35 protein-coding genes and 2 pseudogenes (2 of these 37 only partly in view) are annotated in these 57,671 nt (G+C 70.7%); 19 read left to right on the top strand and 18 right to left on the bottom strand.

Annotated features, from left to right (window positions below):
• The 7 genes from cas8c to LUX31_RS19415 all read left to right on the top strand — a co-directional run.
• On the top strand, positions 1 to 494 hold the 3' portion of the coding sequence (cas8c, locus tag LUX31_RS19445) for a type I-C CRISPR-associated protein Cas8c/Csd1 (protein ID WP_235476053.1). Its footprint begins 1,324 nt before the window's first position; 494 of the gene's 1,818 nt are visible here — the last part of the coding sequence; its start codon lies beyond the left edge, outside the window; the stop codon is at positions 492 to 494.
• 86 nt (positions 495 to 580) lie between these two features.
• Positions 581 to 1,453: a type I-C CRISPR-associated protein Cas7/Csd2 gene (gene cas7c, locus LUX31_RS19440; RefSeq protein ID WP_235476052.1), complete on the top strand. Its 873-nt coding sequence runs from the start codon at positions 581 to 583 to the stop codon at positions 1,451 to 1,453.
• A gap of 3,210 nt (positions 1,454 to 4,663) precedes the next feature.
• Positions 4,664 to 4,912 carry a hypothetical protein gene (locus LUX31_RS19435; RefSeq protein WP_235476051.1) on the top strand — a complete coding sequence of 83 codons (249 nt, stop codon included), beginning with the start codon at positions 4,664 to 4,666 and terminating at the stop codon, positions 4,910 to 4,912.
• Between the two features lie 2,435 nt (positions 4,913 to 7,347).
• On the top strand, positions 7,348 to 10,863 hold the full coding sequence (locus LUX31_RS19430) for a LamG-like jellyroll fold domain-containing protein (RefSeq protein ID WP_235476050.1): 3,516 nt from the start codon (positions 7,348 to 7,350) through the stop codon (positions 10,861 to 10,863).
• Between the two features lie 53 nt (positions 10,864 to 10,916).
• Positions 10,917 to 17,372 (top strand): putative adhesin, encoded by a 6,456-nt coding sequence (locus LUX31_RS19425; protein WP_235476049.1) that lies wholly within the window; start codon positions 10,917 to 10,919, stop codon positions 17,370 to 17,372.
• Between the two features lie 3 nt (positions 17,373 to 17,375).
• Positions 17,376 to 17,792, top strand: coding sequence for a DUF7919 family protein (locus LUX31_RS19420; protein ID WP_164414480.1), 417 nt, complete (start codon positions 17,376 to 17,378; stop codon positions 17,790 to 17,792).
• Positions 17,789 to 18,241, top strand: a complete 453-nt coding sequence (locus LUX31_RS19415; protein WP_235476048.1) for a hypothetical protein — start codon at positions 17,789 to 17,791, stop codon at positions 18,239 to 18,241. The genes LUX31_RS19420 and LUX31_RS19415 overlap by 4 nt, the downstream gene beginning before the upstream one ends.
• 279 nt (positions 18,242 to 18,520) lie before the next feature.
• On the opposite strand, the gene LUX31_RS19410 is transcribed toward LUX31_RS19415, so the two are convergent.
• Positions 18,521 to 19,690, bottom strand: a complete 1,170-nt coding sequence (locus LUX31_RS19410; RefSeq protein WP_235476047.1) for a hypothetical protein — start codon at positions 19,688 to 19,690, stop codon at positions 18,521 to 18,523.
• A 158-nt stretch (positions 19,691 to 19,848) separates the two neighbouring features.
• On the opposite strand from LUX31_RS19410, the gene LUX31_RS19405 reads away from it, so the two are divergent.
• The gene (locus tag LUX31_RS19405) at positions 19,849 to 22,161 is read left to right on the top strand and encodes a 2OG-Fe(II) oxygenase (protein ID WP_235476046.1); all 2,313 of its coding nucleotides are present in this window, start codon (positions 19,849 to 19,851) and stop codon (positions 22,159 to 22,161) included.
• Between the two features lie 197 nt (positions 22,162 to 22,358).
• On the opposite strand, the gene LUX31_RS19400 is transcribed toward LUX31_RS19405, so the two are convergent.
• Entirely contained in the window at positions 22,359 to 22,601 is a 243-nt protein-coding gene (locus LUX31_RS19400) for a histidine kinase (RefSeq protein WP_235476045.1), read from the bottom strand.
• A 274-nt stretch (positions 22,602 to 22,875) separates the two neighbouring features.
• Between LUX31_RS19400 and LUX31_RS19395 the strand changes: the two genes are divergently transcribed.
• Positions 22,876 to 24,021 carry a Fic family protein gene (locus tag LUX31_RS19395; RefSeq protein WP_235476044.1) on the top strand — a complete coding sequence of 382 codons (1,146 nt, stop codon included), beginning with the start codon at positions 22,876 to 22,878 and terminating at the stop codon, positions 24,019 to 24,021.
• Positions 24,022 to 25,057: 1,036 nt separating this feature from the next.
• A pseudogene (locus tag LUX31_RS37895) lies at positions 25,058 to 25,444 on the top strand (transposase); the annotation flags it as partial.
• 301 nt (positions 25,445 to 25,745) lie between these two features.
• On the opposite strand, the gene LUX31_RS19390 reads toward LUX31_RS37895, so the two are convergent.
• Positions 25,746 to 25,958, bottom strand: a complete 213-nt coding sequence (locus LUX31_RS19390; protein WP_235476043.1) for a hypothetical protein — start codon at positions 25,956 to 25,958, stop codon at positions 25,746 to 25,748.
• A 245-nt stretch (positions 25,959 to 26,203) separates the two neighbouring features.
• Between LUX31_RS19390 and LUX31_RS19385 the strand changes: the two genes are divergently transcribed.
• Together LUX31_RS19385 and LUX31_RS19380 are read left to right on the top strand one after the other, a co-directional pair.
• Entirely contained in the window at positions 26,204 to 26,716 is a 513-nt protein-coding gene (locus LUX31_RS19385; protein WP_235476042.1) for a hypothetical protein, read from the top strand.
• A 22-nt stretch (positions 26,717 to 26,738) separates the two neighbouring features.
• The gene (locus LUX31_RS19380) at positions 26,739 to 27,128 is read left to right on the top strand and encodes a helix-turn-helix transcriptional regulator (RefSeq protein WP_235476041.1); all 390 of its coding nucleotides are present in this window, start codon (positions 26,739 to 26,741) and stop codon (positions 27,126 to 27,128) included.
• A gap of 53 nt (positions 27,129 to 27,181) precedes the next feature.
• Here LUX31_RS19380 and LUX31_RS19375 read toward each other — a convergent pair whose 3' ends face one another.
• Both LUX31_RS19375 and LUX31_RS19370 read right to left on the bottom strand, forming a co-directional pair.
• Positions 27,182 to 27,826: a LuxR C-terminal-related transcriptional regulator gene (locus LUX31_RS19375; protein ID WP_235476040.1), complete on the bottom strand. Its 645-nt coding sequence runs from the start codon at positions 27,824 to 27,826 to the stop codon at positions 27,182 to 27,184.
• Positions 27,826 to 29,118, bottom strand: a complete 1,293-nt coding sequence (locus LUX31_RS19370; protein ID WP_235476039.1) for a sensor histidine kinase — start codon at positions 29,116 to 29,118, stop codon at positions 27,826 to 27,828. Before LUX31_RS19370 ends, LUX31_RS19375 begins: the two co-directional genes overlap by 1 nt.
• A 199-nt stretch (positions 29,119 to 29,317) precedes the next feature.
• On the opposite strand from LUX31_RS19370, the gene LUX31_RS19365 reads away from it, so the two are divergent.
• Positions 29,318 to 30,043 (top strand): DedA family protein, encoded by a 726-nt coding sequence (locus LUX31_RS19365; protein WP_235476038.1) that lies wholly within the window; start codon positions 29,318 to 29,320, stop codon positions 30,041 to 30,043.
• Here the strand turns inward: LUX31_RS19365 and LUX31_RS19360 are convergent.
• Entirely contained in the window at positions 29,946 to 30,698 is a 753-nt protein-coding gene (locus LUX31_RS19360; RefSeq protein ID WP_235476037.1) for a thioesterase II family protein, read from the bottom strand. The genes LUX31_RS19365 and LUX31_RS19360 overlap by 98 nt on opposite strands.
• Before the next feature lie 257 nt (positions 30,699 to 30,955).
• Between LUX31_RS19360 and LUX31_RS19355 the strand changes: the two genes are divergently transcribed.
• The 3 genes from LUX31_RS19355 to LUX31_RS19345 all read left to right on the top strand — a co-directional run bounded on the left by LUX31_RS19355 (position 30,956) and on the right by LUX31_RS19345 (position 34,981).
• The gene (locus tag LUX31_RS19355) at positions 30,956 to 31,690 is read left to right on the top strand and encodes an ABC transporter ATP-binding protein (RefSeq protein ID WP_235476036.1); all 735 of its coding nucleotides are present in this window, start codon (positions 30,956 to 30,958) and stop codon (positions 31,688 to 31,690) included.
• Entirely contained in the window at positions 31,684 to 34,155 is a 2,472-nt protein-coding gene (locus LUX31_RS19350; RefSeq protein ID WP_235476035.1) for an ABC transporter permease, read from the top strand. Before LUX31_RS19355 ends, LUX31_RS19350 begins: the two co-directional genes overlap by 7 nt.
• Before the next feature lie 76 nt (positions 34,156 to 34,231).
• Positions 34,232 to 34,981, top strand: coding sequence for a class I SAM-dependent methyltransferase (locus tag LUX31_RS19345; protein WP_235476034.1), 750 nt, complete (start codon positions 34,232 to 34,234; stop codon positions 34,979 to 34,981).
• A gap of 65 nt (positions 34,982 to 35,046) precedes the next feature.
• On the opposite strand, the gene LUX31_RS19340 is transcribed toward LUX31_RS19345, so the two are convergent.
• Genes LUX31_RS19340 through LUX31_RS19325 form a run of 4 tightly spaced genes read right to left on the bottom strand, consistent with a single transcriptional unit; the run spans position 35,047 to position 38,635 of the window.
• Positions 35,047 to 36,027, bottom strand: a complete 981-nt coding sequence (locus LUX31_RS19340) for a TauD/TfdA family dioxygenase (protein WP_235476033.1) — start codon at positions 36,025 to 36,027, stop codon at positions 35,047 to 35,049.
• A gap of 14 nt (positions 36,028 to 36,041) precedes the next feature.
• Positions 36,042 to 36,830: a 4'-phosphopantetheinyl transferase family protein gene (locus tag LUX31_RS19335; RefSeq protein ID WP_235476032.1), complete on the bottom strand. Its 789-nt coding sequence runs from the start codon at positions 36,828 to 36,830 to the stop codon at positions 36,042 to 36,044.
• A 6-nt stretch (positions 36,831 to 36,836) separates the two neighbouring features.
• Complete coding sequence (locus tag LUX31_RS19330) at positions 36,837 to 37,778, bottom strand: TauD/TfdA family dioxygenase (protein WP_235476031.1); 942 nt, start codon at positions 37,776 to 37,778, stop codon at positions 36,837 to 36,839.
• Complete coding sequence (locus LUX31_RS19325; protein WP_235479980.1) at positions 37,775 to 38,635, bottom strand: MFS transporter; 861 nt, start codon at positions 38,633 to 38,635, stop codon at positions 37,775 to 37,777. The genes LUX31_RS19330 and LUX31_RS19325 overlap by 4 nt, the downstream gene beginning before the upstream one ends.
• Positions 38,636 to 38,701: 66 nt before the next feature.
• Between LUX31_RS19325 and LUX31_RS19320 the strand changes: the two genes are divergently transcribed.
• From LUX31_RS19320 to LUX31_RS19310, 3 genes are all read left to right on the top strand, one after another.
• Positions 38,702 to 39,709 carry an AAA family ATPase gene (locus LUX31_RS19320; RefSeq protein WP_328285742.1) on the top strand — a complete coding sequence of 336 codons (1,008 nt, stop codon included), beginning with the start codon at positions 38,702 to 38,704 and terminating at the stop codon, positions 39,707 to 39,709.
• 338 nt (positions 39,710 to 40,047) lie between these two features.
• The gene (locus LUX31_RS19315; protein ID WP_235476030.1) at positions 40,048 to 42,156 is read left to right on the top strand and encodes a hypothetical protein; all 2,109 of its coding nucleotides are present in this window, start codon (positions 40,048 to 40,050) and stop codon (positions 42,154 to 42,156) included.
• A gap of 117 nt (positions 42,157 to 42,273) precedes the next feature.
• A complete protein-coding gene (locus LUX31_RS19310; RefSeq protein WP_235476029.1) occupies positions 42,274 to 42,993 on the top strand; it encodes a UPF0158 family protein in 720 nt (239 codons plus the stop codon).
• A gap of 249 nt (positions 42,994 to 43,242) precedes the next feature.
• Here the strand turns inward: LUX31_RS19310 and LUX31_RS19305 are convergent, their stop codons facing one another.
• The 8 genes and pseudogenes from LUX31_RS19305 to LUX31_RS19270 all read right to left on the bottom strand — a co-directional run.
• Positions 43,243 to 44,523 carry a hypothetical protein gene (locus LUX31_RS19305; RefSeq protein ID WP_235476028.1) on the bottom strand — a complete coding sequence of 427 codons (1,281 nt, stop codon included), beginning with the start codon at positions 44,521 to 44,523 and terminating at the stop codon, positions 43,243 to 43,245.
• A gap of 293 nt (positions 44,524 to 44,816) precedes the next feature.
• Positions 44,817 to 45,247 (bottom strand): annotated as a pseudogene (locus tag LUX31_RS19300) (DNA-binding protein).
• Positions 45,244 to 45,414 (bottom strand): hypothetical protein, encoded by a 171-nt coding sequence (locus LUX31_RS19295; RefSeq protein ID WP_235476027.1) that lies wholly within the window; start codon positions 45,412 to 45,414, stop codon positions 45,244 to 45,246. Before LUX31_RS19295 ends, LUX31_RS19300 begins: the two are co-directional and overlap by 4 nt.
• 331 nt (positions 45,415 to 45,745) lie before the next feature.
• Complete coding sequence (locus LUX31_RS19290) at positions 45,746 to 46,828, bottom strand: esterase-like activity of phytase family protein (protein WP_235476026.1); 1,083 nt, start codon at positions 46,826 to 46,828, stop codon at positions 45,746 to 45,748.
• Positions 46,829 to 47,592: 764 nt separating this feature from the next.
• Positions 47,593 to 48,840, bottom strand: a complete 1,248-nt coding sequence (locus LUX31_RS19285; RefSeq protein WP_235476025.1) for an RICIN domain-containing protein — start codon at positions 48,838 to 48,840, stop codon at positions 47,593 to 47,595.
• A 72-nt stretch (positions 48,841 to 48,912) separates the two neighbouring features.
• A complete protein-coding gene (locus tag LUX31_RS19280) occupies positions 48,913 to 52,395 on the bottom strand; it encodes a hypothetical protein (RefSeq protein ID WP_235476024.1) in 3,483 nt (1,160 codons plus the stop codon).
• A 149-nt stretch (positions 52,396 to 52,544) separates the two neighbouring features.
• Complete coding sequence (locus LUX31_RS19275) at positions 52,545 to 53,165, bottom strand: type VII secretion system-associated protein (protein WP_235476023.1); 621 nt, start codon at positions 53,163 to 53,165, stop codon at positions 52,545 to 52,547.
• Positions 53,162 to 57,671, bottom strand: the 3' end of a protein-coding gene (locus LUX31_RS19270) for a lonely Cys domain-containing protein (protein ID WP_235476022.1). The gene runs 19,031 nt beyond the window's last position; the window shows 4,510 of its 23,541 coding nt (coding positions 19,032-23,541); its start codon lies off the right edge, out of view; its stop codon occupies positions 53,162 to 53,164. The genes LUX31_RS19275 and LUX31_RS19270 overlap by 4 nt, the downstream gene beginning before the upstream one ends.

Raw genomic sequence — 57,671 nt, 5'->3', positions numbered from 1 at the left:
TCGCACTCCACCCGAACCGGAAGGACCACCAGGTGACCGGCCCCGCACCCCAACTCGAAGAACCCAACCGGGAACCCGGCTACCTGTGCGGACGCGCCTTCGCCGTCCTGCAAGCCATCCAGTACGCCGCCCTCGGCGACATCAACACCACCATCGGCGACAAGTACTTCGGCACCGCCATGACCGCACCCGCTGCCGTCCTCACCACCCTCCGCGCCGGAGCCAGCGGCCACCTTAAACGGCTGCGCCGCGACAAACGCGGCACCTACTACGCCCTCGACGCGCGCCTGGCCGAGGCATTCGCCGCGCTCGCCCAGCTCGACGACGGCATCCCCCTGCTGCTCACCACCCGCCAGCAGGCATGGTTCGTCCTCGGCTACGACCAGCAGCGTGCCGCCGACAACGCGGCCCGCGCCGCCCACAAGCAGGCCCAAAAAGCCGACGAGAACGCCAGCGGCCCGGACGAGCCCGCAACCGCGCCGCCCGCGGCCTGACCCCCGCAGCACATCCCCTCCCCATCCGATGCTGCCCTGCCCGACCCGGCAGCCCCAGACCTCACCGAGACCAGGAGAACCAGCCCATGACCGCGCCGCACCTCGACCCCAACCACAAGATCGACTTCGTGTACCTGATCGAGGCACGCGACAGCAACCCCAACGGCGACCCCGACGCCGGCGGCATGCCCCGCACCGACCCCGTCTCCGGCCAGGGCCTGATCACCGACGTCGCCCTCAAGCGGAAGATCCGCAACACCGTCTCCCTCCTCAACGAGGAAGACAACAAACCCGGCTACGACATCTACGTCGAAGCCGGCGTCGCCCTCAACGCCCAGCACGAACGCGCCTACGCCCCAGACGCCCTCGGCGACCAGGCCAGCCAGCTCGACGCCCAGCAGTGGATGTGCCAGACCTTCTTCGACATCCGCATGTTCGGCGCTGTCATGACCACCGGTAAGAAGGACCGCCAGGCCGGCCGCGTCCGCGGACCCCTCCAGCTCACCTTCTCCCGCTCCGTCGACCCCGTCACCCCCCTCGAATACGGCATCACCCGCGTCACCCCCACCAGGCAGGAAGACGTCGACGCCGGCAAGAACACCGAGATGGGCTCCAAGCACATCGTCCCCTACGGCCTCTACCGCGGCGAAGGCCACTTCAGCGCCCCCCTCGCCGCCCGCACCGGTGTCACCAGCGACGACCTCGCCATGTTCTGGCGCGCCTTCACCCTCATGTTCGACCACGACCGCGCCGCCGCCCGCGGCGAACTCAACCTGCGCGGCCTGTACGTCTTCACCCACGACGACAAGTACGGCAAAGCCCCCGCGCGCCAGCTTCTGGACCGCATCACCATCAAGGGCCCCGGTGATGCCACCGCCCGCGCGTTCACCGACTACCAGGTCGACGTGCAGGAGGCTGGACTGCCCGACGGCGTCACCCTCACCACCCTGATCGGATAACCACTAGCGGTCGCTCTCCCGGGTGGCCGAGGATCGCAACGGCTGCTCCCCGCGCAGCGGGCCGTCCTCGCCGTCGAGTGGCGGTCCCCCGCCAAGGTGACCGAGGGTCGCAACTTCCGCAGCACGGTCACTCTGACGCTGAGCATCTTCGTGGCGGTCGCCTTCCGGTGTGACCGAGGATCGCAACTGGTTCGTCCACTCCAGGTGCCCGATCACGGACTCGGGTGGCGGTCGCCCTCTGGGGCGGCTGAGGATCGCAACCACAACACACCGGGTTCGCCGTACGAAACGATCACCGGTGGCGGTCGCCCTCCGGGGTGACTGAGGATCGCAACTGCCTCATGGAGGCGTACGTCGACTGGGTCGGCTCGTGGCGGTCGTCCTCTGGGGTGACCGAGGATCGCAACATCGGTGTCTGACTCAACCTGACCTTCGGTTTCACCTAGCGGTCGTCCTTCGGGGTGGCCGAGGATCGCATCTTCGGGGACTGGGCGAGGGCACCGACCGTCATCGTGGCGGTCGCTCTCCGGGGCGCTCGAGAGCCGCAACACCGGCTCCGGTCGGCCATCGAGTACTGCCTCAAGCAGTGGCGGGCGCCCTTCGAGGCGAGCGAGGATCGCAACTCCACCGAAGACGAGCGAGCCAGGCAAATCTCCGCCGATGGCGGTCGCCTTTCGAGGTGACCGAGGATTGCAACGCGGGCATCGACTGGGTCCGCAACCTGGAGACTCCGAGTGGCGGTCGCCTTCCGGGGTGACCGAGGATCGCAATGACGGGCCGACCACCACTCCGCTGAACATCAACGCACGTGGCGGTCGCCCTCCGGGGTGCCTGAGGATCGCAACGTGGAGATCGACCGCACGATGTCCTACGCCCGGCTGGTGGCGGTCGCCCTCCGGCGTGACCGAGGATCGCAACGTCTTGGTCAGCACGACCTCTGCGGGTCTGAGCCCGCGTGGCGGTCGTCCTCCGGGGCGACCGAGGATCGCAACGAAATGAGGCCGGACGGTCTGGCGCGCGAGATCAAGTGGCGGTCGCCCTCCGGGGTGACCGAGGATCGCAACTGGGCCATCCAGCACTACTCGACCGGCGATCCCCGCGTGGCGGTTGCTCTCTGGGGTGACCGAGGATCGCAACCGGATCGGCTCGTTCAGCGGAGCGCTCAGGATGTCGTGGTGGTCGTCCTACGGGATGACCGAGGATCGCAACGAGGGTGGAGCGCACGTCCCAGGTGTCCGGCACGTAGTGGCGGTCGCTCTCCGGGGTGACCGAGGATCGCAACGCCTTGCCCTTCGGCACGCACGGCGACCGCGGCACGTAGCGGTCGTCTTGCGGAGCGGCCGAGGATCGCAACTACCTGACGACTGCGAGCGAGGCCGAGAAGATCTTGAGTGGCGGTCGCTCTCCGGGGTGACCGAGGATTGCAACGGCTACCGCCTCGCCAACGGTGTCGACTCCCTCGCCGGTGGCGGTCGCCCTCCAGGTGACCCGAGGATCGCAACGGCAAGCAGGCCGTCGACAACGAACTCGTCGACCGTGGCGGTTGTCCTCTGGGGCGACCGAGGATCGCAACTTCGCGGACTTGAGGATGACGATGAAGAGGACGATGGTGGTGGTCGCCTTCCGGGGTGACCGAGGATCGCAATTTCTACATCACGTGCGCGGGCGCGGGCGCGGGCACCGGCTCCCGTGGCGGTCGCCCTTCGGGGGGCCGAGGATCGCAACCGCAACCCGCTCGTCCCCGAAGGCCAGTGCGGGCTGATGCGGCGGTCGCCTTCCAGGGGGACCGAGGATCGCAACCCGGAACAACTCGACCCGGAGCAGCGAGCTGAGCAGTCGCGGTCGTCCTTCGGGATGACCGAGGATCGCAACTTCACGGCGTCCGGGTCGAAGGCGACCGGGGGCTTGGTGGCGGTCGTCCTCCGGGGTGACCGAGGATCGCAACACTCCGGCGCCCTGGCCAGACGGGGGCACCCCGCCCGGGTGGCGGTCGCCCATTGGGCTGACCGAGGATCGCAACGATGCCGCCCGGGCGCTCGCGTGGCTCGCCCGAGCCGTGGCGGTCGCCTTCCAGGGTGACCGAGGATCGCAACACCATCGAGCGCATCCTCAAGCCCCGGGGCATCCCGTGTGGCGGCCGCCGTCCGAGAGACGAGGATCGCAACATATCGAGTCCCCGACGTACGGCATGCGGGCTTCGGGTGGCGGTTGCCTTTCGGGGTGGCCGAGGATCGCAACCCCTTCACTGAGCCCGGCGCCACGCTGGAGGGCAACGTGGTGGTTGCCCTCCGCGGTGACCGAGGATCGCAACTTCGCGGACGGCTACGGCCGGAAGACGAAGGAGCGGGTGGCGGTCGCCCTCCGGGGTGACCGAGGATCGCAACGCCACGGCGATCAAGGCCCACGGCACCGGCCTGGGCGTGGCGGTCGCCCTCCGGGGTGACCGAGGATCGCAACTCCCGCGCCTCCAGGACCAGCAGGAGCAGCGCAAGAGTGGCGGTCGCCCTCCGGGCGATCGAGGATCGCAACCCCGTGATCGGACAGGCGATCACTACCCTGCACCGCGTGTGGCGGTCGCCCTCCGGGGCGGCCGAGGGTCGCAACATGATGGTCTGCGCGCCGTTGCGGCCCCACCGCTCCCGTGGCAGTCGCCTTCCGGGGTGACCGAGGATCGCAACGCCGACCCGTTGCGGTCGATGTGTAGCCGTCCCCGCAGTGGCGGTCGTCCTTCGGGTCGGCTAAGGATCGCAACCTCTCCCAGCGCGGCGTCATCGTCGACCAGGACAAGTGGCAGTCGCCCTTCGGGGTGACTGAGGATCGCAACGACAAGAAGGTTCCTGGGCGTGGCTCGTCGACCTGTGGTGGCGGTCGCTCTCCAGGGTGACCGAGGATCGCAACCGTACGGTCGCCACTGACTGAGACACCGGCGAGAATGTGGCGGTCGCCTTCCGGGGCGACCTAGGAGATGGTGCGGGACTACGTGCCGGACGCCCTCTGGGGTGACCGGGGATCGTAACAAGGTCCGTTCCGAGTACGGCTCGGCCGAGGTGCACGTGGCGGTCGCCCCCCCGGGGTGACCGCGGATCGCAACTACTTTCCCGTCCTCGGCGAAGACGCGGACGGCTCCGTGGCGGTTGTCCTTTGCGCCAGCCGAGGATCGCAACCGAAAGGAGCGGGCCAAGAAGCGCCGGGTGGCGGTTGCTCTTCGGGATGACCGAGGTTCGCAACGGCAAACAGGCCATCGACAACGAACTCGTCGACCTCGAGTGGCGGTCGCCCTCCAGAGTGACCGAGGATCGCAACGACGCCATGACCCGGCTGAACCGGGCCAAGCTGGACGTGGCGGTCGCCCTCTGGGGTGACCGAGGATCGCAACTTCGCAGTGCCGTGGTAGCCGATCCGGCCGTACCCGGTGGCGGTCGCCCTCCAGGACGACCGAGGATCGCAACAGCGCGGTGATCGGCGATACCGCCCCGGCTGGCGGGTGGCGGTCGCCCTCCGGGGCGACGGAGGATCGCAACGGGCCGAGGGGGAGCTACGCCTTCCCGATCGGCGTGGACGTGGCGGTCGCCCTCTGGGGCGACCGGGGATCGCAACGGCAAGGCAGCGCGCATCGCCGACGAGGACATCGACTGGCGGTTGCCCTCGAGGCGACCGAGGATCGCAACGTCATCGACCTGGACGCCGAGCGCCGCGAGGTTGAGTGTGGCGGTTGCCCTCCGGGGCGGCCGAGGATCGCAACTCCGGGAGAGAACTTGCAGAGCCGTCCCGCCACACGGGTGGCGGTCGCCCTCTGGGGCGACCGGGGATCACAACAGCACCATCAGCAGTAGCCCAAGCCGGTCGGTCGCCGGTGGCGGTCGTCCTTCGGGGCAACCGAGGACCCAAAGACGACGACCCCAATGACAGCTCGGAACGCCCCAAGTGGCGGTTGTCCTCCGCGGCGGCCGAGGATCGCAACGTCGAGGACCAGTGGCTGCACATCACGCTGGCGCAGAGTGGCGGTCGTCCTCCGGGGTGACCGAGGATCGCAACACCCACGTCGTCTACGTCCACGACCGGTGCGCCCTGTGTGGCGGTCGCCTTCTGGGGTGACCGAGGATCGCAACTTCTCCCAGAAACGGACGTGGCCGGACGGACCGTACGTGGCGGTCGCTCTCCGGGGTGAACCAGGGATCGCAACATCCACGTGGCGTGCGTGTTGCGGGCCCCGCGCATACTGGCGGTCGTCCTCCGTGGCGACTGAGGATCGCAACGGCGACGGCATCGGCACGTACTCGCTGGAGGGTGCCGGTGGCTGTCGCCCTCCGGGGCGGCCGAGGATCCCCACCGCCCGGAGGTACGCTGCCGACCGTCGCCCTATCCACACCAGCCAGAGTTGCCATTCCGAGCAGCGCCATGTGGACTCTCTACAGTCCAACCTTGCACAGCCAAAGACCGTGCCTACGACTCCGCTGGACAGCACCTTGGTGCGGACGTTGGACCCATGGGAGGCCAAGGGGAGGCCGGACGCCTCTGGACCAGGTGGACGCGATAACACCGGCCAAAAGGCCGCATGTGTTCTGATCAGGCAAAGCTGGATCCGGAGGCATAGGGTGGCAGCTCGTGTCACGATCACTAGTGTTCTCGTAATGCGTAGGTCTCGGGTTCGAATCCCGAAGGCGGCTCCATGGTGAACCCCAGGTCATGCCTCTGACCTGGGGTTTCTTGTTTCTGTTGACCTTGGAATCCGGGCCAATCGGATGCATGCTGTCTACGCATCGTAATGCGTAGGTCCAAGGTGCAGCTCCTGTGGTGACATCTAGGGTCGGGCCCTTGAACTGGGCTTTTGCGGTGGTGGCGGCCTTAGCTGATGAGCTGTCAAGGATCAGGTGTGGCCAATGTGAGGCCATGAGTGCAGCCGCAGCGCTCGGACGGCGATAAGGGGCCCGCATTCCTGGGTTCAGCGTTGACCGGCGATTTGTGGGTATTCGACAAGTAGGTGCGTGACTCGCCCCATCAAGTAGGAGCGGCGGCTGATCGTCGACCCGAGGGCAACAGCCGGGATGCTCGGGGTGGCGGCGAAGTTCGACGGCGAGTCCCGTCTGTTGCGGGATGCTTCATTTAGAGAATGTGCGACACCTGCGGTGGTGATGTGGGTTCCGGTGATTCGGGTAGTCGTCGGCGGGAGTTCCGGCGGTCATGTGCGCTCCGTCGTTGTGATGCGCAGCGCCGCTCGCTGCGACAGGTGGTGGGGCGAGAGTCGTCGGGAGCCTGGCTGGGCGGATTCGGGCGGGGTGCGATCTCCGCTGGGGGCAAGCAAGGGGGGCCCACCGCAGGTCAGCGCGTCCTTGGGGCATGGGTTGGGGTTCTTCAGGAGTAAATGGCCGAGGGCGGTGGCGTTTATGGCGGGCAGGGGTCTGGGGCGGGGGCTCTCGTACCGCCCTCTGGTGGCGTACTGCGAAGGGCAGTCGCCTGCTGGTCCGGGTGGTGGGATGAGCGGGGAGCGAGGCGTCAGCCTTCATGTCGAATTCCTTGCTTGATAGAGACTTTGCCTTTCCTTGCCGCTGGGCCGGATGGTCGGTGGGCTCCCGTTGGGTCAACTACCGCCTCCCCTTGTTCCCTTTGCGCTGAGCAGGTCTATTGATCAGCGAACTGTTTCTTTTTCTTTACTTGTTGACGATCGCCTGTGGGGCGGTTTGATTCACTTGGTCCCCTTGGGAATTAATTGACTTCGTTGACTTAAGTAAGCCCTCAGGTTTTGATCACTCGGCTGTGAACGGCAGTGAAGGATCTGTGATTGCGGGGGTCGGGCTATGTGGTGTGCCGGGAGACGGCTGAGATGGCTGGCGGCGTCTGCGTTGTTGGTGCAGTTGCTGGGTGCGGCGGGTGCTCACGCGGCTGACGACGCGCCCGTGCGGGCTTCCTCGGTCACGGACGACCCGACTGACCTGTCGCCCGAGGCGGTCGCGTCGCGCCAGGCGGCGCAGTCGGGTGTGCCCGTCGCGGTGGACGCCGAGACGACTCCCACGCAACTGGTCACGGCGAAGCCGGACGGCACGTTCACCGTCGAGTTCGATCCCGAGCCGGTGCGGGTGCGGCAGGCGTCGGGCTGGGTGCCCGTCGACACCGGCCTCGTGACCACCACCGGCGGTCAACTGGCGCCGAAGGCCGCTGCTGTTGACATCACCTTCTCCGGGGGCGGTGCGCACGACCCGCTGGCGCGGATCACGAAGGACGGCAAGACGTACAGCGTCGGCTCGCCCTGGACGCTCCCGGCGCCGGCCCTCGATGGTTCGACGGCGACGTACGCGGACGTTCTGCCCGGCACGGACCTGGTGGTGCAGGCGACGGCAGACGGCTTCAGCGAGAACCTGGTCGTCAAGTCCCGTACGGCGGCCGACAGTCCGGAGCTGGCGAGCGTGCGCTTCCCGGTCTCGGTCGACGGTGTCTCCGTGTACGACACCCACTCCGGTGGCGCGGCCTTCGTCGGCGCCGACGGCCGGCCGGTGTTCACCACCGGCGCCGCGATGATGTACGACTCGTCGGCGGCGGCCATCGCCCCGGCCGCGACCGCGCACACCGTCTCCCAGGCCTCCTACGACGTCACAACCGCTGCCGCTCGGACGGCCGTCGCCGACCAGGGCGCGCTCGACGGGCCCGCCCCGGGCGCCCGTGCGACCGCCATGGACGTGACCGCCTCCGACAGCGCGCTGACCCTGAAGCCGGACAAGGCGTTCCTCGACAACCCGGACACCACCTACCCGGTGGTCCTCGACCCGCAGACGACCAGTGCGTCGCTGACGGGGTGGACGACGGTGTGGACGAGTTCACCGTCGACGTCGTTCTGGAAGACCTCGCACGCGCTGGGTGTCGGTTACGACGCGTGGGTGGACAACAAGAAGGCCCGCTCGCTCTACCAGTTCGACACGCACGCCCTCGGTGGCAAGAAGATCCTCTCGGCGACCTTCTCGGCGCTCGAGGTGTGGTCGGCCAACTGCACCGACAAGGCAGTGCAGCTGTGGCGTACGGGGTCCATCTCCTCGGGCACCACATGGAATGCGCAGCCGTCTTGGTCCGCCCAGGTCGACTCGGTTTCCACCGCGAAGGGCTACTCGTCCTCCTGCCCGGGCGGCAACGTCTCCTTCGACGCCACCGGTGCCGTGAGTTACACCGCCGGGCAGTCCGCGTCGACCACCACGCTCGGGCTGCGGGCCTCCGACGAGAGTGACGAGATCGCCTGGAAGCAGTTCGCCTCACCGTCGGACACCAAGCCGACCCTGTCGGTGACGTTCGTGTCCAAGCCGTCCACGCCGACCGGGGTGAAGCTCTCCAGCCCGAACCTGGCCTGTGCGACGACCCGCGCCACCGCCGCCGTGATCCGGGACGCCACGCCCACGCTGGGGGCGGCGCCGAAGTCGGCGGACGGCTCACAGTCGACACTGCGGCCCAACTTCCAGGTCTACAAGTACGACCCCGATGTCACTGACCCGCTGGCCGGTTCGGGCAGCCCGTCGGCCTACACGACCTCCGGCACGACCGGCACCTGGACGTCGGCGGCGCTGACGAACGGGCAGACGTACTGGTTCCGAGCCCGCAGCGAGTACAAGTACTCCTTCAACGGCACGACCGGTTACATGTACTCGGCCTGGACCAGCGGGTGCTGGTTCCGGATCGACTCCTCGAAGCCGGTGCAGCCGGACGTCGACTCCACGACGTACCAGGAGTGCGCGAGCCCGGACAGCCCGGACGACTGCACGGCATACGGCGGTGTGGGCGTGCCCGCGACATTCACGCTCAAGGCCAACGGGGCCTCGGACGTGGTCAAGTACACCTACCAGCTCAACGACAACCCGGTGCGGACCAAGACCTTCACCGCCGCCACCACCAGCTACGCGGTGTCCCTGGCACCGAACGTGCGCGGGGTGAACACCCTGACCGTCCAGACCTGGGACGCGGCGGGCAACGACTCGCTCAGCTACACGTACACCTTCAAGGTCGCGCCCGGCGCGGGCCCCGTCGCCCACTGGTCCCTCGACGAGGGCACCGGCACCACGGCCACAGACTCGGTCAGCGGACGGACGGCGACCCTGGCCGGTTCGGCCGGCTGGTCCTCACTCGCCCGGCTCGGCAAGTCCCTCCAGGCCAACGGGACTTCGTCGTACGCGGCGACCGGCTCGTCGGTCCTGGACACCACCAAGAGCTTCACCATCTCGGCGTGGGCCCGGCTGACCAGCACGTCCCACAACTCCGTCGCCGTCGCCCAGGCCGGGGTCAACGGGTCGGCGTTCGCGATCTACTACTCGACCTCCTACAACGCGTGGGTCTTCAACCGGTACACCACGGACGTGGCGGCACCGGCCATCGTCCGCTCGATCGGCACCACCACGCCCGAAGCCGGCATCTGGACCCATGTGATGGGCGTGTACGACGCGCAGGAACAGACCATCCAGTTGTTCGTCAACGGCGTACCGCAGGGTGACCCGGTCGCCTTCACCACGCCCTGGCAGGGCACCGGCGGGCTCCAGATCGCCCGTGGCCAGTACGGCAGCGCGTTCAGCGACTACTTCCCGGGGCAGGTCGACGAGGTGACCGCCTGGAACCGGATCCTGTCGGAGGAGGAGATCGCCGACCTCCAGGCGATGACCGACGCGTCCACAGGGCAGGCACAGCCGGCGCTCGCCGCCGAGTGGAAGCTGGAGGAGACCTCGGGCACCAGTGCCGCCGACTCCTCCGGATACGGTCACACGGCCACGGTCGCCGGCGGTGCCACCTGGAGCACCGACACCGACGGCGGCAAGGGCAACGTCCTCTCCCTGAACGGCACTTCGACCGGCAACGCCACCGCGATCGGGCCGATCATCGACTCCCAGGGTGACTTCACGGTGGCGGCCTGGGCCAAGCTCGACGCGGCCTCGCTGTCCGACACCACGGTGGCCCACCACATGCGGATCGCCACCCAGTCCGGCGGCGTCCGTGACTCGTGGGGCCTGTGGTACGACCAGGCTGCGGGCTCCGCGCAGGGCATGTGGGTGTTCGGCCGTACCACCGCGGACGCCGCCGGCACCGGCGCCACGGTGGTGACCGCGCCGGCGAGCATCGCCTCGGCCCAGCTGGTCGACCCGGGGGCCTGGACCCTGTTGACCGGTGTCTACGACGGCGCTCATCACCAGCTCTTCCTGTACGTCAACGGCACCCGCCAGGGTGCGCAGGGCGACACCGACACCGATGACGACACCGGCGACGGCATCGTGTTCACCTCGCCCTGGCAGGCCACCGGCACCTTCAACATCGGGCGCGGCCGGATCAGCAACGGCACGTACAGCGACTTCGCGCACGGTCTCGTGGACGACGTACGCGTGTGGACGGGCGTGGTGTCCGACACCGACATCAACCAGATGTACGTCGACGAGTTGCCCATCCTGCTGTAGACGCCAGCGCTGGCACGGCTTTTCAAAACCTTCGACACGCGGGGAGTTCAATCATGGGCGGGCTGGGGCACAGACGGCGGATACCGCTGCGGCGGATACGGCTATGGGTCGTCGGGGCCACGGCGAGCGCCGTGGTGGCCGCCGGTCTCGGCACCGCGCCCGCCGTGTGGGCGACCCAGCGGCACGGGCACCACACCGTGGCCGCGCAGGCGGCGAGGAACGGCACGGCGGTCGCCTTCAAGGCGAAGACGGCCGCGAAGAAGGACCCGGCGAAGGCCGCCGCCGCCCGTACGGCCAAGACCCTTTCCCAGCCGGTGAGCTGGCCCACAGCCTCGGCCAAGACGCTCCCGGTGGTGGCGAACACTGCCAAGTCAACCCTGGTCGGCAGTCTCCCCATGAAGGTGACCGCGCCGGCCAAGGGCGTGGCCCCCACGAAAGTCACCGTAAGAACGGCCCCGCACCAGACGGCCACCGCCCTCGGCATCCATGGCGCAGTCCTCTCCCTCATCCGCGCCGACGGCAAGAAGACCGCCGCCAAGGCCCGCCTCACGCTGGACTATTCGGGCTTCGCGCATGCCTACGGCGGCGACTACGCCTCCAGGCTGCACCTGGTCCGTCTGCCCGCGTGCGCGCTGACCACCCCGAAGCTCAAGAAGTGCCGTACGACGACCCCGCTGCCCACGACCAACGACACGTCGGCCCGGACCCTCACCGCCACGGCCCCGCTCGCCGCCTCCGGCATCACCGCCATGGCGGCGACCACCGGCGCCACGTCCGGTGCCGGTTCCTACGCCGCGACCCCGCTCAACCCGTCCGCTTCCTGGAACGCGGGCGGCTCAAGCGGCGACTTCACCTGGTCGTACCCGCTGTCGGTACCGCCGGCCAACGGCGGCCCCTCGCCCAGCCTTTCGCTCACCTACGACGCGCAGAGCGTGGACGGCCGGCTGCCCTCGACCAACAACCAGCCCTCCTGGGTCGGCGAGGGCTTCGACCTGACCACTGGGTACATCGAGCGGTCCTACGACTCCTGTGACGACGACGGGCAGTCCGGCAAGAACGACGAGTGCTGGGCGAACGACAACGCCACCCTGGTCCTGGGCGGCAAGTCCAGCCCCCTGATCAAGGACTCCTCGACCGGCGCATGGCACCCGAAAACCGACGACGGCGAGCGCGTCACCCACTCCACAGGTGCCACGAACGGTGACAACGACGGCGAGTTCTGGACGGTAACCACCCAGGACGGCACCCAGTACGTCTTCGGCAAGAACCGTCTGCCCGGCTGGGCCACCGGCAACGCGGTCACCAACTCCACCTGGACCGCCCCGGTGTTCGGCGACGACTCGGGTGAACCCGGCTACGACCAGGGCACATCCTTCTCCGGCCGCGCGCTCACCCAGGCCTGGCGCTGGAACCTGGACTACGTGGTCGACCCGCACGGCAACGCCATGTCGTACTGGTACACCAAGGAGAGCAACTACTACGCCAAGGACGGCACCACGACCGGCAACGGCACGGTGTACGACCGCGGCGGCTACCTCAGCCAGATCGACTACGGCATCACCTCCTCCACCGTCTTCGGCACCGCCCCCGAGAAGGTCGCCTTCACCACCGCGGAACGCTGCCTCGTCACCAGCACAGAGGACTGCTCCTCCCTGACCTCGTCGACGTCCTCGCACTGGCCCGACGTGCCCTTCGACGAGATCTGCGCCTCGGGCAAGGTGTGCAGCGCCACCGGACCGACGTTCTTCTCCCGCAAGCGGCTCACGGGCGTCACCACGAGCGTGTGGGACGCGAGCCTCGCCACCCCCGCCTACCGGGACGTCGACTCGTGGGCGCTGGCCCACTCCTTCCCCGACCCGGGCGACGGCACCTCGGCCGGCCTGTGGCTGAAGTCCATCACCCGTACGGGCAAGGACGGTTCGACGACGGCGATGCCGCCGGTCACCTTCGCGGGCATCCAGCTGTACAACCGGGTGGACACGACCCACGACGACATCGCGGCGCTGGTCAAGTGGCGCGTAAGGACGATCACTTCGGAGACGGGCTCGGTCCTCACCGTCAACTACTCCGACGCGCAGTGCGTCGCCGGTACGACCATGCCGAGCGCCCCTGACTCCGACACGCTGCGCTGCTTCCCGACGTACTGGCAGCCGCCGTACACCACCGATCCCCAACTGGACTGGTTCCACAAGTACGTCGTCACCCAGGTCACCGAGTCGGACCCGACCGGCGGCTCCCCGCTGAAGGAGACCGACTACACCTACGGCGGTTCCCCGGCCTGGCACTACGACACCGACAACGTCACAGCCCCCGCCAAGCGCAAGACCTGGTCGCAGTGGCGCGGTTACGGCAGCGTCACCACGACCACGGGTGACGCGCAGTCGACGCGGACGAAGTCGGTCGCGACGTACTTCCGCGGTATGGACGGCGACAAGCAGTCCGACGGCACCACACGCAGCGTCAAGGTCGCCGACTCCACCGGCGCGTCTGTCACCGACTCCGATCCGCTGGCCGGCAACGTCCGTGAGTCGGTCACCTACAACGGTTCCGCCGAGGTGTCCGGCACGATCACCGACCAGTGGATCCACCAGACCGCCACGGACGGCACCCGCAGCGCGTACTTCACCCGCCCGGCGGCCGTGCACACCCGTACCGACGTGTCCGCCGGCGGCACGCGGAACACGCTGGTCTCGACGACGTACGACCCGACGACCGGCGCCGCGCTGACGGTTGACGACGCGGGCGACACGGCCGTCACGGGCGACGAGCAGTGCACCCGCACCACGATCGCGAACAACACCACCGACTGGCTGATGGCCTTCCCGGTGCGCGTCGAGACGGTCGACGTGGCCTGCGCCGCGACGCCGACCCGCCCCGACGACGTGGTCTCCGACGTCCGCACGCTCTACGACAGCCAGTCCTACGGCACCGCCCCGACCCTCGGCGACGAGACGTCGACACAGCGCATGTCGTCGTACAGCAGTGGCAGCCCCGTCTACCAGACGGTCTCCACCAGCCACTACGACACCCAGGGCCGCGTCGACTCCGTCAAGGACGCCGACCAGACCGTGGTCAGCAAGACCACCTACACCCCGACCACGGGCGGCCCTCTTACCAGCACGGTCACGACGGACGCCAAGAGCTACTCGACGACCACGAACTTCGACCCTGCCCGCGGCCTGGCCACCTCGGTCGTCGACCCCAACAGCAAGCGCACGGACTACGCGTACGACGGCCTCGGCCGCCTGAAGTCCCTGTGGCTGGCCAACCGCAGCAAGTCCTCGGGCCAGAGCGCGAGCCTCGTCTACACCTACGCCATCTCCAACTCGGCGGCCTCCGTGGTCTCCACGGGCAAGCTCAACAACGACGGCACGACGTACGACACGACATACGCCCTGTATGACGCGCTGCTGCGCCCGCGCCAGACGCAGACCCCTGCACCGGGTGGCGGCCGGGTCATCGCCGAAACCAAGTACGACAGCCGGGGGACCGCGGTCGAGGCGGACGCCGATTACACGGATGCGACCTCCCCGTCAGGGACGCTGGCGAACATCACCTCGGTTGTCCCGTCCCAGATGCTGACGACGTACGACGGCGTCGGCCGGCCGACGGCAGAGAACTTCTACGCGCTGGGTACCAAGCGCTGGACGACCGCGACGGCATACGGCGGTGACCGTGTCACGGTCACCCCGCCCAAGGGCGGCATCGCAACCACGACACTGACCGACACGCTCGGCCGCACGGTCGAGACCCGGCAGTACGACAACGGCACGCCGAGCGGTTCCTACACGTCGATCAAATACACGTACGACCCGAAGGGCCAGCTCAAGGAGGTCGTCGACGACGCGGGCAACACATGGTCGTACGGCTACGATCTGATGGGCCGCAAGACGAGCTCGGTGGACCCGGACACGGGCACGACGAGCACGGCGTACAACGAGCTGGACCAGGTCGCCTCCACCACGACGGCGGTCGGCACCTCCGACGAGAAGACACTCAGCTACTCCTACGACATCCTCGGCCGCAAGACCGACCTGTACGACGGCACGACGAAGGACGCGGCGCACGAACTGGCCAAGTGGACCTACGACTCGGTGGCCAAGGGGCAGCCGACGTCGTCGATCCGGTACGTCGGCGGCAGCGCGGGCTCGGCGTACGTCAGCCAGGTCGGTGCCTACGACTCCCTGTACCGGCCGACGCTGACCCGGGTGATCATCCCGTCGGTCACGGGCGAGGAGGCGTTGGCGGGCACGTACTCGTCGACGACCGGCTACAACCTTGACGGGACCGTCCAGGTCACCTCCGACCCGGCGGCCGGCGGTCTGGCTTCCGAGTCGCTGGAGTACGGCTACAACGACCTGAGCATGCCGACGACGCTGAACGGCACCACCGGCTACGTACAGAACACGAACTACTCGAAGCAGGGCGACGTCAGCCAGCTCACGCTGGGGGTTTCGTCCTCGGACACCGCCAAGTGGCTGCAGATCACCAACACTTACGAGGACGGCACCCGCCGCCTCCAGCGTGAACTGGTCACCGACGACGCCCAGTCGGCGCCCGTGCAGGACACGTCGTACACCTACGACGACGCGGGCAACCCGACGAAGGTCGCCACGCACGCCGACGGAACCGACGACGTCCAGTGCTACCGCTACGACGGCCACGACCGGCTCACCGAGGCCTGGACGGCGACCGACGGCTGCGCCGCCACCGCGTCCACGTCGGTCCTCGGCGGCCCGGCGCCGTACTGGCACAGCTACGCGTACGACGACCTGGGCAACCGCAAGACGCAGACCGATCACGCGACCACGACGGGCGGTTCCGACACGACAACGTCGTTCGTCTACCCGCCCCAGGGCACGACCCAGGCGCACACGCTGACGTCGTCGAGCACGGTCGTGGGCTCCACCACGACCACGAACTCCTACACGTACGACCACTCGGGCAACACCCACACCCGCACCCTGGGCGGCAGGACCCAGACGCTGGACTGGGACGCAGAGGGCCACCTGGCCAAGGTGACCAACGCGGACGGGACGTCGGCCTCCTACCTCTACGACGCGGACGGCAACCGGCTGCTCTCGCGCGACGACTCGGGCACGACGCTGTACCTGGGCGACACCGAGGTGCACCTCGCCAAGGGTGCGACGTCGACCACCGGCACGCGCTACTACACGTGGGCGGGCCAGACCATCGCGGTGCGCACGAGCACGGGCAGCCTGCAGTGGCAGATCACGGACGCCCACGACACGGCCGAGACTGCGGTGGACGCGACGACACAGACGATCACGCGGCGACGGCTCGACCCGTTCGGCAACACCCGTGGTACGCAGCCGAGTTCGAGTTCATGGCTGGGTGACAAGGGCTTCGTGAGCGGCGTGCAGGACGCGGTGACGGGTCTGACGCACCTGGGGGCGAGGGAGTACGACGCGACGACCGGCCGGTTCGTGTCGGACGACCCGGTCCTGGAGCTGACGGACGCCCAGCAGATCGACGGGTACACGTACGCGGCGGACAACCCGATCTCGGGCAGCGACCCGACGGGTATGGACGACTGGTACAACGACCCGACGATGAACACGTGCGCCATCGACTGCGGCAGCACACCCGCACCGGCGACGACCACGACGACGACCTCCTCCGCGTCCTCTTCTTCCTCTTCTTCCTCGCACAGCGGTGGCGGTGGCGGGGGTGGAAACTCGCACCACAGCTGCGGCTGGTCCTTCTCCTGCTACGCCAAGAAGGCCTACCACGCGGTCGAGCGGCACCCGGTGATCGCGGCCGTGGTCGCCACGGCGGTGGTGGTCGGCGCGGTCGCCTGCGTGGTGGCGACCGCCGGTGCGTGCGGAGCCGTCCTGGTGGCGGGCGCCGAGGGATTCACGGCGGGAGCCGAGATCGGCGGCCTGGGGGCCGCGGTGACGGGAGCGGCAGCCGGGGTGATCGGCGAAGGCGGGGCGGTGATCGCGGGGGCGGCGGGCATAGCCGGAACCGGGGTCGCGGCCGTCGCCGAGGGCACGAAGACGGGTACGGCGGAGGAGTCCGCGGCGGCCGGCGGCGCCAAGGCCAGTAGGTCGGCGGCGGAGGACACCGCCCGGGGCGCGAGCCCGCGCGTCGGCAAGGGGGTCGGCGCCCCGCACGCCAAGAGCGTCACGCAGCAGGGGCGTACCGACAACTCAACCGTCATCGCGGGCCACGGATACTATGTGCGCGGAGACGGGGACGCCACGGTGCCGACCGGGACGTGGGTGAAGTTCTACGTCGAAGACGGGAAGAAACTCAAGGACTCCATCGGTTTCTCCGTGGAAACGGGTGCGAACATTCCGCCCACCGAGACGTTCGGGCCGGGGCGGAGCATTCCCGACTACACCGTCGATGTCCCCGACAACCTGAACATCAGCAGCAGGTCGATCAGCGTGTCGGAGCCGACCAAACTGAGTGACATCCTGGAACCGAACATGGGCGCGTGCCACGTTGTGATCTGCCGCGAGCACATGAACCCCAGGAGGTGAGCGATGGCGTACTACAAGGACCTCAGCCCGTACGAGTACTCGGACGACGCGGACGAGACGGCTGAGGGCGTGGGCTCTGGCACTTCCCTGCTGAACGTGGGGTGGCTCGCCGACGGGCACGAGTTCCCGCAGGGCGACGTCCCCGAGAGATTCCTGGAAGACCTGCTGGAGTTGGCGAAGGACACGGTGAACGTCTACCGGGGCATGCACTTCTGCGACTTCTGCCCGACCTTCCAGGAAGCGCGGAAGAACGTCAGGTTCCGCGATGTGTTCATCGGCAGCGGAGAGGTCCATGTGCGGGGCGGCGAAGGCCGTGTGTACGCCGCCCCGGCGCTGGTCGTGCACTACGTGGCGGACCACGCGTACCAGCCGCCGCGGGAATTCGTCGACGCGGTACTGGCGACAGGGGTGGGAAAATGACGGGCGCACGCGCGGAACGCCGTTCTGCGGGCAGCGAGACCCTGGTGGACGTGCTGCTGCGCTGGGCATGGATTCGGCGTCGTACGCCCGCGCGGGACATCGCCGACTTCGACGGTGGGCAGCCGCTGCGGGTCGTCGGGTTCACGCAGAGCATCGGCGGCACGGTCGAGGTATCGGTCGGCAAGGGCAAGCAGGTCGCGCGGCTCAGGCAGGGCTACCTGCGGCTAGCCGCCGGTGAACCACCGGTCTGGAGCGACGCGCGCGGCGGCCGGAACGCGGCCCTTCAGGCGCCGTTCCGGCTGAAGCCGGCGGGCGGGAAGGTGCGGCTGGCGCCGAAGTTCGAGCGGTACGAACTCGTCACGGGCGCGGGGACCTACGACCTCGCGGTGCCGAAGAAGGACGGGGAACTGGTGCGGCACGCGTTCGGTGGCGGGGCGGGGCTTCGGTGAGTGGCGAGTGAGTCCCGCTCGGTCAGGGTGTTGGGATCGGGGCAACATCCTGGCCTGCGGCCGACCGACGGTGTCCGTGGCGGCCAGGTGAGTTGAGCGTGTCGTTTGAGCCCGGTTTCCGAGAATCGTGTCGCCGCTGAGGCTACGGTTCCGGTGCCGAAGCGTCACCCTTGCGGCTGCTCGACGCGCTGATCTCCCTGTCCACGACGGGCCGCTCGGCCGCCCTCGCCACGCTCCGCCTCCTGGCCGAGTGCCCACGCGACCGCATCTGAGCGCGCCTCAGCGGGCTGTCAGGCCGGCGTTGGTGAGGCGTCGCATCAGCGACGACTTGCCGCGGTGCTGTTCGCGCAGGTCGTGGAGGCGCCGGGCGAACTCCTCGGGGGTGCCCGCCCGGTCGTGGAGCTCGCGGAGATCCTTCAGGAGGGTGACGGCGTTGTCGTAGGGGCCGGGCTGCTTCTGCCCGATCAGGTGGGCGATGTCCTGCCAGGCTTGCTCCGTGTTCTCGGCGAGGCGGTCCAGGTGGCTCTCGCGAGCCCGCTGTTCGGCCCGGCGGGCCTGGTCGCGGGCCTGCTCTTGCTGCCGCGTGTGCTCGCTGCGCACCTCGTGGGCGGCGTCGAGGAGCTCCGCGGCTGAGCGGCGCCGGGAAGCGGTGGACGGTTCGGCCGTGTCACGGGACGCGGCGCGGTGGCGGGCCAGCAGCACGGGGCCCGGCTGTGGGGCGGTGCCCAGGGCTGCGTTCAGCAGCAGGGTGTCCTTCTCGTGTGGTGGCAGGGCGCGGATCCAGGTGGTGAGCGCGTCCTTGTCGATTGACTGGGAAAGGGCGGCACTGCTGGCGCGGGCAGCCGCGGTGAGCAGATGAGGGTCGACGTGAAGGAAGTCGGCCAAGGCCTGCTGCGGGCCGGTGAGTCGGGCAAGGCCGGCGGGTACGGGCGGCTCGACGGTGGAGGTGTACTCGTCCTCTTCGACGTCCTCCTCCAGCTCCCAGCGGGTGAGCGCGGAGAGCCAGGCCAGATAGAGGGGGCGCAGGTCGCCTGCGGCGAGTTCGGTACGCAGGGTGGTGAAGGAGGCGAGGGTGAAGGAGGTCTCGAAGTCCCACTCGCCGCCGTCCTCGGCATCGTAGGAGAAGTCGAGCAGAAGGTGCCCTTTCCTGGTCCAGCAGGTCAAGGCGTCTTCCGCGCAGTACGGTTTGGCGCTGCGGGCGGGCAGCAGTGCGGTGGGCAGGCGCAGCAGCAGACGCCGCGAGCCCCAGTTGGCGAAGTACAGATGGGCGTCGTACATCTGCTCCATCAGTTTGCGCTCATCGCCGCGGAAGTTGCCGTAGTGGTACTCGTTGACGAAGTGCGTCGCGCTGATCCGGGCCCGGCTCGACAGCGCCCGCACCCCTTCGAGCTCATCCGTGGTCAACGGTCGGTCGATGGCCTGGAACTCGTAGTACTGGTACTCGCTCACGGCCGTGCAGCCTACCGACAGGCGCTGCGGCTCATCTCACGGGACCTGGCTGTGATGCCTTGTTCGGGGCCCATCCACGGTTACGGTCCTGGCGGTGCCGTCGGGTTCGTAGGATCGAGCCGAGAACGACGGACCCGCAGGGGGCGGAGGGCAGGCACGTGGTGGTGACACCGAGGGAGCGGCTGGCTGGGCTGCTCGGCGGGGCGAAGAAGGCGGGGGCTTTCAGTGCCCGGCTGGAGGCGCCGGTGGCCGGGCTGGGCCTTGAGGTGGCCGGGGTCGGGCCGGTGCGCCTTCCGCTGCGGGCGCCCCAGGTGAAGCGGCTGATCTCGGTGGCACGGCCGGCGTTGTTCGGGCGGGGCGAACAGACGCTGAGCGACACCCGTGTGCGTGACACCTGGCAGATCCTGCCGGATCAGCTCAGCCTTGCCGGTCCTTCCTGGCCGTCGCTGTTGAGTGGCGCGCTGGAGCATTTCCGGGACGCTCTCGGGCTCCCGGCGGCGACTCGGCTGCGGGCTGAGCCGCACGCGATGCTGGTGTACGGCAAGGGCCAGTTCTTCCTTCCGCACCAGGATTCGGAGAAGGACGACGCCATGGTGGGCACGCTGGTGCTCTCCCTGCCCTCGGCGCACACGGGGGGAGAGCTGGTCGTCGAGCACGCCGGGCACCAGTGCGTCTACAGCGCCTCCAAGACGGATCTGACCCTCGTCGCCTTCTACGCCGACTGCCGGCACCAGGTCACTCCGGTCCGAACCGGGTACCGGGTGACGCTCACCTTCAACCTGCTCGCCGAGCCGGGGACTTCGGCGGAGGCGTCCGGACCGCTGGCGGAGCTGGCACACAGTCTGCGTCGGCACTTCGGCTCGCCCGCCAAACCGCGCTACGGCACCCGCGAGTTGGATCCGCCGACCCGGCTCGTGTACCTGCTCGATCACGAGTACACCCAGCGGGGTCTGAGCTGGGAGCGGCTCAAGGGCGCCGACGCGGGGCGTGCCGCTCTGCTGCGTGCCGCCTCCGGGCAGGCCGGGTGCGAGTCGGTGCTCGCCCTGGCCGAGGTGAAGGAGACCTGGGATGCCTATCCCGAAGGGGACGATCCCTGGGACGACCACGGGTACGACGGGTACGACGAGGATGACGACGGGGATGCGGGCGAGGACGGGGAGGTTGGTGATGCGGGCGAGGACGGGGACTACGTCTTCCAGGAGCTGATCGACGACGAGATCACCCTGGGCTGGTGGACCGGTCCGGACGGCACCGGTGGCGAAGAGATCTTGTTGCGGGTTCAGGACTACGAGGTGTGCGCGAGTACCGAAAGCGCGGACCTGACGCCCTACGACTCCCAGTACGAGGGATACATGGGCAACTACGGCAACACGCTGGACCGGTGGTACCGGCGGGCCGCGGTCGTCGTGTGGCCGCGTGAGCGGGCCTTCGCGGCACGCGGCGAGGCCGGATCGCGGTGGGCCCTGGAGGAACTGCGCGTCGGCATCGCGCGGGGCGACCTGGACCGGGCGCGCGACCAGGCCCGGTCCCTCGCACCGTTCTGGAAGCACACTCGTCCGCAACCCGAGCTGCTGGACTGCGCGCTGCAGGTGGCCGCGGGCCTGGATGAGGCCGAGAGCGCAGCGATGCTGCTGGAGCCGTTCCAGGTGGGCGCGCTCGGTTCGGAACACGCGGGCGGACTGGCTGCGGCAGCCGAGCGGTACGGGACCGGGTGGATGCGCCCGGTCGTCGACGCCTGGTTTGCATCGGAGCACCGCCTCCAGCCGCAGCAGGACCAATGGACCGAGCGGTTGCCGGAACTGTGCGCGGCGCTGCGCGCCCATCGGGCGCCGGCGGTGGCACGGCTGCTGTCCGCCGGGGTCTGGGCCGCGGTGGACAGCAGCCTGCGGCTGTGGACCACGACCAGGCCGGCCGAGATCCGCCGTGCGCAGCTGCAACAGCTGGCCCTGCCGCTGCGACGCGTCCTGGCGGCGGCCGACGAAGAGCTGCGGGACGGGATCCTGGCAGCCCTGCGCGAACGCGAGGACACGGTACTCGAGTGCCTGATGCCGCTGCTGCGCCACGCCGCGGAGGCGAGCACGTCGACCGAGCGGGGCGTGGCGGGGCTCGATGTCATCGCGCGGAACTGCGCGGACCGGCTCCGCGCGGTGTGCGAGCGGCCGCCGCGAGCTGCTGACGACTGGTCAGTGGCCTGGGCCGGGTGCGGCTGCGAGCTGTGCGGTGTCCTCGGCGCGTTCCTCGGCTCCCGGTCGAGGCGGGTCCTTGAATGGCCGCTGGCGAAGGAAGGGCGGCGGCATGTGCACACCAGGATCGACTCGGCCGAGCTCCCGGTGCGCCACCTGACCAGGCGGCAGGGGCGCCCGTACACGCTGGTACTGACGAAGACCCAGGAGCTGTTCACCTGTGAACAGACGGTCCGCAGTCAGGCCGCGGCGGACCTGGCATGGCTGATGTCTGTGCGTAACGGATGACCGCGGCTTCCGGCTCGGCAGCCTCGTCGCGCAGGTACGGCCCCGGCCGGCGTGCGCGGCCACGGTCACTGCGGCGGTGGAGTCGGTGCCCGCGTGCTTGAGCGTGTTGGTCCGGGCTTCCTGGGCTGTGCGGTGGACGGCGAGCTGGACACCGTTGCCCGGCGCGTAGAGATCGCCCACGGTCCAGTAGGTCACGGTCAGCCCCGCGCCCACCGGGGCCTAGTCACGACCCCTGGGCTGCGGGCTGAGTAGCCGCCGCCTTCCTGCTCCTCGCGCAGCACGCCCATAACGCGGCGTAGTTCGCCCATGGCCTGGCGGCTGGTGTCGCCCAGGATGCGCATGGCCGCGGCGGACCGCACGTTGCGGTGGGCGGCGAGGGCCACGGAGCCGTCGGCGAGACCGATCATGACCGAGAGGTTGAGGCCAACGACGTCGCGCATCTCTCGCGCGACCCGGGAGCGCTCCACCGCCGCGGTGGGCCGGACACGCTGATTGCGCTACATCTCCAGGCGGGCGGCCCGGTCCCTCCAGCGCAGTCAGGCACATCTGGCGGATACGGAGCGTCAGGCCGATGGCGGCAGTGAGGCCACGTTTGTTTGGGGCGCGGGGTGCACTCGTCTGGGTGCTCGTGTACGGCTCGGGCGCGGTTGCCCTGTGTGTGTCGCAGCCGCAGCACTCGATACGCCGACACTACGTGTGTCGTAGTATCGAAGAATGTTGTTCGCCACGCCCTCCCTGACCCCGGACGATCATCGCGTCATTGACGAGATTGAGGCGCTCCGTACCGAGTTCCGTCACCGGCTCGCCCAGCCCCGCCGTTGGGAAGGACAGCTGCGCCGCTCGCTCACTGCGGCTGCTGTGCGGGGATCAACCCATATCGAGGGCTACACGATCAGCGCCGAGGACGCCGAGACTCTGATGGCCGGCGGGGACATCTCACCCGATACCGACGAGGTAACCCGCAACGCCGTCACCGGGTACCGCGACGCCCTCACCTATATCCAGCGTGCGTCGGGCTTCCGGATCTTCTCTTGGGACCACACCCTGTTCTCGGCCCTGCACTTCATGATGGCCCGGGCTGCCGACGAAGAGGTACACCCCGGCGAGTACCGAACCAACGGTGTCTGGGTCTCCGGCGGTCCTAACCGGCCGCCCGTCTACTCGGCTCCGGCCCCCGAGCAGGTGCCCGCGCTGATGGGTGAGCTTCTGCACTGGCTCGCGGAGGAGGATACCGACGCTCCGGCTCTTGTACGCGCCTCTATGGCTCACCTCAACCTGGTCTCCATCCACCCCTGGCGTGACGGCAATGGCCGGATGTCCCGGGCCGTCCACACGCTCGTCCTGGCGCGCGAGGGCGTCCTCGCCCCCGAGTTCTCCAGCATCGAGGAGTGGCTCGGCGCGGACGACTTCAACACCCGCGAGTACTACGCCGCGCTGCGCACCGTCCAGGCCGGTTCCTGGCAGCCTCAGCGTGATGCCGCCTCCTGGATCAGGTTCTGCCTTACTGCCCACCACCTCCAGGCCCAGGAAGTGCAGCGCCGCTTCGAAGCGGCGGCACGCCTCTGGTTCCGCTTGGAGCGTCTCGCAGGCGAGCATCGCCTTGACGGGCGCACGGTCTCGGCCCTGTACGCCGCCACGCAGGGGCATCTGCGCCGTACGACCTACCAGGCCGAGGAAGCCCTCACCCGCGACCAGGCCCTCGCCGACCTCCGCACCCTGCGCCGGTTGGACCTCATCGAGCCCATCGGCCACGCCCGTACTCAGCGGTACATCGGAGGTCCCTCTCTCGGCAAGATCCGCACCGAGGTCCACACGGAGGTTCACGCCGACCTGTACCGTGAGCCGTACCGCCAGTCGTGAGAGACCGGTGCGACCGGATGCGTTGTTGGGATTCAGTGAGATTGAGTTCTACGCCTGCCGAGTGCCAGGGTTGCGGTTCCGAGCGTGGCCAAGGGGTGGCCGGACGTCTGGATTCTCTTGTGGCCTCCCGAGGCTGCGCGTCAGGTGGAGCCGATCTTCGTGGAGATTCAAGCAGGACTGCGTCGTTCTGACCGATACGGTTCCGGTGTCGGAGTAGTGCCGTTGGGGCTCGCCTGTAGGAGAGCGCCAACGTCGCTCTGGCGGGCTGGCCGATCGTGAGGTGCGGCCAGAGTGCGGCGGGACGCCTTTGGGCGGGGTAACACAGGGTGTCACGGTGGAACTGTTCGCATGTGCTCTGATCAGGCACAACAGCACCGGGCGGCACGAACCGGAACCAGCCGTCACGAACCCCCGTGGTCTCGTAATGCGTAGGTCTCGGGTTCGAATCCCGAAGGCGGCTCCATAGTGAACCTCAGGTCGGGCCTCTGACCTGGGGTTTTCTGTTTCTTTTGACCTTGGAATTCGGGCTAATCGGACACGTGCATTCTATGTATCGCAATGCGTAGGTCCAAAGTGCAGCTTCTGTAGTGATGTCTAGGGGTATAGCCTCTGAGCTGGGCTTTTTTGGTAGTGACGGCGTTAGCTGATGATCTATCAAGGATTGAGTGTGGCCAATGTGCGGCCATGCCGTGTGCAGCAACAGTGCTGGGGCGGCCTTCAGGGGCCATCCCTCTGGGTTCAGTGCTGACAGATGCCTTGTAGGTAATCGACAGCCAGGTCGAGAGTCGAATCATGCCAAGCAGGCACCGCAGCCGACAGCGAATCGCCGACCTGGGTGCGGCGGTCGTCATGCCCGGGTTGAGGCGACGCGCGGCACTGCATCTGGACCAGTAGAGCCAGTCTCCGTGGGTGTGGCGGATGTGCGCGGGCGGGTGTCCGGGGCGTGCATCCGGTGACGGTCTCTGCTCCCTGCGGATAGGGCAGGCCACCGTGCAGATCTCCCTGGTGAACGGCCAGTTCAACCTGGAGGTGCCCGATGGCCTTGTCCCAGTCTGACCTACAACGCCTGCTGGAGTCACTACGCACCGCGGACGGGATCGAGCTTGTCCGCAACGTCGCCGAGCGCATGCTGCAGGAGCTGATCGAGCCGAGCCGAGCTCAGCGGTCGGATCGGTGCGCACTGGAACGAGCACACCATGGACCGCACTGGCTACCGCAACGGCCATCGCGACAAGATCCTCGCCACCCCAGGCCGGCGGCCTGGACCTGGCCATCCCGAGACTGCGCAGCGGCAGTTCCTTCCCCAGCCTGCTGGAACGGCGCCACCGCATCGACCAGGTGTCGACTCTACGCCGTCATCATGGAGGCCCTACGTGCACGGGTGTCCACCCGCTCGGTCGACGGCCTGGTCAAGACCCTCGGGGTCATTCGCCGTTACCCGGCCGAGCAGGCCCGGTGACGGCGAATGAGACGGAGGAGTCTGCTCTGGGGCAGGGTCAATGGCCCTTACGGCATGACCGCGTGGAGTCCCCCGTCGACGTGCGGGATCTCGTCGGTGGTGGCCGGTAACCAGCCGGAGAGGATCATCGGCGGAGACCTTCGCCGACGGTTCCGGGGCGTGGACGTTCCATGAGGGGGCTCCACCGGCCCATCTCCGATACCGCTGCCCGCAAGGCGGTTCACGGTGTGACAAAGCCGATTCCATCGGAGAGAACTGGTGGGGGTCAGCGGGTCCAAGGGAGGTCTTCGTCCGGGCTGGTGACCGGGTCCGTGTCCGACGCGGTGGCGAGGCTCGCGAGGGTCGAGGCCACGGAGGTCGGGGAGCCGGTCCAGGGCAGGTCGCCGTCGCCGGAGGCGCTGGCCGGGCCGGCGAGCAGCATCACGTTCGCGTAGGCCACGCCGGCGACTACCGCAAAGAAAGCGCTCTTCTTGTACATGTGAAAGTTTCTCCCTCGTTATGCCGCGTCATCGCTCGTTCGAGCTGGGGCAAACCTTACGAGTGGCCACTTTCGCTGTTGTTCTCCGGGGATTTTCCGGGGGAGAAATCCTTGCGAAAATTCGCCAAAAGGCGTGGTCGGTACGCTCCTGGGAAAGTCGATGTCAGGGGGAACGTGTGCTCAGCGAAATCGGTTTGGGGTCCGATGCCGAATGTGCGTACCGTATGTTGCTGAAGGAGCCGAGCGTGCCGACGCAGGCGCTCGCGGAGCAGCTCGGTTGGACGGTCGACCGGGCCTGTGGCGCCCTGGACGAGCTCGTGGATCTCTCCTTGGTGCGTGCTTCGCGGGAGAACCGCGGGAGTGCGCGCCCGGTGGATCCCGAACTCGGACTCAGGGCGCTCATTCAGTCCCAGGAGATGGAACTGCTCAAACTCCAGCAGAATATTTCCCAGAGCAAGATTGCGGTTGCGCGGCTTGTCGCTGAATATCGGGAGGGTGAGCGCAGCGCCGCTTCGGGGGCGGTGGAAGTGCTCAGGGGAATGGACGCGGTGCAATCTTGCGTCGAGAGGGCTGGGCGGGAATGCCTGGAGGAGATCGAGATGTTCGTGCCCGGCGGGGCGCAGCCCGGGGGCGCCTTGCAGATCGCGCGGTCGCTGGATCTGCTGCTGCTGGAGCGGTCCGCACGGATCAAGTACGTCTATCTGGACAGCATCCGCAACGACCGCCCCACGAGCGCGTACGCGCATTGGCTTCGGTGAGCAGGGCGGACAGGTCAGGACAGTGCCGTACCTCCCGCTCCGGATGATCATCTGGGACCGGCGCACGGCGCTGGTGCCGCTCGACCCCAACGCCCCGGAACAGGGTGCCCTGTTGCTGTCGGGGCCAGGCCCGGTCACCGCTCTTCAGGCGCTGTTCGAGCAGATCTGGCAGCAGGCGACGCGGTTCGGGCAGGAGCGTGGCAGGGAGCGGGACGGCGCACTGCGCGATCAGGAGAGCGCGATGCTCGGGCTGCTCGCGGCCGGCCTGACCGACGAGGTCATCGCCCGCAAGCTGGGGGTGTCCGTGCGTACCAGCCGACGGATCACCGCGGAGCTGATGCAGAGGCTCGGGGCGCGCAGCCGCTTCCAGTTGGGGGCGCTGGCCACCCAGCGCGGGTGGCTCGCCTCCTGAGCTTCAGCAGCCTTGTGCGCGGTGGGCGGGAGCGGCGGCCTTCGGCGCGTGTGTCATCCCCGGAGGTACGCCAGCACCGCGAGGACCCGGCGGTTCGTCGAGTCCGACAGGGACAGGTCGAGTTTGGTCAGGATGGAGCCGAAGTGCTTGCTGACCGTGCCCTCGCTGACGGTGAGCGCCTCGGCCACGGACGCGTTGGACCGGCCCTCAGCCATGAGGGCGAGGACCTCCTGCTCACGGGCCGTCAGTTTGGCGAGCGGGTCGCGGCGGTGCCTGAGCAACTGGCGTACGACCTCGGGGTCCACCACGGTCGCGCCCTCGGCGACGCGTTGCAGCGCGTCGACGAACTCCTCGACGTTGCCGATCCGTTCCTTGAGCAGATAGCCGACGCTGGTCCCGTCCGAGGAGTCGAGCAGGTCCTCGGCGTAGGCGCGCTGGACGTACTGGCTCAGCACCAGGATGGGCAGCTTAGGCAGCCGCTCGCGCAGGGCGAGCGCGGCCCGCAGGCCCTCGTCGGAGAATCCGGGCGGCATACGCACATCGGTGACGACGATGTCCGGGTCGTGCTCGGCGACGGCCTCGGTCAGTTCGGCCGCGGTGCCCACTCCCGCCACCACCTCGTGCCCGAAGCGCTGCAGCAGACCGACGAGGCCCTCCCGCAGCAGCACACTGTCCTCGGCCAGCACGATGCGTAACATCAGTTCCTCGATTGATCCGGTGAACAGGGGACCTGTAGGCGGAAAACCGTGGGACCGCCGGGCGGTGAGGACATTAGCAGGTGGCCGCCGAACACCGAGAGGCGATCGGCGACGCCCACCAGCCCCGTTCCGCCCAGGGTGTCCGCGCTGCCCACGCCGTTGTCCCGCACCTCCACGACGAGCCGGCCCCCCTCGGCGCCGCCGGTCACCGACGCCCGGGTGGCGCGGCTGTGCTTCGCCACGTTGGCGAGGGCCTCGCAGACCGCGAAGTACACGGCGGACTCGATCGCCTCGTGCGGCCGGCCCGGCAGGTCGAGCCGGACGTCGACGGGGACGGCGGAGCGGTCCGCGATGTCCTCGAGCGCGGCCACCAGGCCCCGGTCGGTGAGGATCTGGGGGTGGATGCCGCGGATCAGCTCGCGGATCTCGACGAGTGCCTCCTTGGCCTCCTCGTGCGCCTTCGCGAGGACGCCACCGAGCGGCTCGCCGGGTGCTTCGAGGCGGGCCAGACCCAGCGTCATGGACAGGGCGACGAGGCGTTGTTGAGCGCCGTCGTGCAGATCGCGTTCGATACGACGGCGCTCCGCCTCGAAGGCGTTCACCAGCCGCATCCGGGAGCGGCTCAACTCCTGGACGCGTACGTCGTCCCGGCCGTCCGGGACATCGAGCAGCTGCCGGGTGACGACGGCCCGGCCGGCCGCGAACACGCTCAGGGGATAGGCGAGCAGGGGCAGCAACAGGAGTCCGGCGAGGGCCGCGGCGAACGCCCCGGGGTAGGAGTGCACGATCCATAACTTGATGACCCGCGCCTCCTCGCCGCCACCCGCGGTGGCCATGACCAGGGGGGTGGCGAGGAGCCCTCCGCAGACCGCGAGGACCGACCCCACGACGAGCGCCTCCAGCGGCCACAGCACGAAGGCGAACAGCAGGGTGTAGCCCAGCTCCCGCCAGGTCTGCCGCTCCAGGAACCGGGTCCGCAGCCAGGACGAAAGGCCGGTGCGCTCGGGGTTGCGGTGCCCGCTCGCCAGCGGCACGGCCGGGTCGACCAGCCGCAGCCGGCGCCGTTCCATGGCGGCCACCGGGATGCCGGTGAGGGCCAGGGTCAGGAGCAGGGGCACCCCTATGAGCACTACGGCCAGGATGCCGCCGGTGACCGCGAGACCCACCAGGCACACCATCGTGGCCGCGCCCAGCACCACGCTGGTCAGCAGATATGCCGCGACTCGCCACGGCCAGCCGGTACGGAGATAGCGGCGCTCCTGGAGTGCCTGCCAGAGGTTCGGGGATTGCATGGGGGCACCGTACGAGGTGCGCACCGCCCGGACCACCCACCCAACTCCACCTTTGGCACGGGTACTTGCTGCCCCGAAGGACGCCCGCCAGCTGCAATGTGCCGGGCGGGCCCCGCGCGATGTGATGGCGGCAGCGGACACCGGCCCGCTCCGGTCCGGGAGGCGGGTGCCGCGACCGTACGAGAGCGGAGGGACTCCGATGTCCTGGCTGGGGGCCGTGTTGGCGGTCGCACCCGTGTGGCTGATGCTGGTCGTGGTCTTTCTCCTGCCCACCGTGGAGCCGGTGTTGCCGGTGGTCGGCATGCTGTTTCCTTCCCAGACCGTACTGGTGGCGAGCGGTGTGCTCGCCAACCGTGGGGTCCTGCCGGTGGTGGGCGCGTTCACGGTGGCGGTGCTCGGCGCGGTCGCGGGCAATGTGCTCGGCCACGCCGTCGGCCGGCGCTGGGGCGCACGGATCTCCGCGTCCCTGCCCGAGCGGATGACCCGCTCGCGCAGTTATGGGGCCGCGCTGAGCACGGTGGGCACGTACTACGGCCGGGCGGTGCTGCTCGGCCGGTTCAACGGGGGTCTGCGCAGCCTGGTCCCCGTCCTGTGCGGCACGGTGCGGGTGCCCTGGGCCCCGTATCTGGGCTGGTCCCTCCTCGCCGCCCTGCTGTGGGCGCCCGCCTGTGTGGGAACGGGCCTGCTCGCCGGGAGTTCCTGGCAGAAGTGGGGCGGGTCGGGGGTGCTCGCGGTGGCGTCCGTCGTGCTGCTGCTGACCACCTCGCTGCCGTTGCTGCTCTCCGCGCGCAAACGCGGTGACGGTGGCACGGGCCGCGGCGGCCGGGTCACAGACGCCCGGCCAGGAACGCCACCAGCTCGGCCTCCGCTGGGACCAGATAGAAATGGTCCCCAGGAAAGATCCGCTGTTCGAACCCCGCGGTAGTCAGCCGGGACCACGACATCAGCTCGGGGACGGTGCAGCCCGGGTCGTCGGCACCGCCCACCGCCGTGATCGGGGCTCGCAGCGCGACGGGTTCGGTGGGCCGGTAGGCCTCGATCAGGCGGAAGTCCCCACGCAGCGAGGGCAGCAGCAGCGGCCTGAGGTCCGGGTCGTCGTAGACCGAGGAGCTCAGGTCGCCGAGCCGTCGGGCCGAGGCGATCAACCGGTCGTCGTCCAGGAGGTGCAGGGTGCCGCCGCGCTCCGTGTGCGGGGCGCCGCGGCCCGAGACCACCACCCGTGCGGGCACGACGCCGTGCCGCTCGTCCAGGCGCCGGGCCACCTCGTAGGCGACGGCGGAGCCGAGGCTGTGCCCGAACAGCACCAGGGGCGTGCCCAGTTCGGGCTCCAGGGCGTCGGTGATCCGGTCGGCCAGCTCCGCCATCGACTCCACGCACGGCTCCGCGAACCGCTCCTGCCGGCCCGGGTACTGCGTGGCCAGCAGCTCCACGTCGCCGGGCAGCCGCCCCGCCCAGCCGTGGAAGAGCGTCGCGGTGCCGCCGGCGTGCGGAAAACCCACGAGCCGCAGCCGGGGAACTCCGGCCGCCGCCGGGTACCGCCGGAACCACTTGCCCGCCCTGCCGGTGTCCATGACCGTCATGCCAACCCGTCCTCGTCGTCTCGTACGTACCCGTCGTGATCGTTTCCGCGTACGTATCCGTGATGATCCGCCGCCGGGCGCCGCCGTGGGACGGGAAAGGCGGGCAGGACGCTGTAACCGCAGGTTCCTGCCGCCGGATCGGCCGCCGCTACGGGCCCGGAGCGGCAAGGGTGCTGTGCAGGGTGGAGCTACCTCCACCGACAAGACTCCGCTCCGCTCCGATGTGTCGGAAGCGCGCGCCCTATTGAGTGGACACCATGAATCAAGCAGCTGTCCGGCTCCGTTCGGTCACCCGGTCCTATGGCAGGAACGACAGCGCGGTCACTGCGCTCGACGCGGTGAGCCTGGACATTCCCCGGGGTACCTTCACCGCCATCATGGGGCCGTCCGGCTCCGGCAAGTCGACCTTGTTGCAGTGCACCGCGGGGCTCGACCGGCCCACGAGCGGCCAGGTGCTCCTGGGCGAGACCGACCTGACGAAACTCAGCGAGACCAAGCTGACCCTGCTGCGCCGCAAGCGCATCGGTTTCGTCTTCCAGGCCTTCAACCTGCTGCCCTCGCTCACCGCCGAACAGAACGTGGCGCTCCCCCTGCGGCTCGCGGGACGCAGGCCCAAGAGGTCCGAGGTCCTCGACGTACTGGGGCAGGTGGGACTGCGCGATCGGGCCGGGCACCGGCCCAGCGAGATGTCCGGCGGCCAGCAGCAGCGGGTGGCCCTCGCCCGCGCCCTGGTCACCCGCCCCGAGGTGCTCTTCGGCGACGAGCCGACCGGCGCCCTGGACTCCACCACCAGCCGTGAGGTCCTCGCGCTGCTGCGCTCGATGGTGGACAACGGGCAGACCGTCATCATGGTGACGCACGACCCGGTCGCCGCCTCGTACGCGGACCGGGTGCTGTTCCTGACCGACGGCCGCGTCCAGGGCGAACTCCTCGCCCCGTCCGCTGAGCAGGTCGCCGCGCACATGACCGGTCTGGCGGCGGTCCCGTGCTGAGCCTCGCACTGAGGGGGATGCGGACCCGCTGGGTCACGTTCGTCGGATCCTTCGTCGCCCTCGCTCTCGGTGTCGGGCTGATCGCCACCACGGGGCTCGCCCTCGCGGCCACTTTCAACGCCCCGGACCGCGGGCCCGAGCGGATCGTGACGGCGCCCGTGGTGGTGCGTACGACGGACCGGCTGCGGGTGGAGACGTCCATCGGGGAACGTACGCAGCAACTCACAGACCCCCGGCCGGTGTCCGCGAAGACGGCCGACGCCCTCGCCGGCCTCGGGCGCACCGTCGTGGACCGGACCTTCCCGGTGTCCGTGCCCGGCATGGACGAGGAGACCGTCGGACACCCGTGGTCGAGCGCGGCGCTCACGCCCTACCGGCTCTCCGACGGACGCGCCCCCGCCGCACCCGGCGAGGTCGTCGTCACCGCCGGCTCGGACAGTGCCGTCGGGGTCGGTGACCGCGTGAAGGCGGGCACGGACCGGGGCACCGAGACCGTGACCGTCGTTGGCACGTTGCCGGCCGCGGGCTTCGAGAGCGCCGTCTTCTTCGACGACGCCGAAGCCGCCCGGATCTCCCCGGCGATCGACGCGGTGGCCGTGCACGCGGGGCGGGCCGCCGTCGAGCGCGCCGTCGGCTCCGGCTTCGACGTCCTGACCGGCGACGACAGGCGCCGCGCGGACCCCGACCCGGACCGTGACAAGGAGGCGCTGGTCTCCGTCAACGCGCTGCTCGGCACGGCGGCCGGCATCACCGGTTTCGTCTCGGTGTTCGTGGTGGCCTCGACGTTCTCCTTCGCCGTGGCCCAGCGCAGGCGCGAGTTCGGGCTGCTGCGCACCGCCGGTGCGACGCCGGCGCAGGTGCGGCGGATGGTGTTCGCGGAGGCCGCCGTCATCGGTGTGCTCGCCTCGGCGGCCGGCTGCCTGCTCGGCGCCGAGAGTGCGCCCAGGCTCGCCGAGTGGATGGTCGACGCGGGGATCGCGCCGTCCTGGTTCGCGATCGGCGACCAGACCTGGCCGCTGCACACCGCCTTCTGGTCCGGCCTGTTCGTGGCCCTCGCCGGAGTGGTCGCCTCCTCGTGGCGAGCCGGCCGGGTCGGCCCGACCGAGGCTCTGCGGGACTCCGCCGTCGACAGCCGGACGATGCCCCTGAGCCGTCGGCTGATCGGCGCGGCGGTCCTGCTGACCGGGCTCGGCCTGCTCACCATGGCCCTGGTCGACGATCCAGGCAACCTCCTCAAGCGCAAGACGTACCTCACCCAGCCGATGATCCTGATCGTCGGGTTCGCGCTGCTCGCACCGGTCGTGGTGGGTCCGCTGACCCGTCTCCTGACCTGGCTGCCCGCCCAGCTTCCCGGTGCGACCGGCATGCTGGCGCGGGAGAACGCGTCCGCCGGGGTGCGCAGGACGGCCGCCGTCGCCGCCCCCGTCATCATCACCGTCGCGCTCGCCGCGTCCCTGATGGGCACCACCGCCACCATCAACGAGGCGAAGTCCACGGAGGCCAGGAAGCAGACCGTCGCGGACTACGTGATCACCGCTGGTGACGGGCGGGCACTTCCCGAGGAGTTCCTGCGACAGGCGCAGGCCGTGCCGGACACCACTGTCAGTGCCTCGCGCTCCACCGGCGTGACCGTCCTCGAAGAGGGCACGGCGCTCGTCAAGTCCACGGCCAGGGCCCTCGACCCGAAGAACCTCGCCGCGGTCGCCGATCTGCCCGTCAAGGCGGGCCGGCTCACCGACCTCGACGACGACAGCATCGTCGTCAACGACGAGTGGCTGACCACGACCGTCGGGCAGCACGTCACCGTCTGGCTCGGCGACGGCCGCGAGGCGAAACTGCGGATCGCCGCGGTCATCGGAGTCGGCACCGGCAGCAACGGCGTCTACCTCACCCCGCGCAACGCCTCGGGCGCCCCGGTCGACCGGGTGGACGTCAAGGTCCGTCCGGGCGGCGACGGTCCGGCGGTCGCGGCGCGGCTGGCGGCGGCCGGGAAGGCCGCCGGTGTCGAGGTGCTCACCCGGGACCAGTGGGTGACGAAGTTCTATCCGCGCTCCAGCGAGAACACCCGCCTCGGCCTGCTGATGATCCTCGGCATCGCCCTCGTCTACACGGCCATCGCCCTGGCCAACACCCTGGTGATGGCCACCTCCGACCGGGTGCGCGACCTCGCGGCACTGCGCCTCACCGGCGCCACCAAGCCGCAGGTCCTGCGGCTGGTCGGGGTCGAGGCGCTGGTGGTGGTCGCCGTGGGAACGGTGCTCGGCGCCGTCGTGGCGGGCGTCAACCTGCTCAGCGTGTGGGGCGCCCTCGGACTCCTCGACGTCTGGTCGGCGCCCGTCGTGCCGTGGGGGACCATCGCCGCGGTGATCGGCGCGAGCGCGGTCCTGGCGGTCGTCGCCGCGGTTCTGCCCGCCGCCCTCGCCCTGCGCACGAGGCCGGTCGAGCTCGCGGGGATGCGCGAGTAGACGGCGGACCCGGAAACGGGCCGCCGACCGCTTCGACCATCCGATCGTGAGAAGGCCAAGGACGCTAAGGACGTTGATGAGCGAAACCGGAACGATCCTCCACGAACCGGCCCGGTCCCACCCGCGCATCGGCGCCGCGGCACCGGGCGCGCGCCGCCTCGCCGCGGCGGTGGCCGCGCCCGTCCCCGAGACCGGCGACCCCGTCGTGGTCGAGATCGGCCCCGGAGCGGGAGCGACCACCGCCGTCGTCCAGGAGCTGCTCGGCGGTCGCGGGCGGCACCTGGTGGTGACGGCCGACCCGCGGCTCGCGGGCCGGCTGCGGGGTCGCTTCCCCTCCGTGGACGTGGCCACGGAGGACATGGGCCTGCCCACGGCACTGCCCGCGCTCCTCGCCGAGCGCGGGCTCGGCGGGGCGGATGTGGTGATCAGCGGCCGGCCGTGGGCGGTGTTCCGGCGTGCGTCCCAGCACGAGACCCTCCACGCGGTGCGCCAGGTCCTCGCCCCCGAGGGCGTGTTCATCGCCTTCGGCCATGTGCACTCGATGCGGCTCGCCCCGGCGCTGCGGCTGCGCCGCATGCTCGGGGCGGGCTTCGAGGAGGTGGTGGCGGGGCGCACCGTGTGGGGCACCCTGCCGCCCGCGTTCGTCTACCACTGCAGGCGCCCGCGCACCCTCGTACCGCTGCCGCCGGCCGGGCCCGCCCCGGTCCCGTACGACCGGAGCGGGTACGGGGTGGCCCGCCTGGGCCAACTGCTCGCACACGGGTTTGACGGGCGGGCGCAGGCGCCGGTCTGCCGGGGTGTCTCGCGCAGGGGCACCCGGTACTGAGCCGGACGCGCGCACGGGCCGGCCGCCGCACCCCGGAAGGTACGGCGGCCGGCCCACACGTACGGTCAGCCGGCGGACGGTTCCGCCATCGCCACCGCGATCCTGCGGGGGCCGGTGAACGGCTCCCGGGCGTGTGCCGCCAGCATGTTGTCGACGACCAGGATGTCGTGCCGCTCCCAGTCGAAGCGCGTGGACGCTTCCCGGTAGCACTGGCGCAGATGTGCCACCACGTCGTCGGGGATCGGGGCGCCGTCGCCGTAGTACGAGTTGGTCGGCAGGTCCTCGTCGGCGAAGATCTCCTGCAGCCCTTCCCGGACGTCCGGGCCGAGGGTGCTGACGTGGAAGAACGTGATGTGGTTGAACCACACCGTCGCACCCGTCACGGGATGGGTGTGCACGGCGTCGCGGACCGCGGTGGTGCGCAGCCCGCCCGCGGTCCACTCCACGCCGAGACCCTTGTCCCCGCAGTACGCGGTGACCGCGGCCCGGTCGTCGGTGTTGAACGCCTGCTGCCAGGGGACCCCGAAGTCCTGGTGGAAGTTGCGCACCACCCGCCAGCGGCGCCGGGTGAACTCCTCGCGCACGTCCGGGTCGATGGCCCGGTACACCTTCCGGATGTCGGCCAGCGGGGTCGCCCCCTGGGTGATGGCCGGTTCGATGCAGTAGAAGTACAGGGCCTGCGGCCAGACGGCCTGGTAGGAGTTCTCGTTGTGCAGGAAGATCTCCTCGTCCGCCGGATAGTCGGTCGACGTGTACACCTGCCCCTTGATCGTGGAGCGCGGCGAGGAGCGTTCGGCGTACGTCAGCGGGGGCGTCCCGGACAGGGCGTGCACCGAGCCGTTGAAACCGTCCACGCCGTCGACCTGGAAGCCGCGGAGCAGTACGGCCCCGCGGTCCAGGAGCGCGGCGCGGATCTCCGGGCGGTGGCGTGCGATGAACCCGCCGACCTCGACGCCCGGCTCGGGCGCTTCGTAGACCCGCGGCAGGTAGCCGCTCGGGTCGGTTCCGACGGGCGAATGCGTGACGGTGATCGGTGAAGTGGTCATGGATGTCGGCTCCTTCAGGAGCGGAAGGGAACGAGTAGGGACGTGGAGAGGTGGCCGGCCCCGTGTTCCGGGGCCGGGCCGCGTAGCACCACGGGGCCGGTGCTGTCCGCAGGGCTGGCGAGTGCCACGAACAGATCGCCGCCGCCGGGCACGTCCCGCACCACCCAGTCGCCGCCGGCCTCTTCCGTGCCGGGGACGATCAGGGGACCGTCCAGTTCGGGGTGGACGTCGAGGGCCTTGAGGTCCGCCGTGATGCCGGTGCCGATCGCTTTCACCATCGCCTCCTTGCGGGTCCAGCATCTGAGGAACGCGGCGTGCCGGGCGCCGTCGTCCGACAGGCTGTTCAGATAGGTCGTTTCGGACTCGGACAGCACCAGGGAGGCGGCGTCCGCCGGGCTCCCGGAGCGTCCGTCCTCGACGTCGACGCCGACCTGCCCGGCGCTGGTGACCGCCAGAGCCCAGTGCGGCCCCGAGTGCGAGAGGTTGAAGTCGAGCGCGCCGGGCGGCCCGACCACGACCGGGCGGCCGTGGTCGGTGCCGGCGCACGAGGGGCAGGGACTGGTGCCGAAGCGGATCCCGGCGGGCGGGACCCCCAGATAGCGGGCCAGCACCCGTCGTACGGCGATGTGCGCCGCCGCGTACCGGGCACCCTCGGCGCGCGGTCTGCGGAGCATCACCCCGCGCTCGGCCGGGGAGAGCAGCCGCAGTTCGGCGGGGCCCGGCGGGGCGACGGTCACGCCCTGCCAGAGGTCCACGCCGCCGCTGTCGCACAGCGTGCGGTACTCGCGTTCGCTGTCGCTCATCGCGTCTCAGTCGGACATCGCCACGAGGACACGGCGCGAGCCCGTGAAGGGGCGCCGGCCGTGTGAGACGAGCATGTTGTCGATGAGCATCAGGTCACCGGTGTTCCAGTCGCAGTTCACGGCCGCCTCCAGACCGCGGTCCCGGACCTGGATGACGTAGCTGTCGGGTATCGGCGAGCCGTCGGCGAAGGTCACCGACTGGGGCAGCTCGTCGGCCGGCATGATCTGGGCGAGAGCGGCAGCGGTGTCGTCGCCGAGGCCGGCCGGGTGCCACTGGTCGGACTGGTTGAACCACACCTCCGCGCCGGTCACCGGGTGGACGGCGGTGGCGGGGCGGACCTGGCGCACCCGCAGCGAGCCGTCCGGCTTCCACTCGTAGTGGGCGCCGGTCCTGTCAAGGAACTCCTCCACCTCGGCGCGGTCCGTCGTCTCGAAGGTGTCCTGCCAGCTCTTGCCGAGGCCGTACCCGTCGTGCAGGTTCTGCTGGTAGCAGACGCCGTCCCTGAAGGCCTCGCGGACCTCCGGGTCGAGCAGTTCGAGCCAGAGCGCGGAGTCGGTGACCGGGGTCGCGCCACCCGTCTCGGCGGCCTTCTGGCAGAAGAACAGCAGGCGGGCCGGCCAGGCGGCGGCGTAGGACATCTCGTTGTGCATCGAGATGGTGAACTCCTGCGGGTACTCCGTGGAGGTGTACACGTTCTTGCCGACCTTGGTGCGAGGCGAGTTGCCGTGCACATAGGCGAGCCGGTTGGGCAGCAGTTCGTCCATCACCGGGTCCAGCTCCGCCTCGGTGACGCCGAAGCCCCGGAAGATCAGCGCCTTCTCCTTGACGAGCTGGTCGTTGACGGCCGCGGTGTCCCCCACGACCCTGAGCAGGCCCGCCGCCGATGCCTCGACGCCCGCGCTCTGCGGGGTGATGACCAGGGGGGACCAGCCGTTGGACGCGTTCATTCCTTGTCTCCTTCGGGTGCTGTGGTGGTTGTCGGGCGGGTGACCGGCCCGGATCTCATGGCTCTGTCGTTCGTACGGCCCTCGGCGGCCTCGTCCGGCGGATGGGCGAGCCGGTACTGCCGGGGAAGGTTCGAGGCCAGCGCGGTCAGCGCGAGGACGCCCATCGCGGCCCCGAGCAGGCCCGCCGAACCCGACGCTCCCAGCGCGTCGAGCAGCAGTCCGCCGGCCAGGGCGCCCACCGCGTTGGCGCCCGATCCCGCCAGCTGGAGGACGCTGTTGACCCGGCCCTGCAGGGCGTCCGGGGTGATCCGCACCTGGTAGACGCCGCCCGCGACGTTGAGGGCGCCGCCGACCAGGCTCATCGCGGCGGACAGCGCGCCCAGCGCCCACGGGGAGCGGGTCAGGGCGAGCGTGGGGACCATCACGGCCCACGCGACGAGGGCCGCGCAGACCAGGACCGGCAGCCCGAACCTGCGTGTGCTCCAGCCCCCGGCGAGCGCGCCGCATGCTCCGCCGGCTCCGCCGATCGCGGCGATCACCCCTACGGCCGCGGGCGAGAACCCGTCCTCGTACAGGACGAAGGCCGGCAGCAGCGCCAGTGCCTGGAAGATCACGTTGCTGCCCGAGACGAGCAGCGTGATCCGCCGCAGGAACCTGCGCCGCCAGAGCCAGCGCAGCCCTTCGGCTATCTCCGGGCCGATCCGGCGCCGTTCGGCCGGCCGGGCCTGTTCGTCCTGGAACGGTTTCCTGATGAGCAGCACGGCCGCCAGCGACAGCAGGTGCGCGGCGGTCGCCACCAGGAACGGTGACCAGCGGGCCAGCAGGAACGCGCCGCTGCCCACCGGCTTCCCGAGCAGTCCGGCGGCCTGCCCGCGCGCCTCGTTGCCCGAGAGCGCCGTGGTCAGCTGCTCGCACTGTCGTTCATGGGCCGACTGCTGTCCGGCAATGCTCCGCTGCGTGGTCGAGTCGGCCTCGAACTCGTGGTCTCGACCCTGGACTTCCGGCTCGCGGCCGAGTTCTGGCAGATCGACGACCTGCGCACCGCGCTGCTGACCAATGCCATCGTCGGCGGCACGCCCGCCTACCGCCGTGAGTTCACCCAGGGGGACACCCCTGCCGGGCCGGACGACTTCGACGACTGGGTCAGCCGCGCCGTGCTCAACCCCGCGCGACCGCTCTTCCGGGAGGCCCGCTACCTTCTCGCCGAAGAGCCCGAACTGCACGACACCGCGCTGTACCACTCGGTACTGGCGGCCATCGCCGCCGGCAACGCCGCTCGTGGTGGCATCGCCGACTACCTGGGCCGTAAGTCCACCGACCTCGCCCACCCGCTGAGTGTTCTCCAGGACGTCGGCATGATCACCCACGAAGCGGATGCCTTTCGCCGCAACCGCTCCGCCTACCGCATCGCCGAGCCGCTCGTCACCTTCTACCATGCGGTCATGCGCCCGGCCTGGGGCGACCTGGAACGCCCCGGGCGATCGCCCGACGTATGGCGCCGCGCGCAGTCCACCTTCCGCAGCAAAGTCGTCGACCCGCACTTCGAGCAGGTCTGCCGGGAATGGGCCCGCCGGCACGCCGCGCCCGACACTCATGGCGGACACGTCACGCGGGTCGCCGGCGGAACCATCAACGACCCCGCTGCCAGGACCAGCCATGAGGTCGACGTCGCCGTTCACGGCGAGAGCCATGAGGGTCGCCAGGTGCTGCTCGCCATCGGCGAAGCGAAATGGAGTGACGTGATGGGAGCCGGACACTTGGAACGCCTCCGGCACATCCGTTCGCTCCTGACCAGGAGCGGCACGGCTACCGAGGCAACGAGGCTGTACTGCTTCAGCGGCACCGGCTTCACCGATGAACTGCATCAGCTTGCGAAGGACGACCCCACGATTCAACTGATCGACCTGCCCCGCCTCTACCACGGAGAGTGACTCGTGGAGGACCGGTTTGCCGCACCGGCTGACGGACCCGCATGAGGAGTTCGCCGAGGCTGCCGCACAGGGGGAGCACGCAGGACCGGCGCCGATCCAACCAGGCCGGGACGGCCTGCCGTTCTCACGCGGTCCTGTGTCGCGGGCCCGTACGACGATGAGCGATCCGTCGCCGGGCGGTCAGGGTGAGCGCGGGCAGCCACCGGGACCTGCCGGCGGCATGCGGCATGCGGCATGCGGCATGCCGCTGAGCCTCGGCCGAGAGCGGTGCCCTGCGGTTCGGCGGTAGCGTGGCGAGGCGAGCAAAGCTGCGGACAGGCGGGGCGGATTTCATGCGGATGCGGTACGAAGCCGGGGCCGAGGAGGAGTTCGAGGCGGCATGCGGGCTGTTGATCGACCGGTTGGTCCGGTGGGCCGGGGAGCAGGGTCTGCCGGTGGACGGGTTCCTGGTGGAGGCGGCGTTGGACTACCGGCACCGGGCGACCGTCGACGGTCGGCTCGGGTTGTGGGAGCCACGGCATGTGGAGGAGCTGCTGCTGTCCTGGCTGCCTCAGCAGGTCACCGAGCTTCCCGGAGAGGAACGCGGCGACGGTCCGGGTACGTTGCGCGTTCTCCTGCGTTTTCTGCACGCCGTGCGGTTGGCGGACCCACGCGGCCCCGCGCTCGATGACTCCCTCGGCGCGGTGGACGCCGCCGCGGAGCGGTATCCGGCGGCGATGGCGGACCGTACCCGCTGGGGCTTGGCGAAGTTCTGGGCGGTGACCGCTGCCGAGCAGGGCGTGGACGTCATGGACGGGGCGGCGCTTCAGCGGTTCGCGGAGCGTGCTCAGCGCGGGGACGTCGCCTACGACCAGCGGGCCCTTGACGCGATCATGGACCGACGGCTGAACGGCGGGGGGTTGGCCGACGGGGCCCGGGCCGAGCCGCAGCTGCCTGTGGTACTGCCTTCGGACGGTGAACTGCGACGACGGGCCGAGGCGTCGACGATTGTGGCGCAGTTGCGGGGGCTTGCGGAGTGGGTGGGGCGCGAGGGGCGGGTGGTGACGGCCGCGGGGCGGCTGCGGATGGCCGACGCCCGCGAGCTGGTGGACGTGCTGGACACCGGCGACAGGACCGAGGGGGTGCGCTCTTCGAACGACCTGCCGCGGCTGGGACTGCTGGTCGAGTGGGCGAAGAAGGCGCGGCTGGTCCGGGTGGCCAAGGGCCGGTTGTACGCGGTGGCCAAGGCCCGGCCGGTGCTGGCCGACCCGCTCCAGCTCTGGTCGCGCGCCTTCGACGCTCTCTTCGAACTGCGGCAGGCCCTGATCGGGGCGCGCAGCGGCTGGCATGTCGAGTCGATGCTCTTCGACATCTACGACGAGATGTTGGAGGACGTACTGAACACGCTCTACAGCCTGCCGTACCCGATGCCCTGGCCGCGGCTGCGTGACTCCGTGCACCTGGGCTACCGGGCCCGCTTCCAACTGGACGCCGGCCCGGACCTCCAGCACCGGATGTGGTTCGAGCACGCCGACCGGGACCTGCGCTCGGTACTGGACGTGCTGGTGGACCTGGGCGCGGTCGAGCGTGAGCAGGGGATGGCCGATCCGGTGTTCCTGGAGGCCGATCTCTCCGATCTCGAGGATTCCGGACCTGAACTGCCCGCGGGCATGCCGCAGGAACTCGCGGAGTTGCTGGGCGTCATGGGGACGGCAGCGGATCCGGCGGCGGCGCGGGAGCGCGACCGCCGCCTGCGTGAGGAACTGACCGCCGGGCCCGTCGAACTCATCCGTGTCACCGAGCTGGGCACCCGGGCCGTACGGCAGCGGTTGCTGGCGGCCGGCCGGGACGCACCGCTGGTCGGCGAGCTGGTCCAGGCGTCGGCGGCCGGCCTGCTGGGGGTACTGGCCGAGGACTACGACCCGGACACCGCCCGCGCGGAGCTGGCCGGTTGGATTTCGGCCCGTGGGGAGCGGGATGCCGCACTACGGCAACTGACCGACGCCGTACGGACCATGGCGGGTGCGGCTTTCCGTACGCGTGCGCAGGCGATGCTCGACGCGACGGCGGCGGCGTTGCCCGACGGTGAGGGCGAGCGGCTGCTGCGTGTGCTGCGCGGCGACGCCGTACTGGCACCGCTCGCGCTGAGCGCGCTGGCGCACCGTGAACTGTTGTCCCCCGAGGACATGACCGACGCCGAGCATCTGCTGGTGCTGGCCGAGAGCCTGCTGCAGCTCGTGGAGCTGGCCGGCGGCCCAGGCGGCGCCGAGGAGGCGCTGCGTGCCCAGGGGTCCGAGGTCAGGGACGCGGTCGCCGCCGCGTTGGACTCCGCGCACCCGGACCGGGCCGGGCTTGAGGAACTCCGGAACCTTGCGGCGCGGGTCTGGCGTATGTCCGCCGTTCGCCGCGGTGGTGTCCGCGGGCGCGGGCGTGCCACGGGCCGGGGCGGGCGCAAGCGGCGTCGGTGACCAGGCGGCACCGACTGGTTCCGCGGGCGCGGGAACGAGAACCGGCGGGGGTACGGAGTGGGAACCTGGCGGTGCTCGGCGCTGGACGACTCAGCGACGCGCGTTAACGTCGAGGTCATGGCCGAGGGATGGGACGAGGACGGGCTGCGGGCCGTGCGCGGCGCGTTGCACGGGCCGGACGGGACGGCGCTGCTTGCCGCACTGCGCCGCGGACCTGTGAGCGAGGTGCTGCAGCTGGCCGGTGACGGTGTGGCCGGTGCCGCTGCTCTGGGTCTGCCGGGGGCCGCGCAGATGGCTGCCACGTTCCTCGGAGCACTGCGGGAGCGCGGTTTCCGGGGCGATGAGGAACTGGCGGACGTGTTGCGGGTGTCCGTAGGGCACGCGGTGAACGCCGTCCTTCGTCCTATCGCAGTCGATCTGGAGATGCTCGCCATGCTGCTGGAGGGCACCCCGGCCGAGTCCGGTGGTCGGCTCGATCTGTCCACCGGGGAATGCCGGCCGACCTTCACCGATGAGCTGGAAACCGGGTTCGAGACGTTCGAGAAGGCGGACGATCCCGAGCGATGGCTGTCCGTGCCGGCTCTGGGTTCCCGGGATGGCTACCAGGACATGGAGCTGTTCATCGAAGGGCTCGATGACGCCGCCCTCGCCGATCGGCTGCGGACCGCCATCCGTGGCCGAGGCGCCTTCCGGCGCTTCAAGGATGTCCTCGCCCGTGACGAGCGCGCCTGGCGCCTGTTTCACCGGCTCAGCGATGAGCGACAGCTCGGCCGGGCCCGCGCCTGGCTGGCCGAAGAGGGCTGTCGTCCAAGGCTCCCGTTCCGCGGCGGCGGATAGGGCGGTTCCGACCGCGCCGCGAGGACGGGAGGAACTGCCCGCGCCGCGAGGACGGGAGGCACTGTCCGCGCCGCGAGGACGGGAGGCACTGTCCGCGCCGCGAGCCGCTGGTCCGCATGGCCCGTGCGGGCCTCTGAGCGCCCGGTTGAAGACGCGCCGTCCATGCCGCCGAGGGGTCGAGCGAGCGGCAGAACATGACGGCCGCTGCTCCGCCGACAGTCGGCGAAGCAGCGGCCACGGGAGCCCGGGTCAGCGTCGGAAGCCCCGCTTGGGGTCCCGGGCGGGTGGGTATCCGAACGGCTCGAACCACGCTGCCGCGCGCAGGTCTCCCATGCCCAGCCGCTGATTCACGTCGCCGTCCGGGTCCTCGATGCCGTCGAGGCGTGCGTCGAAGAGCATGAGAACGTCACCGTCCTGGAAGAACAGGTCGGAGCAGGCGTCCCAGTCGTAGTCGTCGCGGTGTTCGGGCAATGTGCCGTGCGCGGTGTCGCGCATGTCGATGTCGTCCAGGTAGCTCGGCGCGTCCTCGATCGCCAGATGCAACGCCATCTCCTCTGCCGTGCATGACGGTTGGGGCCACCGCCCGTGCTCCAGGTCGTCGGTCAGGTCGTCGAAGGCTCGTGCCATGCGTCGGCGCCAGTTCCGGTCGGCGGACCAGGTGAGGGAGGGCAGGCGGGTGAACAGCTCCCAGTCGCCGGGTCGTTGCTTGGTCACGGGCTGATCGCGCAGGTCGTCGGCGGCGTCGTAGGCCTGGTCGGCCAGCACGCTCAACGCGGTCAGGAGCAGGTCGGCGGTGCGTGGGGTGAGCTGCCAGCCGCAGTCCTCGCAGTCCTCGTCTTCGCAGGAACACTCCTTGACCGGGAACAACGCGACCAGGTCGGGCGGCTCTTCCTCGGTTGGCGTGTTGGAGGCCGGCCGGCGCAGCAGCCACCCGTGGTGGAAGTGGGTTGTTACCGGGACCGGGCTCCAGTCGGTGAGTTCATCGCCGTCTTCGGCGCGTAGCAGTCCAGCCTCGCTCTGGTCTTCCAGGGTGTCCGCGCCAGTGATCCAACCACCGCTCTCGGTCAGGGTCATCACGGCGCCGATCAGATCGCGCGGGTCGTCCTCGGCCAACTCGGACGCGGGCAACGGATCCCAATCCGCATCCATCGCCGCGCGTATGAGTGCGTCCTCGTCGGTGATGTGGAACTCGCGCAGGTGGGTGATGCGTACGACCTTGCCTGGCAGATCCTTCAGACGAGCTCCATGGGGCGTTCCTGACTCTGACGCGGCGGAGGCCTCGTCGTCTTGCGTCTCCTCGTCCTCCTCAGGGTTTTCGCCGGGCGGGCAGAACGTCGTGCCTACGGGGGCGGGCCATGCTCCTGACGCTGCGTGGGCCGTAGCCGTGCGCAGCGAGCCGGCGGGGGCATCGGGTAGCGCCGAGGCAAGAGCACGCAGGTCTTCCGCTACGACGGCGGCGTCGCGGGCGGCCAGCGCTCGGCGCAGTAGCTGGACCGCTTGGTACGCGTGGTGCTTGTCCTTACAGGTCAACACTCCAGTGAGAGATCGAGAGCCGTGGTACGGACCGATCAAGGCCATGACGCGGCTCTTGCTGGGGCTGTGCTCGCACAGGAAGTCGACTACGGGCGTGAGTTCGGGCTCAGTGGCCATGCGAGAGGCTCCGGGGACGCGTTGGGTGCGCAACCTTGCGGGGCGCATGCGAAGGAGGAGATTCCGCTGGTGAGCGCGGTGCTGCCGCGCTCCCGGACGGGGAAGTGTGTGTGAGCTGCGGCTGGTGCCCCCGGTACTACCGGCGGTCCGGACCGTGCGAAAGACAGCGTACTTCAGCGCACTGACAGTGGGTGCCCCATTGGGTTGGACATAGTTGCGCTGAGCGGTAGCGAGTCGGAGGTTGCGGCTGCCCTGGCCTCGTACTGTGTCAGATCTTGCTTGGCGGCGACGATGGCGTCGAGGGTGTATTTGTGGCCGTGCAGGCCGTGCAGGCCGTGCAGGCCGGCTGCGGCGAGGAGTTTGCTCGCGTGGCGGGCGATGGCTTCGGCGGGCGGGACGATGTTGACGCGGGAGACGGCGTGGTCGAAGCGGGCCTGGTTGGTCTTGGGGTCGCGGGCTTCTACGAGGGTGACGGAGCTGGTACGGAGCTGGTGACGACGCGGATGTCCTCGGCCTCGGCGGCGGCGAGCCACTCGGTGAGTTCGGGTGCGCGGCGTACGAGCTTGGACAGACCTTCGTAGTCCAGGACAAGGGTGCCGCTCACGCGGCGTCCGCCGAGCCTGCCGTGTCGCCGCGCAGGAGCGCTCGCTTGGCATCGACCGCAGCCTGGTCGACCGGGCCGTGCTCGGCTTCGGCGTCCTCGATGAGTTCGCGGCGCAGCCGGTCGCGTTCCAGTTGGCGCTGGATGAGGGCTTCGACGTAGGCGGACATGCCTCGTTTGCCGGTGCGTGCCTTGAGGGCGGCGATGGTGCCTTCGCCGGGGGCGGGAGTGGGGGCGGGGTGGTTGCGATGGAGGCTCTATTAACAAAACTCTTGTTATCGGATGGGGTGATTCTGCGGCGTCGCCGCCCGTCAGGGGCAGGCGGTGGATCGCCTTGCTGGGTGCAGATCCTCTGTGATCACCAAGCGGGGTATGACCTTGCCAAGCGCGGCCGGTGTCCGTGCACGGTCCTGCCGGTCGGCGTCGGTCACGATGCGGTGGCGGTGTTCCTCGTCGTGGCCGCCCGGGGGTGGGAACGCCCCCGGGCGGCTGCCGGGTTGCTCAGTGCGGTAGCGCGACGTCGAGGGAGTACAGGCGGGTGATCTGGGTGTCGCGCTCGTTGTCGTCGCTGACGAGCAGGATTTTCAGGCGACCGGCGGCCGTGTGGCCGGTCACGGTGAGTCCTTCGATGTTGTCCAGCAGGGGGTTGGGCTGGGGCTGTTCGGCTGTGGCGCCCAGGGTCGGGCAGTCGGCGAGGTCGGCCAGCAGGGTCTTGGGGGCCAGGCGGGCCGGGCCGTCGGAGGTCAGGGTCGCGGTTCCGCTCACGTTGTCGGCCCGGCGTGGGTCGGCCAGGTAGAGGCGGACGGTGTTGCCGACACCGGCGGTGAAGCCGCGTTCGAGGACGAGCAGTCGGCCGTCTCCGGCCGGGGCGAGCTCGACGACTCCCAGGCCCTGGTCGGCCTGGTAGCCGTACTGGGCACCGGTCTTGAAAGGCTTGCCGACGCCGGCGCGCTGCCAGGTCTGCAGCCGCACCACGCCGGTCTCGTCGCCGGAGAGCGCGCCCTCCATGGAAGCGACGAGCGTGCGTCCGCCGGGCTGGAGCGTCAGTCCCTCGAAGGTCTGGTTGCTCACGGCCCGTCCCGCCGGGGTGACGGCGAGGGCGGCCGGTACCGGCAGCGCCTCGACCGCCGTGCCGTCGCGGTCGTAGCGGGTGACGGAGGGCTCGGTCTCGGAGCTGATCAGCCGGGTGCCGTCCAGGTCGACGGCCAGTCCCTCGGAGTCCGGTGCCGCGCCGTTCAGGTCGGTCAAAGGGGCCACCGACATCGCCTCGGCGCTCAACGTGCCGGCCTTTTCCCGTACGTCGAGCGAGTAGAGGTACGACTCGTCGGACACGGCGCTGATATGGCCGGCGCGGTCGACGGCGAGGGCGGACAGGTTGCCCACGTAGACGCCGTCCAGCGTCTTCTTGTCGAGGTCGTCGGAGAAGGCCCGTATGCGCACGAGGTCGGAGCAGTCGTGCGGCAGGGCGGATGAGACCGGTGAGGACAGGGCAGGGGAGTCGGCGTGAGCGGCACCTTGGGCCAGTGCGATACCCATGACCATGCTCATGGCGGTTACGGCAGTGATCGACGTACTCAAGCGCATGCGAACTCCTTGAGCGCCAGAACGAAGGGGGAAGGCTGTCCCGGCGCGGGTCTGCGCATGTTGGGCGTCCTCGGCCAACATGCGGGTGGCACACACGCCTTGGGCATCACGGCATGGCCGCACTGAGGTGTGCGCGACTACGAAGGAAAGGGCGTACGGCCGAGCACCGCGCGGGCTCAACAAAATGTCAATCTACAGTGCGGGAGTGCGAGTTGTCTCTACACGCGTAGCAATTGCACGTTGGGCGACTTGGGCCCCGGGAGCTCCGGAACACCCCGGGCCGTGACCGCCCATGACCGGCCCATGCTCGCCCCCGTCGACGTCGGACAGGCGCTTCTTCGCTCGCGTACGGTTTTCGGCCCGGGCTCGGCCCGCCAGTCTGTCCGACACGGTCCGGCAGGTCGGCCACACGGCGAACGTGATCGAGGTCCACCCGGCTGTCGCCCGGTGGAGCAAAGGGTTCTGACGTATCGGCCACCCGTGACTCATCAACCTCTTCGGGTGCCAACTCTCCTGACCCTGACGGCACTTGCAGGCAGCCTCCGGCATGGCTACAGCCTCATGCGTCGACGGCACCGAGGCGGGTGCCGCCAGGGCTCGTCGCCTGGGTCGCCGACGGCTCCCTGGGCGACGTCGCCGTCCCACTCGCCCCCCAAGATCACGTTCTACGGCTGGAGCAGGCCGTGTCGGGCTGTGGAGCGACCCACACGCTGTCTGCTTGTCCCGAAGAGGGATCAGGGGGGGGGAGGGATCAGGGGGAGGGGTCAGGAGATGGACCAGCGCTGTGCGGAGGTCGCTGTGTCGCCGCAGGTCGTCACCGAGATCGAGGCGTTCTTTCCGCCGGACGAGCCGCCTCTCACGCTCAGGCACAGGTTGCTGACGAGGTTGCGGATCCAGTAGGTGCTGTTCGGCCGGGGATCCAGATACCAGAGCTGGTTGTCCGCGGTCGTGGTGTTGCAGAGGCCCTCGCGGACCAACGTCCCGGACTTGACGGTGCCGTTGTAGGGCAGGTTCACGCACAGCCCGTCCGTGCTGCTCCTGACGACGAACAGGCTCGCTCCCCCCGGCCCGCCGTCCGAGTCGGCCACCGCAAGGTCCCAGAGCATGTTGTCGGTGCGGGAGCAGGCGGGGTGCTGGTTCACCGCGCCGTCGACCTTGCCCTGTCCGCCGCCGGGGATGTCGATGCACTGGCCGGTCGCGGCGTTCTTCAGCAGAACACTCGACCGGTTCGAGGCGGCGTTGGCCAGTTGCCGGGGGCTGGGCGTGAACTTCACCCCCTCCTGCACGACCGACGTTGCAGCCGGGGCAACCGTCTTCTTGGTGACGGGCGGGGGCGTCGCCTTCGCCGTGGTGGGCGCAGCGGACTTGGCGGCGGGCGCGGACGCGGACGCGCTCGGCGATGTGGATGCCGACGCCGATGCCGATGCCGAGGGCGTCGGGGACTCGGCCGTGTAGTCGGCGCGCAGGTCGTTGTCGGACATGCCGGGGTCGAGCGTCGTACCGCCGATGGGTGCCGTGCTGACCGTGCGGTCCTCGTCGTCGCCGGTCAGGGCGAGGACCAGGAACGGTACGGCGATCAGCAACGCCCCCGCGATGCCGGCCGCGGCCAGCATGGGGCCGCGCGGCCGTCCCGGCGGCGCGGCGTCGGGACCGGCTTCGTCCGCACCGTTCGCGCCGTCGCCGTTCCCGGCGAGGAGTGTGCCGACGCCTGCCTCGCGTTCCGGCTCGGCGGATGCCGACTCCGGCCGCTGTCGCGTCTGTTGCTCCTCCTGCTGCCGCTCGGCGGATGCCGGCTCCTGCCCCTCCGCGGCGGCGGACCGGGCACGCCACCCCCGGAGCCGCCCGGGGGCCGGCACGGGGGACGACGGTATCGGCACCGGGGCGGTGGAGTCGGGGGTGCGCGGGCCGAGGCCGGCGCCTGGGTCTTCGCCCGGCGCGGGCACGGCCACCGCACGGCGGACGGCGACGGACGACGGCGTCCCGTGGGCCGGGGGTTCGTGCTGAGGTGGCATGAACACTGCTCCTTGTCGAGGTGGGGGTGGTTCCGCTGGGGGGTGGGGGTGGGGGTGGGGGGTGGTGCGGTGTCAGTGTTCGCCGACGGGTCCGGCGCAGCGGTCCGGCCAGTCGCCCGTGCCGGGCGACATACGGTTTGTCAGGGCATGGTCCAACCGCGCGAGCGCGGTCTCGTCCGCGCCCTCCAGGACGTCGGAAGCCGCGTGCGACTCGGGCAGTTGGCGCAGCAGAACCAGGGGGGCCGCGCCGTCGGTACGCACGCCGAGGACCCTGAAGGTGGTGCCCGGGGGGAACACGACCTCGTCGCCGCTGTCCAGCAGTTGCCGTACGCGGCGGCCGGTGATCGACCAGATCGCGAAGCCCGCGCCCGCGATCCGGGTCTTGTCGGCCGGGTTGAGCGGCAGCCCGCTCAACGGCGCCGGATCCCGCAGCACCGCCCCGGGCCGCAGCTCGCCGTGCCCGTCCGCGCCGCCCCGGCCGCGCAGGACCACTCCGCGATACGACGGCAGCCGCCCGAGCCCGGAGGCCAGGCAACCGGCGTACGGCACGAGGTGCTTCGCGCCGGCCCGCAGCGAACTCGTCAACTCCTCGTGGTTCAGCGGAGCTTCGCCGCCCCGGAGGTACATCCGCAGCGCGATCAGGTCGATCCGGGCCGCCTCCTGTTCCTCGCCCCGCAGTGCGGGCATTCCCGCCAGCACCCGGTTCACCGCCGCGCTGTGCCGCTCCCACAACGGCTCCGCGAGCGTCCGGAAGGAGTCCCGCTCCGAGGCCGTACTGCGGTGCCGAGGCGACACCGGTACGACGGGCAGCGGCCGACCGCCGCCGGACCCGCCCGGCACCTTTGCCGGGGGCCGGGCCGCGGGGGCGGGGGCGGGGGAGTGGACGGAGACGGGATCGGGGGCGGGGTCGGGGGAGTGGTCGGGGACGACAGGACCGTCGTCCCGCTTCCGCGGGGTCTCCTCGCCCACCGGGGACGACGGCCGCGGCGCCGCGCCCCCGGAGGTCGGCACCGGGCGGGCAGGTGTGACGGGGACAGGAACGGCGGGAGCGACAGGGGCAGCAGACACGCCGGTGGCGACCGGCTCGGGACGGGGCGCCTCCGGCGCGGAGACCGGACCGGATGCCGCCTCGCGGACCGGACCGGCGGTCGGCTCGGGGACCGGCGCGGATGTCGGCTCGGGACGGGATGCCTGCGGCGCGGATGTCGGCGCGGACGCCGACTCGGAAACCGTGAGCCCGGATGCCGTCGCCTCAGCAGCCGCCACCGGGGAGACCGGCTCGGCGGTCGCCTTGGGGACCGGCCCGGATGTCGGCTCGGGACGGGATGCCTGCGGCGCGGATGTCGGCGCGGACGCCGACTCGGAAACCGTGAGCCCGGATGCCGTCGCCTCAGCAGCCGCCACCGGGGAGACCGGCTCGGCGGTCGCCTTGGGGACCTGCCCGGATGTCGGCTCGGGACGGGACGCCTGCGGCGCGGACGCTGGCCCGGACGTCGGCCCGGACGTCGGCCCGGACGCTGGCCCGGAAACCGCGAGCCCGGATGCCGTCGCCTCAGCAGCCGCCACCGGGGAGACCGGCTCGGCGGTCGCCTTGGGGACCTGCCCGGATGTCGGCTCGGGACGGGACGCCTGCGGCGCGGACGTCGGCCCGGAAACCATGAGCCCGGATGCTGCCGCCACCGGGGAGACCGGTCCGGCGGTCGACCCGGAGACCGGCTCGGGACGGGACGCCTCCGGCGCGGAGACTGGCTCGGAGACCAGACCGGTGGTGGGCTCGGCGGGCGGCTCGCCAGGTGACAACGTTGGCCTCGACGGTCCCGGTCCTCCGGCCGGGTCGCGCCCGGACACAGTGGCCGGGCGCCCCGGGGCCGCCGGGGCGGGCTCGGCCGCGCCGCCTGCCGTGACCGGTGCCCGGCGTGGCAGCGACGGGTCGGGGCGAGCGGCCGGAGGCGCGGTAGCGGTCCCCGGCGGCAGTACGGAGACGGCTGCCGCGGTGTCTCCGGCGGTGCTGCTCATCGCCATCGGGTGCGGGAGGGCCACAGTGGCCGGGCCGCCCACGGCACCGCCCGCCCGTACCGCCGTCGCGCCCCGGGGCAGCGCACGCGGAGTCCGTGCGGGCGGCGCGAAGCGGATGACACGGAGGGCGTGTTCGGCCGCGAGGGCGCGCAGGGCACGGCCGCCGTCGGGCGGGGTGGCGTGCACGTGGAGAGTGGTGCGGGCGCGCAGGTCGGGGGCGAGGCGGTCGAGGAGGCGGGAAAGGACGGGCCAGAGGGAGGCGTCGAGGCGGTCGCCGGTGCGGCCGACCTCGACGACGGGGCCCTCGATACTCACGGGGCTCAGGCTCCTCGGCAGCGGAGTGCCGTCACGGGGGCCCACCCACAGCCCGGCCCTGGTGACGGTGGCCTGCCACTCGTCGGAGAGGCGGAGCACGCCGTCGTCCGCACCGCCGGGGTCCGGCACCGGCGAGGACCAGCGCAGCAGCCGGGGAGCGGGGGCGGGAACGGGAGCGGAGGAGCCGTCCGGCCCGGAAACCGGCCCCGGGGTTCCGGCCGCATCCGGCTCGGGCAGCCTCGGGGGCAGGCACATCACGGCGTCCACGAAGGGCAGCCAGCGCGGATCGCCGTCCGGGCCGGCCAGCACGGACCGTACCCCGTACGTGCCCAGGGGGCTGTCGGCGGCGAACAGCGGGAGCCCGGTGGTGACTTCGACCTCGGCGTTCAGCAGACCGGCCACCGACTGGCCCAGCGGCAGCAGGTCCCGCCGCCCGCCGGGGGCGAGCCGGACGCCGGGGCGGACGGCGGCCGGCAGCGCGCCGAGGAGTTCGGCGACGTCGGCCGCGACGACGTCCTCGCCCCACGGCACGCCGACGACCACGGCGGGACGCCTTGGGTCGACCGGTATGGCGTGGAACAGGTCGCCGGGCCGGGGCGCGGACGCCTCGGCCGGGCGGATCAGGAGGCCCGCGGGGATCTGGTCCACCACGCAGCCGTCCGCCGTACGGACCGGCACCCGGCGTACCGCGGCCTGCCAGTCGGGGGCGGGGGCTCGCGGCCCGAGCACCTCGGGCTCCTGCCCCGGGGCGAACCGCCACCAGCCGCCGTCCCCGGGCGGCACGAACACCGAGCCGCCCGGCACCACGAGCACCGGCCCGTCGGGGGCCTCGACCGTCAGGTTCCATGACTCGGCGATCCGGCGGGCCAGGGCGGGCCGGTCCGGGCGGTCGTGTCCGGCGCCGGGTATCACCAGCCGTACCGACCGGGTGCCGGTGTCCCGCAGGGAGTCGAGCGACTCGCTCAGCCGGGGCCAGAGCGCCGCGGCCGCGTCGCCCTCGGCGACGGCGACGATGGTGACGGTGCCGCCTTCCTCGGCCCGCAGCACGCGGGCGAGGTCGGCGATGTCGGCCGGGTGCAGGGTGTCGTCCGTGGGCGTGCGGAGCAGGAGCAGTCCGTCGTGGTCCTCGACCAGTACCCGGGCTGTGCCCTGTTCCTCTCTTTCGGTGCGCGACGACGCGGCGACGGCACGGCGTCGGGCCGGACGGCCGTTCCAGCGGCTCATCCGGTCTCCGCCCGTGGCGTACTCACTTCACGCACCCCTACGCCCTCTCCTGACACACATTGCACACATGACACTCGTTGCTCAACTAACTTTGGACTACTGCTGGTTGCTTTCGAAACTCGAATCGGTAAACGTCGGGCGACGCGGGCTCATCCGGGCTCCCCCGGCGTTCCGAGTTCCAGGACCGCGCCCGCGGGGCTGGGCGGATTGACGTACAGCCGGTGCCCGGGCGGCAGTTGGGCCAGTACGTCGGCCACGGTCCGGCGCGCGAAGGCGAAGCCGCCGACGAGGCCGAGGTGGAGGTCGGAGGTGAAGACGGGGACCACCGGCGTGCCTTCGGTCGCCGTGGCGGTCACCGGCGATCCGTCGGGCAGTGTGAGCACCGCGACCTCCGCGTCGGCCAGCGCGTCGGCCACGTCCTCGGGCGGTCCGTAGCCGGTGACGGCCAGTTGGAGGGCGGCGTCGACGGCGTCCGTGGGTTCCGGCCAGCCGAGGGTCTCGGGGGAGGGGCGGTAGGCGTCGTTGTCCTCCCACCCCTCGATCTCCCCGCCGGCTCCGGAACGCCACCGGCCGACCACGGCGAAGTCCGGCGGCACGCCCTCACCGTGCCAGCCCGGATCGATCGCGCTGATCCAGTGGTCCGGGGCGAGCCGGGCGGCCTCCACGATCTCCTCGGGAGGCTCAGGCGGCTCGGGCACCTCGGATGCCTCGGGCACATCGGGCGGCCCAGGCACCTCGGGTGCCTCCCATGCCTCCAACGCGGAACTCACTGTCGCGACTCCAACGGTTCGTCGACTGGCGCGGCATCGAAGTGCCGTACCCCGCCGTCCGGTTCGGTGATCGTGATGCGGATGCCGAGATCGGCCGCGGCCAGGGTGGCGGCGATCTCCGTGACGGTGGCGCCGCGGTCGCCCCACTGTCGCAGCAGCCGGTACCGCTGGGCGAGGGAGAGCGTGAGCTCCCCGGGAGACAGCCCTCCCGCGAGCTCGCCGTACCCGCGTTGCTCGCCCCTCAACGGCACGCCCAGGGCGTCCAGTTCAGGGACGGTCGGCCTGCGGTCACCGGCCCAGCCGTCGGCGTCGAGGTGCGGGACACGCGCCGCCGCGTCGGGTGCGGCCAGCCGGGCCTCGACCCAGTGGTGCAGCGCGCCGGCGGGGTCCGGCCCGGTGAGCAGGGCGCCCAGGCCGGTTTCGTGGGCGCGGCCGGGCGCCAGGGTGGCCAGCCCGTCCGCCAGGGCGCCCGGCAACCAGTCGCCGTCATCAGTGAGGTGACGCAGGGGCAGCTCGATGTCGTCCAAGACGGCGGCGGACGTCCCCACGGGTACGGCGGGCACGGCGGGCACGGCGGCCGGCTGCGCGAGTCGCTTGGGGCGGGACGTACTCCAGTCCCCGTTCCTGTTGGACGACGTGGTGGTCATCACGAGGCTGGCCGTGTGTGTCGCCGCGTCCACCTGGAGGGCGAGCGGGTGCCGGGTCGAGATCACCACGCGGTTGACGGCGTCACGGCTCGCGAGGACGTTGCCGAACGCTCGCGTGGCCGCTCCGAGACCCACCGGGACGATCCGCGCCTGGTCGGGGGGTATCGCCAGCAGGATCGGGTCGTGTCGGAGCACTTCGGCGATCTCCTCGTAGGGCACGGACCGGGTGGTTCCGTCGGGCCACGGCCAGGCGACCGTGCCCGGCTCGGTACCCGGGACGAGGACCAGGACGTTCGGCTGGCCGAGATCGGGCCCGGCGGCCCACGGAGTCGCGTAGGGCGGCTGGGCGCTCCCGCCCCGCGGGTCGACGACGGTGTACTGCCCGGTGTCGAGCAGGCCGGAGCGGGTGCCCGGCGACCAGTTCCGCCCGATCGGGAGGCCGTTCGCCGCGAAGACGCGGTTGGCGGGGTTCAGCGCGCCGTGCCGTTCCAGGTCGTGGGCGGCGAGCGCGACCGGGTTGTGGACGTCACGGCCGACCCCCGCCGCCGCGGCCGCCGTCCACAGCAACGCCTCCTGGTGCGCGGGCGCGCGGGGGTCCGTCCCCGCCGGCAGGTGCAGCGCCCGCATCGTGAGTGCGTCCGCGTCGGGATGGTTCTCCACCGCCTCGACGGCCCTGACGGTGGCCCACAGCAGCCACTGGCGGTCAGCCGGGGTGGCATTCCAGCCGGGCGGGATGCCCAGCACCTCCCTGGCCCGTGCGTCCAGGTCACCCGTGGCCAGCAGCTCCCGCGCCCGGTCCACGGCGGGCAGGGGGACGAACCCGGACAGCGTGGCCCGGCCGTCGGCGTCCAGGGCGGCACGCGCCGCCCCGAGCGCGGCGCGCACGTCGGCCGGGTCCAGGGACGGGGGCAGGGGGGTGCCGGGTCGGGGGTGCTGTCCGGTGTGCGCCCAGGTGACCCGCTCCAGCAGGTCCAGGGTGAACGCCTCGGTGCCCGTGTGGGCCGGGTCCTGCCGTCGCAGGATCTCCAGGGCGGCGAGGTCGCGCAGCAGCGCGCGGTAGGCGTTCCGGTCGTCCTCCACGGTGACGCCGTAGACGATGCGCAGGGCGCGCACCAGCCGCAGGGTGGTGTCCCGTCTCTCCTCCACGTCGAGCGCGAGGCCGCCGAGGCCGGTGGTCTCGGCGAGGGCGTCCAGTTCGGCGTCCTCGGGTTCCGGCCGTACCTCGTCCCAGTCGGCCTGGTCCCCGTGGGCGGACGTGTAGATGCCCTGCGCGGCGCCGCCGCCGAGGTTCTGGAAGTAGTGCGTCCGGCTGGGGGTGAAGACGACGCGCCGGAGTACCTTGACGAAGTTCTGGGCGACGGACGGCGTCCCGAGCGGATCGGCGACGAAGGGCGTGGGGCTGTCGTAGGCGAACGGCTCCCTGCTGGCCCGCGCGGAACCCCAGCAGCTGATGAGCACGACCGGCACACGGGCGTCGAGCCGCTTCAGACTGGGCCGCCTGCGGACGTGCAAGGCGATGTCCTCGCTCCGCACGCTTCCGGGGGCGATGCCGGGAACGTGGACGCGCGGTACGCCGGGCGCTGTGTGCATCCACACGATGTAGACCTTGCGCCCCCGCCACGGCACGCTGATGGGCGCGCCGATCCGCATCTGGGTGACGGCGTCGGTGGGATGCCACTCGGTGGACGTCACCACGTCCGCGACGGACGTCTCGCGCAGCCACTGGTCGACGCGGTCCATCAGCATCACGCCGACGGACCGGCTGTCGAGAGCCATGGTGACGCTCGTGATGTCGCGGAGGGAGAACCGGGTTCCGTCGAGCGCCGTCACCAGGTCCTCGGGACCGTCGGACGAGTCGCTGTCGCTCCAGTCGAAGTCGTCCGGCTCGCTCACGATCCAGCTGCCCAGCGGCATCCTGGCGTCACGGTTGTCGAACACCTTGACGCGTCGGCGGGAGGGGTCCGGACCCGCGCCCAGGACGACGGTGCCGGTGTGTGCCCACACCGGCCGTCCGGTACGCGAGGCGACCATGGCGGGCAGTTCCCGCCCCATGTCGGCGGCCTTCGGCGAAGGCAGGACGACGGACACCCGGGGGTCGGCTTTCGCCAGGGCGGGATCCATGCCGGCGAGTTCGGCGAACACCCTCCGGGGAACCCACCACCGTCTGCCGTCGGGCAGCGCCAGTTCGACCCTCTTGTGGTCGCCGTCCGCGGTGGCGAACGTGAACGGGTCGGGGGAGCCGGCGGGCTCCGTCCAGGGCGCGCGGACCGGCTGGTGCGGGGCGGCGCGGTTCGCCGCGTACACCACGTCGTACGAGGAGAGGTCGACGCCGCCGCGCGTCGTACTGCCCGTCCAGTTACGGCCGCCCTGGGGAGTGCCGTCCGGCGCGGTGAACAGGGTGTCGTCCCCGAACAGGCCCTGCCGGCTCAGGTGGAAGGCCGTCAGGGCCGCCACGCTGGTGGCCTGCCCGGCGGCAGTCGCGGCGATCACGAGGTCGTACAGGGCGCGCAGCTCGTCCGGTAGGACGTAGGTGCCGGCGTCGGTGTCGCCGCCGCTGTCGGTGTCGCTGTCGGTGCCGGTGCCGGTGCCGGGGGAGACGGCGGTCGGGTCGAAGTGGGGGTGGAGTGGCACCAGGTCCGCGATCTCTTCGAGGCTCTGGGAGTCCGGCTGGGGATCGACGAGCGCCAGCTTCGGGAACAGCCGCTCCAGCGTGTCGACCGCGCCTGACAGCCGCGACCGCTCGATATCGATCACCGCCCGGCGTCGCTCGGGCCGCCCGGCCGTCGGGCCGCCCGTCGGGACGCCGCGGCCCCCGCTGAGCGTGAAGATCGGGAAGTCGTCCACGTCGATCTCCCTGCCCCGGCGCGCCCGCGCCGCGGCCAACGCCGGTCCCGACGCGGCCAGTTCCCGGGCTATCGCGGTGCGCAACGCGTGCACCACGGCCTTCGCCCGGTCCAGACCGGTCTCCCGCGCCTGCTGGACCGTGCCGGAACCGATGGCGAACCGGGGACCGTTGCCGTAGCCGGTGACGGTGACCGGGGGGACGCCGAGCCCGGCGGCGAGGTCGCGCAGCCCGTCGGCCACGAGCGCCTTCGCCAGAGCGTCGATCTTCGGGAGCTGGTCCCGGTCGAGTTCCTTGCGCGCGTTGAGGAAGTCGATGTAGGGACGGGCCGGCGCCGGCACCGGTACGGCGGCGGTCACGGAGAGCCTGTCGGCGGGGGCCGGGGCGGGGGGCGTGGTCGGGGTCGGGGCCGGTGGGGGCGGCGCGGGCAGGGGCACGTCCTCCTCGCCGGACTCCTCGCCGTCCTCCTCGCCGGACAGGGCACTGGACTCCACCGGGGCGACCGGGCCCACCGGTGCGATCGGGCCCACCGGTGCGATCGGGCCCACCGGGGCCAGGGTGTGCGGCTGTGGCCGGTACCTCCCCTCGACCTCGTCCCAGAACGCGCGGAAGCCCGCCCAGAGTTCGTGCTCCGCCTGGGTCTGCTCCACCGGGTTCGCCGGACCCGCCTCCTGCGGATCCGTGCCGAACAGCCGCTCCAGGATCGGCAGCAGGGCCGGCTCGTGCGTCCGTACCCAGGCCGCCTCGTTGTTCCGAGGCCGGCCGGTGTACTCGTCCGTCCCGGCGTTCGACCCCAGGTACGCGTTCACCGCCTGCGCGAAGTACTCGTACTCGTTCATCGAGGAGTAGTTGTTGGTCGCCTTGCCGGCCAGGTTCCGCCGTATGCCGTCCGGCCACTCCACGTCGAGCGGATCGACGCCCGGCGGCGGGTTCAGCTTGGCCAGGTAGGAATCCCTGATGACCTTCCGGTCGGCATCGTCGAGCACGTACAGGTGGATCGCGTGCGCGACCTCGTGA

The organism is Streptomyces sp. GQFP, assembly GCF_021545335.1.
Taxonomy (GTDB): Bacteria; Actinomycetota; Actinomycetes; order Streptomycetales; family Streptomycetaceae; genus Streptomyces.
The sequence above is the reverse complement of the archived record's forward strand: the minus strand, read 5'-3'. Positions and strand labels throughout refer to the sequence as shown.

What these genes read in the sequence shown, in the direction of transcription:
- LUX31_RS19295 (WP_235476027.1), bottom strand. Translation starts at nt 45,414, where the DNA reads ATGTCCGCCTACGTCGAAGCCCTCATCCAGCGCCAACTGGAACGCGAC.
- LUX31_RS19290 (WP_235476026.1), bottom strand. Translation starts at nt 46,828, where the DNA reads ATGCGCTTGAGTACGTCGATCACTGCCGTAACCGCCATGAGCATGGTC.
- LUX31_RS19285 (WP_235476025.1), bottom strand. Translation starts at nt 48,840, where the DNA reads ATGCCACCTCAGCACGAACCCCCGGCCCACGGGACGCCGTCGTCCGTC.
- LUX31_RS19400 (WP_235476045.1), bottom strand. Translation starts at nt 22,601, where the DNA reads ATGCGCGACGTCGTTGGCCTCAACCTCTCGGTCATGATCGGTCTCGCC.
- LUX31_RS19365 (WP_235476038.1), top strand. Translation starts at nt 29,318, where the DNA reads ATGTCCTGGCTGGGGGCCGTGTTGGCGGTCGCACCCGTGTGGCTGATG.
- LUX31_RS19335 (WP_235476032.1), bottom strand. Translation starts at nt 36,830, where the DNA reads ATGAGCGACAGCGAACGCGAGTACCGCACGCTGTGCGACAGCGGCGGC.
- LUX31_RS19435 (WP_235476051.1), top strand. Translation starts at nt 4,664, where the DNA reads ATGACCGAGGTTCGCAACGGCAAACAGGCCATCGACAACGAACTCGTC.
- LUX31_RS19360 (WP_235476037.1), bottom strand. Translation starts at nt 30,698, where the DNA reads ATGACGGTCATGGACACCGGCAGGGCGGGCAAGTGGTTCCGGCGGTAC.
- LUX31_RS19280 (WP_235476024.1), bottom strand. Translation starts at nt 52,395, where the DNA reads ATGAGCCGCTGGAACGGCCGTCCGGCCCGACGCCGTGCCGTCGCCGCG.
- LUX31_RS19340 (WP_235476033.1), bottom strand. Translation starts at nt 36,027, where the DNA reads ATGACCACTTCACCGATCACCGTCACGCATTCGCCCGTCGGAACCGAC.
- LUX31_RS19345 (WP_235476034.1), top strand. Translation starts at nt 34,232, where the DNA reads ATGAGCGAAACCGGAACGATCCTCCACGAACCGGCCCGGTCCCACCCG.
- LUX31_RS19395 (WP_235476044.1), top strand. Translation starts at nt 22,876, where the DNA reads ATGTTGTTCGCCACGCCCTCCCTGACCCCGGACGATCATCGCGTCATT.
- LUX31_RS19375 (WP_235476040.1), bottom strand. Translation starts at nt 27,826, where the DNA reads ATGTTACGCATCGTGCTGGCCGAGGACAGTGTGCTGCTGCGGGAGGGC.
- LUX31_RS19320 (WP_328285742.1), top strand. Translation starts at nt 38,702, where the DNA reads ATGGGCCGACTGCTGTCCGGCAATGCTCCGCTGCGTGGTCGAGTCGGC.
- LUX31_RS19415 (WP_235476048.1), top strand. Translation starts at nt 17,789, where the DNA reads ATGACGGGCGCACGCGCGGAACGCCGTTCTGCGGGCAGCGAGACCCTG.
- cas7c (WP_235476052.1), top strand. Translation starts at nt 581, where the DNA reads ATGACCGCGCCGCACCTCGACCCCAACCACAAGATCGACTTCGTGTAC.
- LUX31_RS19425 (WP_235476049.1), top strand. Translation starts at nt 10,917, where the DNA reads ATGGGCGGGCTGGGGCACAGACGGCGGATACCGCTGCGGCGGATACGG.
- LUX31_RS19355 (WP_235476036.1), top strand. Translation starts at nt 30,956, where the DNA reads ATGAATCAAGCAGCTGTCCGGCTCCGTTCGGTCACCCGGTCCTATGGC.
- LUX31_RS19315 (WP_235476030.1), top strand. Translation starts at nt 40,048, where the DNA reads ATGCGGTACGAAGCCGGGGCCGAGGAGGAGTTCGAGGCGGCATGCGGG.
- LUX31_RS19370 (WP_235476039.1), bottom strand. Translation starts at nt 29,118, where the DNA reads ATGCAATCCCCGAACCTCTGGCAGGCACTCCAGGAGCGCCGCTATCTC.
- LUX31_RS19310 (WP_235476029.1), top strand. Translation starts at nt 42,274, where the DNA reads ATGGCCGAGGGATGGGACGAGGACGGGCTGCGGGCCGTGCGCGGCGCG.
- LUX31_RS19420 (WP_164414480.1), top strand. Translation starts at nt 17,376, where the DNA reads ATGGCGTACTACAAGGACCTCAGCCCGTACGAGTACTCGGACGACGCG.
- LUX31_RS19330 (WP_235476031.1), bottom strand. Translation starts at nt 37,778, where the DNA reads ATGAACGCGTCCAACGGCTGGTCCCCCCTGGTCATCACCCCGCAGAGC.
- LUX31_RS19390 (WP_235476043.1), bottom strand. Translation starts at nt 25,958, where the DNA reads ATGTACAAGAAGAGCGCTTTCTTTGCGGTAGTCGCCGGCGTGGCCTAC.